General features: G+C 73.8%; 52 protein-coding genes, 2 tRNA genes and 1 riboswitch. Of the genes, 14 read left to right on the top strand and 40 right to left on the bottom strand.

The window, feature by feature from the left end; genetic code table 11:
• Nucleotides 1-252: 252 nt before the first annotated feature.
• The 11 genes from ACWEPX_RS31095 to ACWEPX_RS31045 all read right to left on the bottom strand — a co-directional run bounded on the left by ACWEPX_RS31095 (nucleotide 253) and on the right by ACWEPX_RS31045 (nucleotide 9,728).
• A complete protein-coding gene (locus ACWEPX_RS31095; RefSeq protein WP_451900836.1) occupies nucleotides 253-999 on the bottom strand; it encodes an alpha/beta fold hydrolase in 747 nt (248 codons plus the stop codon).
• 67 nt (nucleotides 1,000-1,066) lie between these two features.
• On the bottom strand, nucleotides 1,067-2,833 hold the full coding sequence (locus tag ACWEPX_RS31090; RefSeq protein WP_451900835.1) for an SDR family oxidoreductase: 1,767 nt from the start codon (nucleotides 2,831-2,833) through the stop codon (nucleotides 1,067-1,069).
• A 77-nt stretch (nucleotides 2,834-2,910) separates the two neighbouring features.
• Nucleotides 2,911-3,669 (bottom strand): MerR family transcriptional regulator, encoded by a 759-nt coding sequence (locus tag ACWEPX_RS31085; protein ID WP_451900834.1) that lies wholly within the window; start codon nucleotides 3,667-3,669, stop codon nucleotides 2,911-2,913.
• 251 nt (nucleotides 3,670-3,920) lie between these two features.
• Nucleotides 3,921-3,997: transfer RNA gene (locus ACWEPX_RS31080), tRNA-Leu, on the bottom strand.
• Nucleotides 3,998-4,085: 88 nt separating this feature from the next.
• A complete protein-coding gene (locus tag ACWEPX_RS31075; RefSeq protein WP_451900833.1) occupies nucleotides 4,086-5,411 on the bottom strand; it encodes an NAD(P)/FAD-dependent oxidoreductase in 1,326 nt (441 codons plus the stop codon).
• Nucleotides 5,412-5,513: 102 nt separating this feature from the next.
• Nucleotides 5,514-6,026, bottom strand: coding sequence for a hypothetical protein (locus ACWEPX_RS31070; RefSeq protein WP_451900832.1), 513 nt, complete (start codon nucleotides 6,024-6,026; stop codon nucleotides 5,514-5,516).
• Entirely contained in the window at nucleotides 6,023-7,336 is a 1,314-nt protein-coding gene (locus ACWEPX_RS31065; RefSeq protein ID WP_451900831.1) for a DUF58 domain-containing protein, read from the bottom strand. The genes ACWEPX_RS31070 and ACWEPX_RS31065 overlap by 4 nt, the downstream gene beginning before the upstream one ends.
• Before the next feature lie 54 nt (nucleotides 7,337-7,390).
• Complete coding sequence (locus tag ACWEPX_RS31060) at nucleotides 7,391-8,359, bottom strand: AAA family ATPase (protein ID WP_451900830.1); 969 nt, start codon at nucleotides 8,357-8,359, stop codon at nucleotides 7,391-7,393.
• Complete coding sequence (locus ACWEPX_RS31055; RefSeq protein ID WP_451900829.1) at nucleotides 8,356-8,814, bottom strand: hypothetical protein; 459 nt, start codon at nucleotides 8,812-8,814, stop codon at nucleotides 8,356-8,358. The genes ACWEPX_RS31060 and ACWEPX_RS31055 overlap by 4 nt, the downstream gene beginning before the upstream one ends.
• Complete coding sequence (locus ACWEPX_RS31050) at nucleotides 8,811-9,500, bottom strand: DUF4129 domain-containing protein (protein ID WP_451900828.1); 690 nt, start codon at nucleotides 9,498-9,500, stop codon at nucleotides 8,811-8,813. The genes ACWEPX_RS31055 and ACWEPX_RS31050 overlap by 4 nt, the downstream gene beginning before the upstream one ends.
• Before the next feature lie 42 nt (nucleotides 9,501-9,542).
• Complete coding sequence (locus ACWEPX_RS31045; protein WP_451900827.1) at nucleotides 9,543-9,728, bottom strand: DUF397 domain-containing protein; 186 nt, start codon at nucleotides 9,726-9,728, stop codon at nucleotides 9,543-9,545.
• A gap of 329 nt (nucleotides 9,729-10,057) precedes the next feature.
• Between ACWEPX_RS31045 and ACWEPX_RS31040 the strand changes: the two genes are divergently transcribed.
• The gene (locus ACWEPX_RS31040; protein WP_451900826.1) at nucleotides 10,058-10,945 is read left to right on the top strand and encodes a helix-turn-helix domain-containing protein; all 888 of its coding nucleotides are present in this window, start codon (nucleotides 10,058-10,060) and stop codon (nucleotides 10,943-10,945) included.
• Here ACWEPX_RS31040 and ACWEPX_RS31035 read toward each other — a convergent pair whose 3' ends face one another.
• Together ACWEPX_RS31035 and ACWEPX_RS31030 are read right to left on the bottom strand one after the other, a co-directional pair.
• Nucleotides 10,946-11,221 (bottom strand): hypothetical protein, encoded by a 276-nt coding sequence (locus tag ACWEPX_RS31035; RefSeq protein ID WP_451900825.1) that lies wholly within the window; start codon nucleotides 11,219-11,221, stop codon nucleotides 10,946-10,948. It lies immediately after the preceding gene.
• Between the two features lie 101 nt (nucleotides 11,222-11,322).
• Entirely contained in the window at nucleotides 11,323-12,018 is a 696-nt protein-coding gene (locus ACWEPX_RS31030) for a uracil-DNA glycosylase (protein WP_451900824.1), read from the bottom strand.
• A gap of 42 nt (nucleotides 12,019-12,060) precedes the next feature.
• Here ACWEPX_RS31030 and ACWEPX_RS31025 point away from each other — a divergent pair, with 42 nt between their 5' ends.
• On the top strand, nucleotides 12,061-13,545 hold the full coding sequence (locus ACWEPX_RS31025) for a S10 family peptidase (RefSeq protein WP_451900823.1): 1,485 nt from the start codon (nucleotides 12,061-12,063) through the stop codon (nucleotides 13,543-13,545).
• Here ACWEPX_RS31025 and ACWEPX_RS31020 read toward each other — a convergent pair.
• The 5 genes from ACWEPX_RS31020 to eno all read right to left on the bottom strand — a co-directional run bounded on the left by ACWEPX_RS31020 (nucleotide 13,542) and on the right by eno (nucleotide 18,242).
• A complete protein-coding gene (locus ACWEPX_RS31020) occupies nucleotides 13,542-14,495 on the bottom strand; it encodes a Ppx/GppA phosphatase family protein (protein WP_451900822.1) in 954 nt (317 codons plus the stop codon). The genes ACWEPX_RS31025 and ACWEPX_RS31020 overlap by 4 nt on opposite strands.
• A 56-nt stretch (nucleotides 14,496-14,551) precedes the next feature.
• A complete protein-coding gene (locus tag ACWEPX_RS31015; RefSeq protein WP_451900821.1) occupies nucleotides 14,552-15,814 on the bottom strand; it encodes a lytic transglycosylase domain-containing protein in 1,263 nt (420 codons plus the stop codon).
• 204 nt (nucleotides 15,815-16,018) lie between these two features.
• A complete protein-coding gene (locus ACWEPX_RS31010) occupies nucleotides 16,019-16,513 on the bottom strand; it encodes a DUF501 domain-containing protein (RefSeq protein ID WP_451900820.1) in 495 nt (164 codons plus the stop codon).
• Nucleotides 16,510-16,956 (bottom strand): FtsB family cell division protein, encoded by a 447-nt coding sequence (locus ACWEPX_RS31005; protein ID WP_451900819.1) that lies wholly within the window; start codon nucleotides 16,954-16,956, stop codon nucleotides 16,510-16,512. The genes ACWEPX_RS31010 and ACWEPX_RS31005 overlap by 4 nt, the downstream gene beginning before the upstream one ends.
• Nucleotides 16,956-18,242 carry a phosphopyruvate hydratase gene (gene eno / locus ACWEPX_RS31000; RefSeq protein WP_451900818.1) on the bottom strand — a complete coding sequence of 429 codons (1,287 nt, stop codon included), beginning with the start codon at nucleotides 18,240-18,242 and terminating at the stop codon, nucleotides 16,956-16,958. Before eno ends, ACWEPX_RS31005 begins: the two co-directional genes overlap by 1 nt.
• A gap of 128 nt (nucleotides 18,243-18,370) precedes the next feature.
• Between eno and ACWEPX_RS30995 the strand changes: the two genes are divergently transcribed.
• Nucleotides 18,371-18,757 (top strand): tetratricopeptide repeat protein, encoded by a 387-nt coding sequence (locus tag ACWEPX_RS30995; protein ID WP_451900817.1) that lies wholly within the window; start codon nucleotides 18,371-18,373, stop codon nucleotides 18,755-18,757.
• Here the strand turns inward: ACWEPX_RS30995 and ACWEPX_RS30990 are convergent.
• The 9 genes from ACWEPX_RS30990 to ACWEPX_RS30950 all read right to left on the bottom strand — a co-directional run bounded on the left by ACWEPX_RS30990 (nucleotide 18,754) and on the right by ACWEPX_RS30950 (nucleotide 28,744).
• Nucleotides 18,754-19,542 (bottom strand): lytic transglycosylase domain-containing protein, encoded by a 789-nt coding sequence (locus ACWEPX_RS30990; RefSeq protein WP_451900838.1) that lies wholly within the window; start codon nucleotides 19,540-19,542, stop codon nucleotides 18,754-18,756. The genes ACWEPX_RS30995 and ACWEPX_RS30990 overlap by 4 nt on opposite strands.
• Before the next feature lie 58 nt (nucleotides 19,543-19,600).
• Nucleotides 19,601-20,437 (bottom strand): class I SAM-dependent methyltransferase, encoded by an 837-nt coding sequence (locus ACWEPX_RS30985; RefSeq protein ID WP_451900816.1) that lies wholly within the window; start codon nucleotides 20,435-20,437, stop codon nucleotides 19,601-19,603.
• 55 nt (nucleotides 20,438-20,492) lie between these two features.
• Nucleotides 20,493-23,711 (bottom strand): S41 family peptidase, encoded by a 3,219-nt coding sequence (locus ACWEPX_RS30980; protein WP_451900815.1) that lies wholly within the window; start codon nucleotides 23,709-23,711, stop codon nucleotides 20,493-20,495.
• A 55-nt stretch (nucleotides 23,712-23,766) separates the two neighbouring features.
• A complete protein-coding gene (locus ACWEPX_RS30975) occupies nucleotides 23,767-23,922 on the bottom strand; it encodes a hypothetical protein (protein WP_451900814.1) in 156 nt (51 codons plus the stop codon).
• A gap of 263 nt (nucleotides 23,923-24,185) precedes the next feature.
• On the bottom strand, nucleotides 24,186-25,091 hold the full coding sequence (locus tag ACWEPX_RS30970) for a MazG family protein (RefSeq protein ID WP_451900813.1): 906 nt from the start codon (nucleotides 25,089-25,091) through the stop codon (nucleotides 24,186-24,188).
• Nucleotides 25,088-26,080 carry a SurA N-terminal domain-containing protein gene (locus tag ACWEPX_RS30965; protein ID WP_451900812.1) on the bottom strand — a complete coding sequence of 331 codons (993 nt, stop codon included), beginning with the start codon at nucleotides 26,078-26,080 and terminating at the stop codon, nucleotides 25,088-25,090. The genes ACWEPX_RS30970 and ACWEPX_RS30965 overlap by 4 nt, the downstream gene beginning before the upstream one ends.
• 95 nt (nucleotides 26,081-26,175) lie before the next feature.
• The gene (locus ACWEPX_RS30960) at nucleotides 26,176-26,811 is read right to left on the bottom strand and encodes a hypothetical protein (protein WP_451900811.1); all 636 of its coding nucleotides are present in this window, start codon (nucleotides 26,809-26,811) and stop codon (nucleotides 26,176-26,178) included.
• Nucleotides 26,784-28,046 (bottom strand): hypothetical protein, encoded by a 1,263-nt coding sequence (locus ACWEPX_RS30955; protein WP_451900810.1) that lies wholly within the window; start codon nucleotides 28,044-28,046, stop codon nucleotides 26,784-26,786. Before ACWEPX_RS30955 ends, ACWEPX_RS30960 begins: the two co-directional genes overlap by 28 nt.
• Entirely contained in the window at nucleotides 28,046-28,744 is a 699-nt protein-coding gene (locus ACWEPX_RS30950) for an ATP-binding cassette domain-containing protein (RefSeq protein ID WP_451900809.1), read from the bottom strand. Before ACWEPX_RS30950 ends, ACWEPX_RS30955 begins: the two co-directional genes overlap by 1 nt.
• 114 nt (nucleotides 28,745-28,858) lie before the next feature.
• Between ACWEPX_RS30950 and ACWEPX_RS30945 the strand changes: the two genes are divergently transcribed.
• Nucleotides 28,859-30,238, top strand: coding sequence for a DUF2079 domain-containing protein (locus ACWEPX_RS30945; RefSeq protein ID WP_451900808.1), 1,380 nt, complete (start codon nucleotides 28,859-28,861; stop codon nucleotides 30,236-30,238).
• 1 nt (nucleotide 30,239) lies between these two features.
• Here the strand turns inward: ACWEPX_RS30945 and mfd are convergent, their stop codons facing one another.
• Nucleotides 30,240-33,821: a transcription-repair coupling factor gene (gene mfd, locus ACWEPX_RS30940; RefSeq protein WP_451900807.1), complete on the bottom strand. Its 3,582-nt coding sequence runs from the start codon at nucleotides 33,819-33,821 to the stop codon at nucleotides 30,240-30,242.
• A 215-nt stretch (nucleotides 33,822-34,036) separates the two neighbouring features.
• On the opposite strand from mfd, the gene ACWEPX_RS30935 reads away from it, so the two are divergent.
• Nucleotides 34,037-34,897, top strand: coding sequence for a class I SAM-dependent methyltransferase (locus tag ACWEPX_RS30935; RefSeq protein WP_451900806.1), 861 nt, complete (start codon nucleotides 34,037-34,039; stop codon nucleotides 34,895-34,897).
• On the opposite strand, the gene ACWEPX_RS30930 is transcribed toward ACWEPX_RS30935, so the two are convergent.
• Complete coding sequence (locus tag ACWEPX_RS30930) at nucleotides 34,875-36,047, bottom strand: PQQ-dependent sugar dehydrogenase (RefSeq protein ID WP_451900805.1); 1,173 nt, start codon at nucleotides 36,045-36,047, stop codon at nucleotides 34,875-34,877. The two genes, ACWEPX_RS30935 and ACWEPX_RS30930, sit on opposite strands and share 23 nt — an antisense overlap.
• 73 nt (nucleotides 36,048-36,120) lie before the next feature.
• On the opposite strand from ACWEPX_RS30930, the gene ACWEPX_RS30925 reads away from it, so the two are divergent.
• Complete coding sequence (locus tag ACWEPX_RS30925) at nucleotides 36,121-36,882, top strand: enoyl-CoA hydratase/isomerase family protein (protein WP_451900804.1); 762 nt, start codon at nucleotides 36,121-36,123, stop codon at nucleotides 36,880-36,882.
• On the opposite strand, the gene ACWEPX_RS30920 is transcribed toward ACWEPX_RS30925, so the two are convergent.
• From ACWEPX_RS30920 to ACWEPX_RS30895, 6 genes are all read right to left on the bottom strand, one after another.
• A complete protein-coding gene (locus tag ACWEPX_RS30920; RefSeq protein ID WP_451900803.1) occupies nucleotides 36,879-37,178 on the bottom strand; it encodes a hypothetical protein in 300 nt (99 codons plus the stop codon). The genes ACWEPX_RS30925 and ACWEPX_RS30920 overlap by 4 nt on opposite strands.
• Nucleotides 37,179-37,180: 2 nt before the next feature.
• The gene (locus tag ACWEPX_RS30915; protein ID WP_451900802.1) at nucleotides 37,181-37,732 is read right to left on the bottom strand and encodes a DUF6232 family protein; all 552 of its coding nucleotides are present in this window, start codon (nucleotides 37,730-37,732) and stop codon (nucleotides 37,181-37,183) included.
• Nucleotides 37,733-37,887: 155 nt separating this feature from the next.
• Nucleotides 37,888-38,868 carry a ribose-phosphate diphosphokinase gene (locus ACWEPX_RS30910; protein WP_451900801.1) on the bottom strand — a complete coding sequence of 327 codons (981 nt, stop codon included), beginning with the start codon at nucleotides 38,866-38,868 and terminating at the stop codon, nucleotides 37,888-37,890.
• A complete protein-coding gene (gene glmU, locus ACWEPX_RS30905) occupies nucleotides 38,865-40,319 on the bottom strand; it encodes a bifunctional UDP-N-acetylglucosamine diphosphorylase/glucosamine-1-phosphate N-acetyltransferase GlmU (RefSeq protein ID WP_451900800.1) in 1,455 nt (484 codons plus the stop codon). The genes ACWEPX_RS30910 and glmU overlap by 4 nt, the downstream gene beginning before the upstream one ends.
• Before the next feature lie 77 nt (nucleotides 40,320-40,396).
• Nucleotides 40,397-42,136, bottom strand: coding sequence for a diguanylate cyclase (locus ACWEPX_RS30900; RefSeq protein WP_451900799.1), 1,740 nt, complete (start codon nucleotides 42,134-42,136; stop codon nucleotides 40,397-40,399).
• A 43-nt stretch (nucleotides 42,137-42,179) separates the two neighbouring features.
• Nucleotides 42,180-42,250, bottom strand: a tRNA-Gln gene (locus tag ACWEPX_RS30895).
• Between the two features lie 310 nt (nucleotides 42,251-42,560).
• On the opposite strand from ACWEPX_RS30895, the gene ACWEPX_RS30890 reads away from it, so the two are divergent.
• The 6 genes from ACWEPX_RS30890 to ACWEPX_RS30865 all read left to right on the top strand — a co-directional run bounded on the left by ACWEPX_RS30890 (nucleotide 42,561) and on the right by ACWEPX_RS30865 (nucleotide 48,627).
• Nucleotides 42,561-43,487 (top strand): acyl-CoA desaturase, encoded by a 927-nt coding sequence (locus tag ACWEPX_RS30890; protein WP_451900798.1) that lies wholly within the window; start codon nucleotides 42,561-42,563, stop codon nucleotides 43,485-43,487.
• 87 nt (nucleotides 43,488-43,574) lie between these two features.
• Nucleotides 43,575-44,174: a TetR/AcrR family transcriptional regulator gene (locus tag ACWEPX_RS30885; protein ID WP_451900837.1), complete on the top strand. Its 600-nt coding sequence runs from the start codon at nucleotides 43,575-43,577 to the stop codon at nucleotides 44,172-44,174.
• Nucleotides 44,171-45,010 (top strand): 16S rRNA (adenine(1518)-N(6)/adenine(1519)-N(6))-dimethyltransferase RsmA, encoded by an 840-nt coding sequence (gene rsmA, locus ACWEPX_RS30880; protein ID WP_451900797.1) that lies wholly within the window; start codon nucleotides 44,171-44,173, stop codon nucleotides 45,008-45,010. The genes ACWEPX_RS30885 and rsmA overlap by 4 nt, the downstream gene beginning before the upstream one ends.
• Nucleotides 45,011-45,126: 116 nt before the next feature.
• Nucleotides 45,127-45,215, top strand: a riboswitch (SAM riboswitch).
• A 181-nt stretch (nucleotides 45,216-45,396) separates the two neighbouring features.
• The gene (locus tag ACWEPX_RS30875) at nucleotides 45,397-46,404 is read left to right on the top strand and encodes a methionine ABC transporter ATP-binding protein (RefSeq protein WP_451900796.1); all 1,008 of its coding nucleotides are present in this window, start codon (nucleotides 45,397-45,399) and stop codon (nucleotides 46,402-46,404) included.
• 16 nt (nucleotides 46,405-46,420) lie between these two features.
• Entirely contained in the window at nucleotides 46,421-47,386 is a 966-nt protein-coding gene (locus tag ACWEPX_RS30870; protein WP_451900795.1) for a 4-(cytidine 5'-diphospho)-2-C-methyl-D-erythritol kinase, read from the top strand.
• A gap of 200 nt (nucleotides 47,387-47,586) precedes the next feature.
• Entirely contained in the window at nucleotides 47,587-48,627 is a 1,041-nt protein-coding gene (locus tag ACWEPX_RS30865; RefSeq protein ID WP_451900794.1) for an ABC transporter substrate-binding protein, read from the top strand.
• Here ACWEPX_RS30865 and ACWEPX_RS30860 read toward each other — a convergent pair.
• Nucleotides 48,611-49,090 carry a hypothetical protein gene (locus ACWEPX_RS30860; RefSeq protein ID WP_451900793.1) on the bottom strand — a complete coding sequence of 160 codons (480 nt, stop codon included), beginning with the start codon at nucleotides 49,088-49,090 and terminating at the stop codon, nucleotides 48,611-48,613. The two genes, ACWEPX_RS30865 and ACWEPX_RS30860, sit on opposite strands and share 17 nt — an antisense overlap.
• A 104-nt stretch (nucleotides 49,091-49,194) precedes the next feature.
• Nucleotides 49,195-49,689: a hypothetical protein gene (locus tag ACWEPX_RS30855; RefSeq protein ID WP_451900792.1), complete on the bottom strand. Its 495-nt coding sequence runs from the start codon at nucleotides 49,687-49,689 to the stop codon at nucleotides 49,195-49,197.
• Between the two features lie 168 nt (nucleotides 49,690-49,857).
• Here ACWEPX_RS30855 and ACWEPX_RS30850 point away from each other — a divergent pair, with 168 nt between their 5' ends.
• Together ACWEPX_RS30850 and ACWEPX_RS30845 are read left to right on the top strand one after the other, a co-directional pair.
• Entirely contained in the window at nucleotides 49,858-51,696 is a 1,839-nt protein-coding gene (locus ACWEPX_RS30850; protein WP_451900791.1) for an ABC-F family ATP-binding cassette domain-containing protein, read from the top strand.
• Nucleotides 51,697-51,770: 74 nt separating this feature from the next.
• Entirely contained in the window at nucleotides 51,771-53,429 is a 1,659-nt protein-coding gene (locus ACWEPX_RS30845) for a fatty acyl-AMP ligase (RefSeq protein WP_451900790.1), read from the top strand.
• Between the two features lie 20 nt (nucleotides 53,430-53,449).
• Here ACWEPX_RS30845 and ACWEPX_RS30840 read toward each other — a convergent pair whose 3' ends face one another.
• The 3 genes from ACWEPX_RS30840 to ACWEPX_RS30830 all read right to left on the bottom strand — a co-directional run bounded on the left by ACWEPX_RS30840 (nucleotide 53,450) and on the right by ACWEPX_RS30830 (nucleotide 55,247).
• On the bottom strand, nucleotides 53,450-53,989 hold the full coding sequence (locus ACWEPX_RS30840; protein WP_451900789.1) for a DivIVA domain-containing protein: 540 nt from the start codon (nucleotides 53,987-53,989) through the stop codon (nucleotides 53,450-53,452).
• Nucleotides 53,986-54,558 (bottom strand): aminoacyl-tRNA hydrolase, encoded by a 573-nt coding sequence (gene pth, locus ACWEPX_RS30835; protein WP_451900788.1) that lies wholly within the window; start codon nucleotides 54,556-54,558, stop codon nucleotides 53,986-53,988. Before pth ends, ACWEPX_RS30840 begins: the two co-directional genes overlap by 4 nt.
• Before the next feature lie 68 nt (nucleotides 54,559-54,626).
• Complete coding sequence (locus ACWEPX_RS30830; RefSeq protein WP_451900787.1) at nucleotides 54,627-55,247, bottom strand: 50S ribosomal protein L25/general stress protein Ctc; 621 nt, start codon at nucleotides 55,245-55,247, stop codon at nucleotides 54,627-54,629.
• Nucleotides 55,248-55,675 lie beyond the last annotated feature (428 nt).

Raw genomic sequence — 55,675 nt, 5'->3', positions numbered from 1 at the left:
GCCGCTAAACTGGCCAGGGCGTGAACGGGCTTCGCCCGCATCGCCGCTCTTCACGCCCAGCGGCGTTTCGCTTAGGGGTCCCCGCGAATGCGAGTTCACCCCATCGGACCCACCCACCAAGCCGCGCAACCGGAAGGGGGATCGGGCGATGGGTGTGCTGGAGTTCGTCGGCCGCCTGGTGGACCACCCACCAAGCCGCGCAACCACAATACCACCCACGCAACCCGCCTTCTTTGCGAAGCGCAACAGCCCTCAGACCGCTACCGCAGCCGCACAGTTGCGAAGGATCACCGAAGCCACCGCCTCAGGATCATCCCCCATCGGCACATGCCCGCACCCCGGCAACGACACATGCCGAGCCGACGGCAACACCTCAGCACACCGCCGAGCCTGCCGCGGCCACAGAATCCGATCCCGACTCCCCCACGCCACCGTCACCGGCACCGCAGGCTCCGGCCCCAGGTAGAAGTAGTCCCGCCCCCCAGACGCGATCACCGCGTCGAACCCAGGCGCAGCAGCCATCGCCGCCATATCAGCCAGCATCACCTCAGCCGTCAACCACGACGGCCGCCCGAACAGCAGACTCCCACCCACCGCCCGCGCAAAGCGATTCCCGAAGACCACCTTCTGCACCGAGGGCTTCAGCCGCGCTGTCAACCGGATCCCGCTGAGCACCCGGATGGCCCACGCCCGGTCCCGCGCGGTCCAGAAGCCCGCGGGCGACAGCGCCGTCGCCGAGCGCACGAGGTCGCGGGCAGCCAGTTCGATGGCGAGCATCCCGCCCAGGGAGTTCCCCGCGACGTGCGGCCGGTCGATCCCCAGCCTGCCGAACACCTCGACCAGCGCATCGATCGCCCCCGGCACCGTGTACGGCCCGGTCAGCATCGGGGAGGCGCCGAACCCGAACAGGTCCAGCGCGATCACGTCGTGGTGGGCGGCGAGCCGGTCGATGACCGGTTCCCACGCCTGCCAGCGGTGGCCGATGCCGTGCAGCAGCACCAGCGGTTCCCCGGAACCCCGGCGCTCGTAGCTGACCTCGATCTCCACGATGGCTCCCTCTTTTCCGTCACGGGCCGAACACGCGGGCGCGGGCGAACCGGCGCAGCAGGCCGGGGGCGAAGCGGGCGGCCAGCCGGGCCGCGCGGGCCTCCGGGGTCACCGGCAGCACGGGGATGCGCTCGCGCACCGCGCGCACGATCTCCGCGGCGACCTTCTCCGGGCCGTAGCCGCGGCGCGCGTAGGCCGCGGTGGCCTTGCGGCGCATGCGGTCCTGGTCGGCCACGCCCACGAACGTCGTGGTGTTGGTGATGTCCGTGGCGACGATCCCCGGGCACACGGCCGTCACGGCGACGCCCCGGTCGGCCAGCTCCGCCCGCAGGCAGTCCGACAGCATCAGCACCGCGGCCTTGCTCGACGCATACGCCGACAGCGCGCGGCTCGGGGTGTACGCGGCGGCGGAGGCGATGTTGACGATGTGCCCGCCCTCGCCGGACTCGGCCATCAGCGCGCCGAAGGCCCGGCAGCCGTGCACGACGCCCATCAGGTTCACGTCGAGCACCCGCCGCCAGTCGTCCGGGGTGGTGTCGAGGAAGCTGCCCGCCATCCCGATGCCCGCGTTGTTGACCACCACGTCGGGCACGCCGTGCTCGGCGGTCACCTCCTCGGCGAGGCGGGCCATGGCCGCGGCGTCGGCGACGTCGACCGCGTGCGGGTAGGCCGCAGGCCCGATCTCGGCCGCGGTCCGCTGCGCCGCCGCGGCGTCGACATCGGCCACGACGACCTCGGCCCCCAGCGCGGCAAACGCTTGCGCGGTGGCCCTGCCGATCCCGCTGCCCGCCCCGGTGACCACGACGAGCTGCCCGGTGAACCCGGTGACGCCCGCCCTGGCCCGCTGCAACCCCCGCGTCGACGGCTGCCCGCCCACGTGGTCGGCGAACTCGGCGACCATCCTGGCCACCACGCCCGGATGCGACACCGGCGCCCAGTGCCCGGCCTCGATCCGCCGCCGCCACAGCCGCCCGACCCAGCGTTCGAGGTCCTCGGCCAGCGCCGGGGAGACGAACCGGTCCCGGGTGGGGATGAGCACCTGCACCGGGACCTCCGCGGGGCGCGGGCGGGGCCTGCGCATGCGGGTCAGCATGTTCGCCCGGTACAACCGCACCCCGCGGGCGCCGTCGGCGGCGATGGTCGGGGCCGGGTGGCCGGGGGTGGGCGGCACGCCCTCGGTCGCGGCCAGCAGCGCGCCCCACCGCCGCCCGATCACCGTGCGCCAGGCCAGCGCAGGCAGCACGGGCACGTGGAAGAGGTAGATGTACCAGGAGTTGGTGAGCTGGTTGAACACCGCGCGCAGGTTGGCGGGGGTCGGGCGGGCCAGCCTGCGGCGCATCCAGTGCGCGGCGTGGTCGAGGCACGGGCCGGAGATGGAGGTGTAGGAGGCGATCAGGCCGGGGGCGGCGGGGTCGGTCACGGCCTCCCACGCCTGGATGGAGCCCCAGTCGTGCGCCACGACGTGGGCGGGGCCGCCCGCCACGGCGTCGAGGACGGCGAAGAGGTCCTCGGCCAGCCGCTCGGTCCGGTACGCCGCGCGCCCGCGGGGGGCGTCGGACTCGCCCGCGCCGCGCACGTCGTAGCGCACCACGTGGAAGTCGTCGGCCAGCCGCTCGGCGACGCCGTCCCACATCCGGTGCGTGTCGGGGTAGCCGTGGACCAGCAGCACGGTCGGGGCGTCGGGGTCACCCTGCTCGAAGACCGCGAGGTCGACGTCGCCGGAGCGCACGACGCGCCTGCGGACCACGAGGTTGCGCTGGGGGAACGGCAGCGGATCGGTGGCCATCGGCGGCTCCTCGGCGTCGGGTCACCGCCCAGGGGTGATGTCGGCGTTCCCGGCGAACGTTACAACGGCCATTGTCATCATTCAACCCGGCCCGCGTCCCGCTTGGCCTTGGCCACCATCGCGATCAGCCGGTCGCCCATGATCTGCGGGATCACCCGCTGCGCGGAGCGGTCGACCGCGGCCGAGAGGGCGGACATGACCAGCGGGTGCAGCCGGGAGATGACGTCGGCGTAGTGCGGCAGCTCGTCGCCGCTGGGCAGCCAGTCCGGGCCCTTCGGGTCCAGCACGTACTGGCGGACCATGCCGACCAGCAGCGCGGTGATCCGGTCGGTCTCGCTCTGCAACTCGGCGGCCAGCCGCAGCGCCTCGGCCAGCGGGACGCCGAGGTTGACCAGCTCGCGGCCCGCCTCCAGCAGCTTGGGGCTGGGGGCGACGAAGTGCGCGCCGTGGCGCTCCAGCACGTGCAGCTCGACGGCGCGGCGGACGGTGGCCGGGGTGATCTGGCCGCCGAACATGCGCACCAGGTCGGCCATGCGCACGACGGCGGGCTGCTCGTGCGACCACGCCGCGCCGGTCGCCTCCTCCAGGCCGAGCACGTCGGCCAGCGAGTGGCCCGCCTGCCAGGCGTCGAGCATCTCCTTGATCTGGGCGAAGGCGTAGCCGCGCTCCAGCATGGCCAGGATCAGCCGCAGCCGGGACAGGTGCGCGTCGCCGTAGATCGCGGCGCGGCCGCGGCGCGCGGGCGGCGGCAGCAGCTCCCGGTCCTGGTACACGCGCACGTTGCGCACCGAGGTGCCCGCCGCGCGGGCCAGGTCGTCGATCCGGTATTCCGCCACCCCGGCAGCTTAGAGTGCCGGTCCGGTTGCCGGTTGCGCATCCACTGAGGACAGTGGTGGGTTGCCGCCGAGCCGATCCCCCGGTTCCGAAAAGGACCAACAGGTCGGTTTGCGCCGTTGCGCCGATCGGCCCCCGGCGAGCGGCCGTCAGGCCGTTGACCGCGGCAGATCAGCGGTGGTAGGCGCATCCACTCCGGACAGGCGATCCGGTGGCGGAAACCGTTGCGTAGCCACCGGATCACTGCCTGTCATGGTGCCCCCGACCGGATTCGAACCGGCACTCCACCCCTTTTAAGGGGGCTGCCTCTGCCTGTTGGGCTACGGGGGCAGCCGCAGCCTAAGGCGCGAAGGCGCAGCTCGGGATAGGTTTCCGCGGTTTCCCTCCGGCTGGCCCAGTCGCTTTGAGCCGTTTGCCGTCAGCCCTTGGACACCCGAGCGAACTCCGCCTTGGGGTCGTTGATCTGCCCCATCGAGATCACCTCGCGCCGGAAAAGGCCGCCAGCTAACCAGTCCAGCGTGATCCTGGCCTTGCGGTTGAACGTCGGCATGGCCTTCACATGGTACGCGCGGTGCATCGACCAGGCGATGAACCCCTTGGCCTTGATGTTCATGACGTCGCCGACGCCCTTGTGCAGCCCGAGGCTGGCGACCGAGCCGAGGTTCTTGTGGTAGTAGTCCCGCGGCTCGCCGCCGCGCATCGCCTTGACGATGTTCTTGGCCAGCAGGCGGGCCTGCCGCACGGCGTTCTGGGCGTTGGGCGCGCAGATGGCCGTCGGGTCGTCGGGGGTGCGCGAGAGGTCCGGCACCGCGGCGCAGTCGCCCGCGGTCCAGGCGTCGGTCAGGCCCTCGACCCGCATCGACGCGCTGGCGCGCAGCCTGCCCTGCTTGGTCAGCGGGAGGTCGGAGCTGGCCAGCACCGGGTTGGACTTGACGCCCGCCGTCCACACGATGGTGTCGCTGTCGAACTCGGTGCCGTCGGAGAGCACCACGTGCCCGTTCTCGAACGACTTGGCGAGTGTGGACAGGTACACCTCGATGCCGCGCTTCTCCAGCTGCATCACGGTGTAGACGCCCAGGCTCTCGCGCACCTCGGGCAGCACGCGCCCGGCCGCCTCGACGAGCACGAAGCGCAGGTCCTCGGGCGAGATGTTCTTGTAGTACTGGGTGGCGAAGCGGGCCATGTCCTCCAGCTCGCCCAGGGCCTCGATGCCCGCGAACCCGCCGCCGACGAAGGTGAAGGTCAGCAGCTTGCGGCGCAGGTCGGGGTCGAGCGTGCTGTCGGCCTGATCCAGTTTGGTCAGCACGTGGTTGCGCAGGTAGATCGCCTCGCCGATGGTCTTGAAGGCGACGCCGCACTCGGCCAGGCCGGGGATGGGCAGCAGCCGGGCCACCGAGCCCAGGGCGACGACGAGGATGTCGTAGCCCAGCTCCTCGAGGTGGCCGTCGGGGGCCTCGATGGTGACGACCTTGCGGGCGTGCTCGATCTTGTTGGCGCGGGCGGTGATCACGTGGCAGCGCTTGAGCGTGCGGCGCAGCGGGACCACGACGTGCCGCGGCTCGATGGCGCCTGCGGCGGCCTCGGGCAGGAACGGCTGGTAGGTCATGTGCGGCTGCGGGTCGACCACGGTCACCGACGCCTCGCCGGAGCGCAGCTTGCGCTGGAGCCCCAGCGCCGTGTAAAGCCCGACATAACCGCCACCGAGGATCAGGATTCGGGTCGGCTCCGACTTAGTTCGCGCCATACCTGCAATGGTGGCACTGGTTAAGGCGCCCCGCGAGGCGCCCCCACGTTGGTGTGACGGGGGTCGCGCGCGGTGTTTCCGCAGGTGTGACGGGGATCGCCGTCACCTGCGGGATCGTTCAAGAAGAATCACCGCCAGGGCCATCCCGGCAGTGGAGAGCAATGCGGCGAATTCCACAGCGGGCGGTGTCGGGCCGGTCGGGAGAAAAGTCGCGGCTATCACAATGAGACCCGCACCGCATTGGATCGCCGCCGCCCTGCGCAGCGGCGCGACCAGCGCCGCGCCGTGCACCCGGGCGCCCCGGGGCAGCACGGCGGCCAGGCCGGAGGCCAGGTGCAGGGCGTGGGTCAGCGGGATCAGCGCCAGCAGCGCGGGCGACAGCGGCGCGGGCGCGCTGAACGCCACCGCGCACGCGGCCAGCGCGATCAGCACCAGCGCCACCGGCGATGCGGGCAGCAGCACGCACAGCACCGCCAGCACCGCGCCCAGCCAGCGGGTGAAGCCGGGCGTGCCCGCGATGACCAGGTCGGCGACGATGCCGGCCGCGGCGACGCCGATCGCGGCGCGCAGCCACAGCGCGGAGAAGCGCCTGCCGACGTCGAGGGCGTCGCTCATCTGCGCCTCCTGATCCGGCGCAGCGCCTCGGCCGGGTTGTCGGTGACCGGGACGCCCTGGGCGGCCAGCGCGGTCCGGCGGGCCTGGTGCTCGACCTCGATGATCCGGCGCACGACCTCGCCCCACTCGGTGCCCGGGTCGGCGACCAGCGGCCGGGGGAGGACGTCGACGCAGATGACCGCGGTGCCGTGCCGGGCGGCCCGGACCACGCAGTCGACGATGGCGTCGTCCAGCAGCGGGGTCAGCACGACGACGACCGCCCCGGCGGGGACCCCGCGCAGGACCGGGCGCGGCGCCCAGCCCGCGGACCGGGCGCAGGCGACGAGCTGGTGGCGGATGCGCAGCAGCTGCCGGTGGCCGACGCCCGGGGGCAGGCCGAGCTGCGGGCGGCCGAGGTCGACCAGCCCCACGCGGTCGCCTTGGCGCAGGTAGCCGGTGGCCAGGCCGACGACGGTGCGCACGGCGGTGTCGAGGCTGCCGCCCGGGCGCACGCCCGCCGGGCCGGTCGACCAGTCGACGACCTCGGCCCCGACGTCGACCCGGGAGTCGATGGCGAAGAGCAGGTCGGCGTCGGCCTCGGCGTGCCGCTCGCGCACGTGCAGGGCGCCCATCGGCAGCCCGGTCGCCGCGCCCGCCCGCAGCGTGACCCGCCAGTCGATGCGGCGCACCCGGTCCCCGGGCTGGAAGGGGCGCACGGCGCGCAGCTCGGTCCCGTCGCCCGGGCGCGGGGCGCGGTGCACCCCGACCAGCCCGGCGACCCGCGGCGGCAGCGGCCCCGGCGGCTGCGGCTCGGCGGTCGGCAGCACGGTCCGCCGCCCCTCCGGCCCGGTCACCGGCCCGGAGATCAGCAGCGCGTCCCGCCCGGCGGCGAGGTGGTCCGGCCGCAGGTCGACGCCCTCGCCCCAGGCGTCCCAGCGCAGCCGGGAGGCGTAGTGCGGCGCGCGCGGCAGCAGGTGCACCGGACCCGGCCCGGTGTCCTGCGGACCGGGCAGCCGCACGGCGATGAACTCGACGCCGGGGTCGCAGTCCGCGGTGACGGCGAGATCCCCGGTTCCCCCGGAGTCGACCGTGCGCGGCACCCGCCCGGCCCGCACCTCCGGCACCCGCCCGACCGGCACCACGAGCGCCAGCACGGTCCCGATCAGCAGCGGAGCCCCCACCAGCACGAGGTCGACCCGGTGCGCGACGACGCCCGCCGCCACCAGCCCGACCCCGCCCACGGCCCCGCGGAACAGGGCGTCGGTCCCGCGCCACCCGCTGCCCCGGACCGCCTGCCGGGCCCGCACCCACTCCAGGACCCGGTTGCTCACAGCCCGCCCCCGGCCGGTGTCGCGGTTCGCCCGCCGCTGGTGGTCACCGGGGCCTCAGCGGGTGGTGGCCGGGCCGGGGACCGAGGCGAGCAGGTCGGTGACCACCTGGACGGCGGTCGTGCCGGTGCTCCACGTCTCGGCGCGCAGGGTCAGCCGGTGGGCGAGGGCGGGGACGGCGCACTCCTTGACGTCCTCGGGGAGCACGTAGCCGCGGCCGTCGAGGACGGCGAGGGCGCGGGCGACCAGCACGAGGGCCTGCGAGCCGCGCGGCGACGCGCCGACCTCCACCGCCGGATGCTGGCGGGTCGCGCGGGTCAGGTCGACGCAGTAGCGCAGGACGTCGTCGTCGACCGGGACCTGCTCGACGCCCTTCTGCAGGTCCAGCAGGGCCTCGGTGTCGATGACGCGGGCGACGGCGGCGTCCTCGGTCTGGCGGGCCAGCCTGCGGCGCAGCACCTCGACCTCCTCGTCGGCGGGCGGGTAGCCGATGTCCAGGCGCAGGAGGAAGCGGTCGAGCTGGGCCTCGGGCAGCGGGTAGGTGCCCTCGTACTCCACCGGGTTGGCCGTGGCCAGCACGTGGAACGGGCGCGGCAGCGGGAAGGTGCGGCCCTCGACGGTGACCTGCCGCTCCTGCATGGCCTCCAGCAGCGCCGACTGCGTCTTCGGCGGGGTGCGGTTGATCTCGTCGGCGAGCAGCAGGCCGGTGAACACCGGGCCGGCGCGGAAGGTGAACTCCCGCTCCACCGGGTCGAACAGGAACGAGCCGGTGAGGTCGGCGGGCTGCTGGTCGGGCGTGCACTGCACGCGCGCGAAGTCCAGGCCGAGCGCGGCGGCGATGCCGCGGGCCAGCAGCGTCTTGCCCAGGCCGGGCACGTCCTCCAGCAGCACGTGCCCGCCCGCGAGCACGGCGGCCAGCGCCAGGCGCACGGTGCGCTCCCGGCCGACCACGACCGCGCCCACCGCGGCGCGCACCCGCGCCCCGGTCTCGGCGATGCGCAGGATGTCCACGCTGGACGGGGTCACGCTTCCTCCAGTCGATCGAGCAGCGCCGCCAGCCGGTGCGGCGTGGGCGGCGTGTCGGCCACGAGCAGGTCGTGCTCGGGGCCCAGCAGGGACCTGACCCGCGGATCGTCCACATCGGACAGATCGGGCCACCGCGCGCGCAGGCTGGCCAGCACCAGCCCGCGCAGCCGCGGCTGCACGCGGGAGCGGAACCGGTCGGGGTCGGCGGCGGCCTCGGCGAGCCTGCCGGTCAGCGTGGCCGCCTGGAGTTCCGCCGCGGCGGTCGGCACGTCCGGCACCGGTGTCCACAGTGGCTCCAGCGGCCCGGACAGCCGCGCGCCCAGGGCGGCCAGCGCCGCGGCCGGGACGGCCAGCGCGACCGCCCAGAACACCGGCACCCGGCCGGGCCAGGCGGCGAACACCCCGACGGCGACCCCGGCCAGGACCGCGACGACCACCACGCGCACCGGGCTCATACCAGCGTTTCCTCGATGCGCGCCAAGGCCGTGCGCGCGGCGGCCACGTCGGCGCCGCTCACCTCGCCTGCGAAGCGGGCGCGGTGGTAGCGCGTGCGCAGGTCCGCCAGCGCGGCCGGGTCGACGGCGTGGTCGGCCAGCACGCGCGCGGTGAACTCCGAGGGCGTCTCGGCCGGGTCGCGGCGGGTGCCGCAGGACGCGGCCGCCCGCTCCAGGGCCACCCAGGCCGCGATCACCGCGTCCCCGGGCGGCCCCGCGGCGCGCTCGGCCACCTCGGCCATCCCCGCGCGCACCGCCGTCCGGATGGCCTGGGCGGCATCCTCGCCCGCCGCCTCGACCGCGCGCACGGGCGTGGACGCGCGGCGGCGACGGCGGCGCCCGCGCAGGCCGAAGGAGACCAGCACACCCGCCGCCCCGATCAGGGCGAGAACGCCGACCGCGGCGAGCAGCAGGCCGACGCCCACGCCGCCGATCAGGTCGAGCACCGACCCGTCCCCCGGCGCCGCGCCCGCCTCCCCCGCCTGCGGCGGGCGGTCGGGGCGCTCGGCGAACCAGGGCGCGTCCGGCTCGACCGGGATCGCCGACCCGCCGCGCGCGGCGGCCAGGGCGACCACCAGCAGCGCGGCGACGGCGAGCGCGACTCGGGCGCGGGGCGACCACGCCAGGGTGCGCTGGGATGCCGGCATGGCAGGCAGCATGCCACGCCGACGGCGGTGCGCGGGTCGCGCTCAGGACTCGGCTGCCGCCTTGACGAAGGCGACGAAGCAGGCGCCGACGTCCGGGGAAATGTCCAGAATTTGGCCGGGATTCTTCGAGTCGCGTATGCGGACCCGGCCCGCGGCGGCGCGCAGCTCGACGCAGTCGTTATTCACGCTGCGCCTGCTCCGTCGCCATTCGCTTCTGACAGCGGACACCGCTCCCCCTATCTTGGTGAGATAGCCATAACGCGACGATTATTCCGGGTGCGACTTAAAGGCAGAATCCGCTGCCCGGGTGCGGATGATCCGCCGGATGTCCCATGCGAACAGTGGCTACGCAGCGTCAACTTCGGCCACGAGGCGCACCGCCCGATCGGGAACGCCACCCGCCGACCCGACTACCAGGTGAAATCCCGGCACGCAGCGTGCTAGGTTGCGATCTGCCGTGTTGCGAACGGCCACATGGCCACCCGCCGTCAATCATTCAGCCGCACGGATGATCACCAGTTAGGCTGAGATCCGCTCCCCACTCAGCGGAGGTAGCTATGGCCCGTGGAAGGCAGCCCGACCCCAAGGTCCAGCGCAGGCGCCTCGGCGACACGCTCCGTGTCGAACGCGAGCGCGTCGGCCTCACCCAGGCGGAGGCCGCGCGCGCGGTCGACTGGTCGCTGTCGAAGCTGCTGCGCATCGAGAACGCCGCCGTCGGCATCTCCACCTCGGACACCAGGGCCCTGCTCGCCGTCTACGGCACCGCCGACGACGTGTCCGAGCAGCTGCTGGTCATGGCCAGGGAGTCGCGCAGGCCGTCCTGGTACGCCAAATACCGCAAGGTGCTCAGCCCGGAATACCAGACCCTGCTGTCCTATGAGGATTCCGCGACCGCCATCCGGCACGTGCACCCGTACCTGGTGCCCGGCCTGCTCCAGACCCCCGGCTACGCCCGCGCCCTGCTCGGCGCCGCGCACGAGGGCGAGAAGCTCGACGCGCTGATCGCCGCCCGCATCGACCGGCAGGCCATCCTGCACGAGGACCCCGGCCCCGAGCTGTCCTTCCTGATCGACGAGGGCGCGCTGCACCGCATGGTCGGCGGCCCGCAGGTCATGCGCGAGCAGCTGCGCCACCTGCGGCACCTGGCGGACAAGCGCAACATCGACATCCGGGTCATCCCCTACGACGCGGGCGTGCACCTGGGGCTGTGGGGGCCGTTCGTGGTCATGCTGCTCGACGGCGGCTCGGTGATCGTCTACGTGGAGAACGCGGGCGCGGACTACATCGTCCGCGACGGCTCGCCGCGCATCGACGAGTTCAGCGCGCGGCTGACGGCCACCGCCGAGGTCGCGCTCAGCGCGAGCCAGACCAAGGATTTCCTCGAAGACCGGATCGCGCACCTGGTCGCCAAGCCGACCGGCCCGCGCTGGACGCGGGCGCGCTGATCAGGGCCGGGAGCGCGGCATGGCCCGCGGCGCGCGGGCCGCGGGCCGGGTCCGCCGGGGCGCGGCCCGCCGCCGCACGCACGCGGCCCTGGGCACGCGGATGGCCACCAGCGGCTCGGCCGCGGCGCCGACGGCCATCGCCGCGCCCAGGCCGACCAGCACGGAGGGCAGCCAGCCGAAGCCGCCGAGCCGGTGCACGGCCAGTGCGGACAGAACTGCGGCAATTGCGCTCCAGACGCCGACCACGGCCAGGCCCAATGCCATTCCGGCCCGCACGCGCATCACATTGGCGATGGTGCCACAAGCGCGGCGGAGCGGTCCAGTGCTCACCATTCCCACAACCGGTCGAACTGTTTCGGCGCTGAATTGACTGATTCTCAGATACCGGCGGCGTCGCGGGCCAGCGCCAGCACCTCCTCGACCATCGCGGGGGTCAGCTTTCCGGTGAAGGTGTTCTGCTGGCTGACGTGGTAGCAGCCGAACAGCGCCAGCGGCGGGCCGTCGTCGCGCGCGGGCAGGGTGTAGCGCGCGGCGTGGCCGAACTTCGGCCGCGGCACGGGCACCGCCCAGGCGACGCCGAGCAGCGGCAGCAGCGCCTGCCAGCCGAACGCGCCGAGCACGACGACCGCGCGCAGCGTCGGGCGCAGCAGCGCCAGCTCCCTGGTCAGCCACGTCCCGCAGGTGTCGCGCTCCTGCGGGGTCGGCTTGTTGGCGGGCGGGGCGCACTTGACCGGCGCGGTGATGCGGGTGCCGATGAGGGTCAGGCCGTCGCCGATGTGCGTCGCGGTGGGCTGGGAGGCCAGGCCGACGGCGTGCATCGCGGCGTAGAGCACGTCGCCGGAGCGGTCCCCGGTGAACATGCGGCCGGTGCGGTTCGCGCCGTGCGCGGCCGGGGCCAGGCCGACGATGGCCAGCTTGGCGTCGGCCGGGCCGAAGCCGGGCACCGGGCGGCCCCAGTAGGTCTGGTCCCGGAAGGCGGCCCGCTTGACCCGCGCGACCTCCTCGCGCCAGGCGACCAGCCGCGGGCAGGCCCGGCACCCGGTGACCTGCCGGTCGAGTTCGGCCATCGACATATCCCGAAGCTACCCCCGGGGCGAGCACGTAATCTCGGCGGCATGCCATCAACCGACGCCCCCGACGACACCGCCGCGGCGACGCCCGCGGACGCCGCCCGCCCCGAGCCGACCGACGACCTGGTGACCACCCACCACGTGCTGTCGGCGGGCAGGCGGAAGCTGAGGTACACGGCCACGGCAGGCCGGATCGTGCTGCGCCAGGAGGTGACCACCGACGGCAAGTTCACCGGGCACGTGCCCAAGGCGTCGGTGTTCCTCACCGCCTACACCCTCGACGACGCCGACCCCGGCTCGCGCCCGGTGACCTTCGCGTTCAACGGCGGGCCCGGCTCGTCGAGCACCTGGCTGCACCTGGGCGTGCTCGGCCCGCGCCGGGTCGTCAGCGGCGACGCGGGCGCCCCGGTGGGCCCGCCCTACGGGCTGGTCGACAACGCCGAGTCCCTGCTGGCGCACAGCGACCTGGTGTTCATCGACCCGATGTCCACCGGCTACAGCAGGCCGGTCGACGGCGAGGGCGCGCAGGACCACCTGGGCTTCACCGGCGACCTGGAGAGCGTCGGCGAGGTCATCCGGCTGTGGACGACCCGCAACGGCCGCTGGCTGTCGCCGAAGTTCCTCGCCGGGGAGTCCTACGGCACCACCCGCGCGGGCGGGCTGGCGCTGCACCTGCAGCAGCGGCACGGGATGTACCTCAACGGGCTCATCCTGATCTCGTCGGTGCTGGACTTCAGCACGCTGAACTTCCAGGAGGGCAACGACCTGCCCTACGCGCTGTTCCTGCCGACCTACGCGGCCATCGCCCACTACCACGGCCTGCACGGCAAGCGCCCGCTGCAGGAGGTGCTGGCCGAGGCCGAGGAGTTCGCCGCCAAGGACTACCCGTGGGCGCTGGCGCAGGGCGCCAGGCTCAGCGCGCAGGAGCGGGCAGCCGCGGTGACCCGGGTGGCGAAGCTGACCGGGCTGACCGAGGACTACATCGACCGGGTCGACCTGCGCATCGAGCACATGCGGTTCTTCGCCGAGCTGCTGCGGCCCTCGCGCCGCACGGTCGGCAGGCTCGACGGGCGCTTCACCGGCTGGGAGTCCGACTACGGCCGGGAGCTGAGCGTGGACGACCCGTCGGCGACGGCGATCACCGGCGCCTACACCGCGGGCATCAACCACTACGTGCGCGCGGAACTGGGCTACACCAACGACCTGCCCTACGAGGTGCTCAGCGTCGACGCGCACAAGGCGTGGTCGTACAAGGACTTCGAGAACGCCTCGGTCACGGTGACCGACCGGCTGTCGAAGGCCATGCGCGGCAACCCGCACCTGAAGGTCCACGTCGCCTCCGGCTACACCGACGGCGCCACACCGTACTTCGCCACCGAGCACACCCTCGCGCATCTGTCCATCCCGGACGAGCTGCGGGGCAACATCGAGGTGAAGTACTACCCCGCGGGGCACATGATGTACGTGCACGAGCCGTCTCGGGTGCAGCAGTGCAAGGACCTGGCCGCCTTCGTGAAGTCGGCGTCCTAGAGCAGCGAGAGGGCGATCCCGTCGAGGATGTCGTGCTCGGAGACCACGATGTCCTCGACGGGGCTCTCGGCGAACACCCGCGCCGCCAGCGCCCGCAGCACGACCGCGCCGCCGCCGATCACGTCGACCCGGCCGGGGTGGATGACCGGGTTGGCGGCGCGTTCGTCGTGGGTGGAGGCCAGCAGGGTGTCGGCCAGCTCGGCGAGCTGGGCCGCGGAGAGCCGGGACAGGTGCACCGCGTCGGAGTCGTACTCCGACAGCTTCAGCGCCAGCGCGCCCAGCGTGGTGACAGTGCCCGCGACGCCGACCCAGGTGCGGGCGGCGGCGACCGGGACCGCGGCGAAGGCCGGGGCCAGGACCTCGGCGGCCAGCGCGTCGGCCGCGGCGACCTCGGCCGCGGTCGGCGGGTCCGAGCGCAGGGCGCGCTCGGTGATGCGCACGCAGCCGATGTCGACCGAGCGGGCGGCCTCGACCTGCGCGCGCGCCCCGTCCCACGTGCCCAGGACCAGCTCGGTCGAGCCGCCGCCGATGTCGACGACCAGGAACGGGCCGTCCTCGGGGTCGAGGTCGCCGACCGCGCCGGTGAAGGACAGCCGGGCCTCCTCGTCGCCGCTGATGACCTCGGCGGGCGCGCCCAGCAGCTCGGCGGTCATGGTGAAGAAGTCGTCGCGGTTGGCGGCGTCGCGCGTGGCCGACGTGGCGACCATCCGCACGGCTTCGGCGCCCTTGCGGCGCAGGATGGCGGTGTAGTCGGCCAGCGCGGCCCGGGTGCGCGCCAGCGCCTCCGGGGCCAGCACGCCGGTGGCGTCGACGCCCTGGCCGAGCCGGACGATGCGCATCTCCCGGTGCACGTCGCGCAGCCAGTGCGTCCCGTCGTCGCGGGTGGTGACGTCGGCTACCAGCAGCCGGATGGAGTTCGTTCCGCAGTCGATCGCCGCCACACGGGTCATGGCCGCAGCTTAGGGGAACCGGCTCCCCGCGCGCCGGGAGCCGGTTCCCGCCCCGATCAGGTCGGGGTGGCGCTGGTGAGCGAGGTCGGCGTCGGCGAGGTGGGCGTCGTGGTCGACGCCTCGGTCGCCTGCTCCCCGCACGGGTCCTCGACCGGCGTGGTCGTCGTGGTGGGCGCAGTAGTGGGCGCCGTCGGCTCGGTGGTGCTGGTCGGCGTCTCGCACGGCGGCGTCGTCGTGGGTTCCGTGGTGGTCGTCGTCGTGGTGGTCGTGGTCGTCGGGTGCGTGGACCGCGTGGGCCGGACCGGCGGCGGGACGGTGCCCGGTCGGGTGGGCGTGAGCGACGGGACGGGCCGCGTGGTCGTCGGCGACGTGGTCGGCGCGGGCGTCGGCGTGCCGCTCGACGGCGGGGGCACCTGGCCGCTGCCGGAGTTCGACGGCGGCGGGGGCTGGGCGATGTCGGTGACCGGCGTGGACGGCAGCGGCCGCACGCCCCTGGCGTAGGAGTCGGCCCACACGATGACCGTGCGCACGTAGCTGTCGGAGTTGTTGTAGCGGAAGATGGCCGTCGCGAGCTGGCGCGGGTCGGACAGGTCCATCCCGCCTGAGCACAGGTACTTGCCCGCGCCGACGGTGGCGTCGTAGATGTTGTTCGGGTTGGTCTCGCCGTCGCCGTTGCCGTCGGCGGCGTAGCCCGCCCAGGTCGACGGGATGAACTGCATCGGCCCGACCGCGTGGTCCCACACGGTGTTGCCGTCGTAGCGCCCGCCGTCGGTGTCGCGGATCGCGGCGACCGGGCCCGCGCCGTTGAGCTCGGGGCCGAGGATGCGGCCGATGGTGTCGCCCTTGGCGTCGGCGCGCCCGCCTCGGGCGTGGCCGGACTCGATGCGGCCGATGCTGGCCAGCAGGGGCCACTTGAGGTTGCAGTTCGGCGTGGTGGCCGAGAGCGTCTGCGCGGCGCGCATGTACGCGGTGAGCATGTTGCCCGGGATGCCCAGCGGGCCGGTCGGGTAGCCGGCCGTCGGCCCGCCGGTCAGCGCCAGCAGGTCGGGCTTGTCGGCCAGGTCGAGGATCCGCGGGCCGAGCTTGTCGTTGGCGGGCTTGGAGCCGTCGGCCCCCAGCGTGCTCGGGTCGTCGAGCTGGCCGAGCCCGCCGCCCGCGTTGCCCGCGAGCGCCACGCCGTCGGCGGCAGGCGCCAGCCACGGCGCGGGCTCGCCCGCGACCGCGACGGGGACCAGCAGCATCGCGCCAGCCGCGGCGACGGCGCTGCGCCGCCTGGCCCGGTCGCGCCCTCTGCGGTGCCGTGCCTGCTTCGCACTCACGATGGTTGACCCGCCCCTCGTGTCGAACGCCACCCGTGACCCGATCGGCGAACGGGCGACCCAACGTGTCCGGCCACCTACCATGCCTCATCCGTGGCCCTGAGTCACCGGATCTTGGGAAAATCTCAGGGAGGACGCCCGAAGGTCTGCTCCCCGTTGCCCTTCCGGACGTTCGGTTGTCACCTGATGCGCGAAAGTGCCCGTTTAGTCGGTACCCGCGGTAGCCGCCGCGCAGTCGCCAGCGGGCCACTCCCCGGCCAGGCGCGCCAGCGCCTCGTCCCCGAACGGGTTCACCCCGGGCCCCTTGGCCAGGGCGTGGGCGACGTGCACGTGCAGGCACTTGACCCGGGTGGGCATGCCGCCCGCGGTCACCTCGGTGCCCAGCGGCTCGATCGCGTCGCGCTCGGCCAGGTAGGACTCGTGCGCGGCCCGGTAGGCGGCGGCCAGCGCGTCGTCGGCGGCCAGCCGCTCGGTCATCTCCCGCATGAGCCCGGTCGTCTCCAGCGTGCTGACCAAGGAGTTCAGCCGGGGGCAGGTGAGGTAGTAGAGCGTGGGGAACGGCGTGCCGTCGGGCAGCCGCGGGCTGGTCTGGATGACGTTGGGGTGCCCGCTCGGGCAGCGCGCGGCGACCGCCCGCACCCCGCGCGGGGCGCGGCCGAGCTGCGCGGCCACGACGGCGACATCGGCTTCGGCGATCATCCCGCCATCGACTCCCACAACTCCTGGTACCACGCCTGCTCGGCCAGCGGGCCGGTCTGCTGCTGCGGCTGCGCGCCGCCGGGCAGCTCCACCATGAACGGGGTCTCCCCCGGCAGCACGAACCGCAGCCGGGCGCGAGCCTCGGCGCGGATCTGCTCGGGGTCGGCCAGCTCGGCGCGGCGGCGCTCCAGCTGGTCGACCTGCGCGCGCAGCTCGGCCTGGCGCTGCTCCTGGGTCGCCACCTCCGAGCGCTGCGACAGGTAGGTGCGCAGCGGCACGGCGACGCTGAGCGCCAGCGCGCAGACCACGGTCGCCAGGATCGCCGCCCGCCGGGTCGTGGTGACCCCGAACGGCAGGCTCAGCCGGGCGATGCGCGCGGACAGGCCGCGGACCGGCCCGCGGGCGGCGGGCCGCCGCCCGCGCGACCGGTCCGGGCCCGCCATCAGGACTCCGCGGCGAACCGGGGGAAGGCGAGGTCGCCCGCGTACCGGGCGGCGTCGCCGAGGGTCTCCTCGATGCGCAGCAGCTGGTTGTACTTGGCCACCCGCTCGCTGCGCGCCGGGGCGCCGGTCTTGATCTGGCCGACGCCGGTCGCCACCGCCAGGTCGGCGATGGTGGTGTCCTCGGTCTCCCCGGAGCGGTGGCTCATCATGCTGCGGTAGCCGTAGGAAGTGGCCAGGGTGACCGCGTCCAGCGTCTCCGACAGCGTGCCGATCTGGTTGACCTTGACCAGCAGGGCGTTGGCCGCACGGCGGGCGATGCCCTCCTCCAGCCGGTCGGGGTTGGTGACGAACAGGTCGTCGCCGACGAGCTGCACGCGCTCGCCGAGGTCGGCGGTCAGCCGCACCCAGCCGTCCCAGTCGTCCTCGGCCAGCGGGTCCTCGATGGAGACCAGCGGGTAGGAGTCGACCAGGCCCGCGTAGTAGGCCGACATCTCCTCGGCGGACTTGCGTGCGCCCTCGAAGGTGTAGGCGCCGTCGGAGAAGAACTCGGTGGCGGCCACGTCCAGGGCCAGCGCGATGTCGCGGCCCACGGTGTAGCCCGCCTTCTCGATGGCGGTGACGATCAGGTCCAGCGCCTCGCGGTTGGTGCCCAGGTTGGGGGCGAAGCCGCCCTCGTCGCCGAGGCCGGTGGCCAGGCCCTTGCTCTTCAGCACGGCCTTGAGCGAGTGGTAGACCTCCGCGCCCCAGCGCAGCGCCTCGCGGAAGGAGTCCGCGCCGATCGGCGCGATCATGAACTCCTGGATGTCGACGTTGGTGTCGGCGTGGGAGCCGCCGTTGAGGATGTTCAGCATCGGCACCGGCAGCACGTGCGCGTTGGGCCCGCCGAGGTAGCGGAACAGCTCCAGGCCGCTGGACTCCGCGGCGGCCTTGGCCACGGCCAGCGAGACGCCGAGGATGGCGTTGGCGCCCAGGCGCGACTTGTCCGGCGTGCCGTCGAGGTCGACCAGCTTCTGGTCGACGATGCGCTGGTCGACCGCGTCGATGCCGGTCAGCTCCGGCCCGATCTGGTCGAGCACGGCGTTGACCGCCTTCTCCACGCCCTTGCCCAGGTAGCGACCGGGGTCGCCGTCGCGCAGCTCGACCGCCTCGTGCTCGCCGGTCGACGCCCCGGAGGGCACCGCAGCGCGGGCCAGCGTGCCGTCGTCCAGCGCCACCTCCACCTCGACGGTGGGGTTGCCGCGGGAATCCAGGATCTCGCGTGCGCCGACCTGCTCGATGACCGCCACGTCTGCTCCTCACAAAGCGTCCTTCGTGTCGGCTCCGAGCCTAGCGGGACGCCTGTCCGGTCAACGCCCTGGCACGCGGTGTCGCCGCTATCGAAAACGCGCTGCGTGCGCGTACTGTGGAGTGGACCATGACCCAGGACCACGAGCACACGTTCGCGGCGTTCCGCCAGGCGGAGCAGCTGGTCGCCCAGCGCCGCCCGCTCGACGCGCTGGCCGCGCTCGGCCCGGTCCTGGAGGCCGAGCCCAACGCCCCGTCGGTGCACCTGCTCGCGGGCCGGGCCTACCTGGGGTCGGCCCAGCTGCGCCGGGCCGAGGCGGCCTTCCTGCGCGTGCTGGAGCTGGACCCCACCGACCACTACGCCCGCTTCGCCCTCGGTCGGACCCTGCAGCGGCAGAGCCGCCTGGAGGAGGCGCAGACCCAGCTGCGCATGGCCGTGGCGATGAACCCCGCGCCGGAGTACCAGGAGGCCTACGGCGAGGTCTCGGCCCGGCTGGCGGTCGAGCGGGACCGCTAGCGGCCCTCGCCGATCTCGGCGGCCTTGCGCGCGTAGGCGTCCGCGCCGGAGTAGACGTCGCGGGCGTAGCGCTCGGAGGCGTTGTAGGTCAGCACGGCCTTCCACCAGCCCGCGCCGGTGGCCAGGTCGCCGCCGCTGGCGCACAGGTAGCGCGCGGCGGTGAGCGAGGCGTCGTCGACGTTCTGCGGGTCGGCGGGCGCGCCGTCGTCGGTCGCGCGCAGCGCCCAGCGGGCCCAGGTCTCCGGCAGGAACTGCATCGGCCCGACCGCGCGGTCCCAGCGCAGGTCGCCGTCGAGGACGCCGCGGTCGGTGTCGACCACGGCCAGCACGCCGGGCGAGCCGTCCAGCGGGATGCCGATGATCGGCTTGGACAGCCGCCCGTCGGGGTTGACCCGGGTCCCGTTGTACTGCCCGTGGTGGGACTCCACCCGGCCGATGCCCGCCAGCGTCGTCCAGGTCAGGTTGCAGCCGGGCATCGTGCCGCGGATGCGCGACTCGGCGTTGACGTAGGCCACGATCGTCCGCGCGGGCATGTCGGTCTCCGCCGCCAGCCGCGCCGCCCACCCCGACAGGTCCGGCTCGACCGGCGCGGGCCTGCCCTGCGGCGCGGCCGCCCCGGGGTCCACGTCCAGCGGGGTCACCACGAACCCGCTGGCCCGCGGCCGGTCGGCCCACTCCACCACGAAGATCCCCGCCCCGGCGACCACCAGCAGCACGACGGCCAGCGCGAGCCTGCGCAGCGGTCGGCGGACCCGGGGCGGGCGGGGCGGATCAGCGGTCAACATGTCGGCCACGTGACCCAGGCTACGTGCCCGCGATCGCCGTTCGGCGCACCCCGGCGCTTCAGCCCTTCACCGCGCGCAGGGCGTACAGCAGCGGGATGCGGGGCGCGTCGTCGGGCAGGCGGTGCCACGGGCCCCGGGTGTTGATCATCCGCGACCAGCGCTTCCAGGGGATTTCCGGGGTTTCGCGCAGCAGGTCGATGCGCAGGCCCGCGGCCAGCAGGGCGGTGGCGACCTCGGCGATGCTGTGCCGCCACTCGTAGAAGTCGGTGGCCTCGGTGAGCTGGGGGCCGTCGGTGTAGGTGTAGGTGCCGTCGACCTTGATGGGGCCGCGGCCGGGCAGGTAGTCGTCGATGACCACCAGGTCGTCGGACTCGGACGGGATCAGGCCGAGGGTGTAGAGGAACGGGTGGAACTCCACCAGGTAGAGGAAGCCGCCCGGGCGGAGCAGCGCCGCGACCTCGCGGGCCCAGCGGTCCAGGTCGGGGACGAAGACGAGCGCGCCCTTGCCGGTGTAGACGACGTCGAAGCGCGAGCGGCCCAGCGCCTCCGCGGCGTCGAGCACGTCGGCGTGGACGTACTCGATCTCTGGCGACGCGGCGCGGGCGACCTCCAGCGACGCGCTGGAGATGTCCAGGCCGGTGACGCGGGCGCCGCGGGCGGCCAGGGCGCGGGTCTCGCTGCCGATGTGGCACTGGAGGTGGACGACGTCGCGTCCGGCCAGCTCGCCCAGGTCGGTCCACTCGTGCGGGGCGAACCAGGCGTCCGGCTCCTCGGCGTAGAAGCGGCTGGCGGCGTGGATGGGGGTGCGGGCGTCCCAGTTGGCCTCGTTGGCCCGGATCATCGCGGCGTGGTCCATGCCGCCGATCTTGCCGTGGGAGGCCAGGCGGCCTCCCACGGCAATCGGGTGATCAGCGTTGGGTGATCAGCGTTGGGTGATCAGCGTTGGGTGATCAGCGCAGCGGCGGGATGTCCGGCGGGGTCAGCGCCGGGCGCTCGGCCAGGGTCTCCAGCGCGATGCGCACCGCGGTGTCCAGCTGCGGGTCGCGGCCCGCGGCGTGGTCCTGCGGGGTGACCGGCACCTCGACGTCGGGGTCGACGCCGTGGTTCTCGACCCCCCACTCGTAGCCCTGCATCCAGGTGGCGTACCGGGGCTGGGTGACGAGCGTGCCGTCCACCAGCCGGTACCGCATGTCGATGCCGATCACGCCGCCCCAGGTGCGGGTGCCCACGATCGGGCCGATGCCCAGCGCCTTGATCGCGGCGTTGACGATGTCGCCGTCGGAGCCGGAGAACTCGTCGGCCACCGCGACCACCGGCCCGCGCGGGGCGTCGGACGGGTAGGTCTCCAGGTAGTAGTCGTCGCGGGCGCGGCCCCAGCCGACGATGCGCCGGGACAGCTTCTCGATGATCAGCTGCGACAGGTGCCCGCCGCGGTTCTCCCGCAGGTCGACCACGATGCCCTCGCGGCGCATCTCCATCCGCAGGTCGCGGTGGAACTGCGCCCACCCGCTGGCGATCATGTCCGGCACGTGCAGGTAGCCGATCCGCCCGTCGGAGGCGGCGTGCACGTGCGCCCGCCGGTCGGCCACCCACGCCTGGTAGCGCAGCGGCTCGTCGTCCAGCAGCGGCTCGACCACCACGCGCCGGGCCGCGCCGCCGTCCTTGGGGACCACGGTCAGCTCGACGGGCTTGCCCGCCGTGCCCACCAGCAGCGGGAAGGGGCCGCGGTCCGGGTCGACCGGGCGCCCGTCCACCGCGGTGATCGCGTCGCCCGCGCGCACGGCGACGCCGGGGGCGCGCAGCGGCGAGCGGGCCCGCGGGTCGGAGCTCTCGCCGGGCACGATGCGGGTGATCCGCCAGGTGCCGTCGTCGTCGCGGGCGAGGTCGGCGCCGAGCAGGCCGAGCCTGCGCTTGTCGTCGGCGCCCGCCCCGGGCGGGGTGACGTAGGCGTGCGAGGTGTCCAGCTCGCCCTGGACCTCCCACAGCAGGTCGACGAGGTCGTCGTGGGAGCCGACGGTGTCCACCAGCGGGCGGTACCGGTCGAGCACGCCCGCCCAGTCGACGCCGCCGAGGTCGGCGCGCCAGAAGTGGTCGCGCATGAGGCGGCCGTTCTCGTCGAACATCTGCCGCCACTCCGCGGCCGGGTCCACCCGCACCCGGATGCGGCTGAGGTCGACGCCGATGTTGTCCTCGGAGCGGTCGTCGGAGTCGGCCTTGCGGTCGGCGGGCACGACCCGCAGCGCGGCGCCGTCCTTGACGACCAGCCGCTGCCCGTCGCCGCTGGGCCACACCCGGTCGAAGCCGTCGACCAGCGTGTCGATCTTCAGCTTGGCCAGGTCGAAGCGCTCCAGCACCGAGCGCGGCTCGGCCTCGCCGAGCACGTCGAGGTCGTCGCCGAGGGAGCCGGTGAGCGGGTCGCGGCGCCACAGCACGCCGCCCTTGACCGCCCACAGCTCGGAGAAGCGGGCCGCGGGCACCGGGAAGGCGACCACCCGGTCCTCGATGCCCTCGACGTCGACGCTGGTGCGCGGGGTCTTGTCGTCGTCCCGGTCGCCCCGGTCGCCCTTGTCCCCGCCCTTGTCGTCCTTGTCGTCGCCGAAGGGCCTGCCGTCGCGCAGCGGGGCGAACGGCGACGGCGTGGTCGCCGCCAGCGGGACCAGGTAGGGCCGGGTGCCGTTGGCGAAGGAGAGGTCGAAGACGTGGACGTCGTAGATCGGGTCGAAGCTGCGCGTGGACAGGAACGCGATGTGCTTGCCGTCGGTGGTGAACGCGGGCTCCCAGTCGACGAACCGCAGCGGGGTCACGTCCACGATGGACAGATCGCCGGTGTTGACCATGCGGATGTGGCGCAGCGGGTCCGGGCCCGGGTGCGACCAGGCCAGCCAGGTCGAGTCCGGGGAGAACACCAGCCCGGTCGGGTCGGATTCGGTCGCCCGCACGACCTCGCGGATGTCGCCGTCGTCGGTGTCGACCAGCAGCAGCCGCCCGTCGTGGGTGGTCAGGCCGACCCGCTTGCCGTCGGGGGCGGCCACCAGCTCCAGCACCCGGCCCAGCTGCCCGGCGCCGACCCGGCGCGGGCGCTCGCCCGGCTCGCGGCCCGCGACCGGGGCGAACTCCAGCGCGTCCTCGCCCTCGGCGTCGGTCACCCAGACGACCTGGCCGGTGTCGCCGAGCACCCGGGGCAGCCGCCCGCGCACGCCGTCGGCCACGCCGAGGGCGCGGACCGGGCCGTCGCGGTGGGTCAGCCAGTGCACGGTGCCGCGCACCTCGACCACGCTGGCGCGCCCGGTCTTGTCCGGGCCGAGGTCGCCCAGGTGCGGCGCGGGCGAGATCGGCCGGGGCTGGCGGGAGACCCGCGGGCCGCCCAGCCGGATGTCCACCGGGCGGGGCTCGGCGTCGAGGTCCTCGTGCAGCCAGATCCGCCCGGCGCGGTGGTAGACGACGCGCTGGCCGTCGGTGGTGGCGTTGCGGGCGTAGAACTGCTCGTGGTGGGAGTGCTTGCGCAGGTCGGAGCCGTCGGGCAGGCAGGAGTAGAGGTTGGCCGTGCCCTCGTGGTCGGACAGGAAGGCCACCCGGCCGACGACCCACATCGGGGACTGCAGGTTCCCATCCACTTCGGACAGGATGCGGGTGAACCCGCCGCTGCCGTCGGCGTCGACCCAGATCTTGCCCGCGGTGCCGCCGCGGTAGCGCTTCCAGTGCGCGGGCTCGCGGAAGTAGACGCTGCTGATCACCACGCCGCCGCCGTCGGCGACGTCGACGTCGGCGACGTGGCCGTAGGGCAGCCGGGTGGCGGGCGAGCCGTCGGTCGGCACGGCGTAGGCCCACGACCGCGACCGCGACGCCTGGCCCACCGACGAGGTGGCCAGCACGCGCCCGTCGGGCGTCCAGCCGCGCACCGAGGTCCGCAGGTCGCCCCAGTAGGTCAGGCGGGTGCTCGGGCCCCCGTCGACGGGGGCCAGGTGCACCTCGGGCTCCACGTCGCGCTGGCTGCGCCAGGCGATGGCCGTGCCGTCGCGGGACAGCCGGGGGTTGGCCACCGGCACCTGGTCGGCGGACACCCGCCAGGCACGGCCGCCCGCGACGGGCGCCAGCCACACGTCGTCCTCCGCGACGAACGTGATCAGGTCGTGGCGCACATGGGGGAATCTCAGGTAGGCGTCGGTCACCCTGCCACGTTAGTCACCCGCGGCGGGATGCGACGACGGTTTGCCGGGGGCGGGGTCAGAGGATGCTCTTGAGCCCGGCCCAGACGTCGATGACGGTGACGGCGGAGTCGGCCGACGTGGTGTGCGGCGGGGGCAGCACCTGGGCGGAGGCGTGCGCGCCGCCGATGGCGGTGAGCGCAGCGCAGCAGGCAATGACGAACAAACGACGCACGGGTATCTCCTATGGACGAGCGGTACGTCCTATGGTGCGCTGGCGATTCCGGAAAAGAATCTGCCAAACGGCCCAGTTCAGCGCCCGAACTTGTATCGCTGAGCGAACACCGGCCCGCGTACCCCGTCAGCGCGATTTCAAACAGCGCTATCGTGCGACGTTGATCACAGGTGTCGTCGAGATATCCCGCCCGCCGGGTCCACCCTGGCCCAGATGGGGATTGCTGGACAATCGGCAATCGGGTGGAAACAGCGCGTGAGCAATTACCGCGGCCAGTGCTCGCGCCAATCATCGGCGCTCAGGGTCTGGATACCGGCCGCCCGCGCGGAAACCTCCGCGGCGCGCACGTCCTCGGCAAAGGCGCGGGCGACGGCCCGCAGTTCGCCTTCGGGGTCCTGGCCCGCCAGCTTCGCCAGGGCGGCGATGTCGAACAGCCGCGCGCCCGGGGTGCCGCCGGAGGGCAGCAGGTCGGCGGGTAGGCCCGCGCGGGCGGTGCGGCTGACGAGCTTGGCGGCCAGGGCCAGCGCGGGCTGGCCGGTCGCCACTCCGTCCACACTGGACTGGCGCTGCTTCTCCCGCTGCTTGAGCTCCTCCCAGCGGTGCTCCTGGGTGCGGGCGTCGCGCACGGCCGGGTCGCCGTCGCCAAAGACGTGCGGGTGGCGGCCGACGAGCTTGGCGACGAGGTCGGCGGCCACGTCGTCGGCGCTGAACGGGTCGGTCGGGTGCTCCTCGGCCACGCGGGCGTGGAAGAGGACCTGGAGCAGGACGTCGCCGAGCTCCTCGCGCAGCGCGGCGCGGTCGCCGTCGTCGATGGCCTCCAGGAGCTCGTAGCACTCCTCGACCAGGTACTGGCGCAGCGACTCGTGGGTCTGCTCGGCGTCCCACGGGCAGCCGCCCGGGGACCGCAGCCGGTCCATGACCTGGACGGCGGCGACCAGGCCAGCGCCGGGGGCGGCGTGCAGCGGGACGCCCTCGGCCAGCAGGGCGGCCGCGGCCGGGTGGGCCAAGTCGTCGGTGAGCAGCACGACTGAACCGTCGGCCGGGCCGGGGGCGGCCAGGGCGGGGTCGACCCCGCCTGCGACCTCGACCCGGGCGGCGGCGCGCAGCAGCGGCACCGCCGACTCCGGGACGGTCCGGCCGCGCACCAGCACGACCGCGGAGTCGGTCACGGCTTCGCCGCGCCGACCGGCAGCACGAACCCGGCGCTCTCGGCCTCGCTGGGGGCCACGCCCATCGCCGCGGTGTCCCACACCCCGTACCGGGGGCTGATCTTGACGCCCACCTCGTCGACCATCGGCTGCAGCAGGCGCGGGCCGAGCGCGCTGGCCAGGCGCGGGTCCTGCGGGGTCGACTCGTCGGGCGCGGCGTCGGTCTTGCGCTCGCGGATGACCGCGACGACCCACGCCGGGTTCTCCGGGCTGGGCTGGAAGCCCACGACGTTGCCCGGCTCGGTGCCGAAGAGGACCGAGCCCGCCAGCTCGCCGACCCCGCCCGGGGTGAACACCTCGCCCAGGTTGGCCTGGCCGCCCGCGGCGGCCTCGGCGCGGATGATCCGCTCGGCGGCGTCGGGCCCGGCGGCCAGCGAGCGCGCCAGCGTCTCGGCCTTGCCGCGCAGCGACCCGGTGGGCTCGTCCGGGCCGCCCGGGCTGACCAGGACGTAGTCGAAGGTGACCGCCAGCGTCGGCGCGGCCTGCTGGCCGATCTTGAGCCGGATCAGGTAGTCGCGGGCCAGCTCGGCCGGGTCGAACACCCGGTTGACGGCCTGGTCGACGATGACCTCGGGGCTCGCGGTGCCGTCGGTCGGCAGCGGCTCCAGCGACTGGCTCAGCTGCGTGGCCAGCTGGTTGACCTGGCCGGGGTCGACGGCGACCGAGTGCTTGCGCGCGTAGGCGTCGGTCAGCTCGTGCAGGACCATCTGGCGCAGGATCGCCCGCGACAGCAGGTCCAGCTTGCGCTGGTCGGCCAGCACCTGCGCGGCGGGCTCGGCCTTGACGGCCGCGTCCACCAGCTCCTGCACCCGGTCGACGGTGATCGTCTTCCCACCCACGATGGCCGCGGCGTTGACCTGGCTCGGCCCGGACGAGCACGCGCTCACCACCAGCCCAACCACGACGGAGAGCAGCACGAGCCCGCGACGACGGCGAATGACAGTGGTCACAGTGCTGAAGCCTCTCACAACGCCTCCTCGCCGCGACGAGCACCCGTTCGGGCGAGTTCCCCAGGTTGGCGGCCCAGGACGGCGCCCGCCCGGGGTCAGTCCCGGGTCCGCGCCTGCGCCCGCGCCGTCAGCCCCCGGGTCCACGCGGCGGCGACGACCGCGCAGGCCAGGGCGGCGGCCGGGACGAGCACCGGCAGCGGGGCCTCGTGGGGGCGCGAGAGCGGCAGCCACCGCGCGATCGCGGGCAGGGTGTTCTGCACGACGCAGCAGGCGAGGAACAGCAGCGCGGTCAGGACCGGGGCCGCGACCGCGCCCGCGAGCAGCCGGGCGAGGGCCGCCACCGCGGCGAACACCGCGGCGTTGGCCGGGAGGTACTCCCAGGGGGCCTCCGCGGGCAGGGCGAGGACGCCCGCGAACACCACCAGCAGGGTCAGCGCGGCCACGGCGAGCACGACCAGCGCCGAGCGCACCGCCACCCGCGGGCCGCCCAGCTTCTCCCACTCGACCATCCGCGGCGCGGTCAGCCCCGCGGCGACCCCGGCGAAGACCACCGCCAGCAGCTCGATCAGCGGCACCTCGCGCGGGGGCAGGAACACCGCGAGGTCCACCGGGAAGGCGATGCGTGCTGCGACCGCGGCCAGGGCAGCGGCGACCGCGCAGGAGGCGGCGACGGCCCGCGCGTTGTGCGCCGAGGCGTAGAGCATCAGGGCGCCGCCGCCCCGAGCGCGCACCCGGCCACCCGGTCGTCGTTGGCCGCCAGCCAGGCGCGGACCCGATCCGGCGGCTGGGCGAAGAAGCCCTCGGACGGGGACGACCCCTCGCCGGGCAGGGCGATGCCCGCCTGGCCGCGCAGCCAGCGGGCCAGCTCGCTCACCCGGCCCATGCCCGCCGCGTAGCCGGCGTGGTCGCCGGTCTGCTGCAGGCGCCGACACCCGAGGCGGCCCGCCATCGCAGCGGCGACCTCCTCGGCCGCGGTGTCGCGGGTCGTCTGGTCGAGGATCAGGCCGAGCACCACGTAGTCCTCCGGCACCCCGCCCGCGGGGACCGCGGCCGCGTCGTAGACGCCCGCGACGGCGGCGGGCGCGGTCCCGTACGCCTGGACGAGCAGCGCCACGGTGTCGACCAGCTCGGGCAGGTCGGCCGCGTGCGCGGCGTGCACGCACACCTCGATGCCGCTGGTCGTCCGGCACTCGCGCGGCGGGTCGGCCGCGGCAGCCACCCGCTCGGGCGGGCTGACCACCGCCGCGGCCAGGAACGCGGCGAACACCACCACCGCGCCCACCACGGGCGCCGCGGCCCGGATGGGCTGGTCGAGGTTCCGCCGCGGCCGCGTGGCCGCGACCATCGCGGCTCCCGCGGCCACCAGGGCCAGCCCGCGGAACAGCAGGCCGGTTTCGCGCTCGTTGGCCGCCGGGGTGCTCCACTGCACGGGCAGCGCGGCGGCGAGGTCGTCGTTGACCACCTGCGGCAGTTGGAGCAGCAGGAACACCAGCACGGCGACGAAGACCGCGAGCACGGGCACCGGCGCGACGGCGGCGAGGAAGCGCCCGAGGGCCACCGCGAACCCGAGGCCGAGGTAGCCGAGCAGGATCGGCCCGAGGTCGGGGCCGCCGTGCGTCGCCGACGCGGCCGTGCGGACGAAGACCGGCAGCAGGCCCGCGGTGTAGGCGACGGCGAGCACCAGCCAGCTCCGGCCGAAGTCGAGCAGGTGCTCGGGCCGGTCGCCGCCGACGCGGGCGGCGGCGAGCAGGCCGCCGGTGCGGGTGAGCGCGGCCCAGCGGTGGAAGGCCGCGGCGGCCGCCACGGGACCGGTGATGCTGAGGTGCTCGTGGACCAGCGCCGAGGTCGCGGGCCACTCCGGCCGCCAGCCGAAGTTGGTCAGGGACAGCCCGAACGCGACCGCCGCGACCAGCCCGGCCGGGACGAGGAGGGTGCCGGGCGCCAGCGGCCAGGCGATGCGGCGCATCACCCGTCCTCCGCGCCCAGCAGGCGCTCGTAGGCCGCCTCCAGGCCCGCCGTGGTCACCTCGGCCCCGCCGACGAGGTCGCCGATGCCGCCGTGGAAGCGCATGGTCCCCTCGTCCAGCACCGAGACCGTCGAGCACAGGGTGGCCACGTCCTCGACCAGGTGCGTGGCCAGCACGACCGTCCGCTCCTCCCCGACGCGCGCGATGAGCTTGCGCAGCCGCACGCGCTGCCCCGGGTCCAAGCCGACCGTGGGCTCGTCGAGCACGACGATCTCCGGGTCGTGGACGACCGCGGCGGCGATGCCGACCCGCTGCCGCAGCCCACCGGACAGCGTCCGCACGGCCGCGCCCGCCCGCTCCTGCAGGTCGACCACCGCCAGCGCCCGGTCCGCCGCCGCGAACGCGGCCCGCTTCGGCAGCCCGTTGAGCCACCCGGCATAGGCGACGGTGTCCCGCACCTTCATGGACGGCACCAGCGAGAACCGCTGCGGCAGGTACCCGACCCGGCGCCCCGACCCGGCGACGGCCACCGTCCCCGACTGCGGCTTCCTGAGCCCGACCAGCAGCGCCAGCAGCGTCGACTTGCCCGCGCCGTTGGGCCCCACCAGCCCCGTGATCCCCTGCGGCACGACCCAGTTCAGGTGGCTGAGCACCCGCTTGCGCCGGTAGGAGTAGGACACGTCGTCGAAGACGATCACGCAGGCAGCCTCCCGATGGAGATCATCACCACGATGGTGCCAGGTTCGCGCCGCCCCGGTCGCCGGTCCGCCGCCCCGGCGTCGCTACCGTCCTGGCCGAGGCGAGGGGGCGACGTGGGCACGGTGGTCCGCATCCGGATGGCGCTGCCGGTGCACGCGCTGGCGGCGGGGCTGTTCGCCTGCTATGCGCTCATGGCCGTCAACCGCCACCTGATGTTCCAGACCACCGGCTACGACCTGGGCATCTTCGAGCAGGCCGTGCGGGCCTACGCCGAGGGCCGGGCGCCGGTGTCGGAGTTGCGGGGGCCGGGGTTCAACCTGCTCGGCGACCACTTCCACCCCGTGCTGGCCCTGCTCGCCCCGGTCTACAAGGTCTTCCCCGGGGCCGTGACGCTGCTGCTGGCCCAGGCGGCGCTGTTCGCGGTGTCGGCGGTCCCGGTGACCCGGCTGGCCGTCGCCCGGCTCGGCCGGTTCGGCTACGCCGTCGGGCTCGGCTACGGGCTGTCGTGGGGGCTGCTCGCCGCGATCGACTTCGACTTTCACGAGGTGTGCTTCGCCGTGCCGCTGGTGGCCTTCGCCGCGGTGGCGCTGGTCGAGCAGCGGTGGCGGGCCGCTGTCGGCTGGGCGGCGCCGCTGGTGCTGGTCAAGGAGGACCTGTGCCTCACGCTGGCGGCCGTGGGCGGCTACCTCGTCCTCAAGGGGCAGCGCCGGTTGGGGCTCGCCGCGGTGGTGGCCGGGTTGGGCGCGTTCGCGCTCATCGTCGGGGTGGTGATCCCCGGGTTCGCGCCGGACGGCTCCTACGGGCAGGGCGGCAACCTGCGCCTGGGCGACGCCGGGCCGGTCGAGGCCGGGCTCATCGTGCTGGACCGGCTGGCGTCGTGGCCGATCCTGGTGACCCTGCTGGCGCTGCTGGCCCCGACGGCGCTGCTGGCCGCCACCTCCCCGATCGCGCTGCTGGCCCTGCCCACCCTGCTGTGGCGGTTCACCTCGGCCAACCCGTTCCACGCGGCGACCGGGTTCCACTACGACGCCGTGCTGATGCCGATCGCGTTCGTGGCGCTGGTCCACGCCCTCGGCGGCCACAGCCCCGTCGACCGGTCCGCGCCGCTGTCCTGGCAGGCCGGGCTGCGGTGGCTGGTCGCGGCCGCCCTGACCGTCACCACGGTCCTGGGGCTCGCCGGCATCCTCGGCGACCGCCGCTGGCACGCCGACGACCGCGTGCGGGCCGCCCGCGAGCTGGTCGCGGCCGTCCCCGAGGGCGCCTCGGTGGCCGCGTCCAACAACCTCGCCCCGCACCTGACCGCCAGCCGGACCGTCCAGCTGTTCCCGACGCACCAGGGCAACCCGGTCGACGCCGAATGGCTGCTGGTCGACACCGACTTCCCCGACTGGCCGCGCCCGGCGGCGGAGCAGGCCCTGGAGCTGGCCGCCCTGGAGGCCCGCGGCTACACGCGGGTCCGCCAGGAGGGCGACTTCGTCCTGCTCCGCCGCTAGCTCACCCGACCGGGGCCGGGGTCGCGGCCAGGGACTCCAGGAACTTCGCGCACCAGTCCAGCAGGTCGCGGTCGCGCAGCACCGGCGCGCCGATGCGCCCGCCCGCCGCGCCCTCGGTCGGCCGGGGCACCGAGACGGTGTCGGTCACGGCCTTGTGGACCGCCTTCGGGTACAGCCGCTTGAGCCGCACCAGCTGGGAGTCCCGCAGCGGCATCGGCGCGAAGCGGATGGTGGTCCCCTGGGTCACGACCTCGGTCACCCCGTGCTTGCGGCACAGCTGGCGGAAGCGGGCCACGGCCAGCAGGTTGTCCACCGGGACCGGCGGCTCGCCGTAGCGGTCCACCAGCTCCTCCCGCACCGCGGCCAGCCCGGCGTCGTCGGCGGCCGCCGCGATCTTGCGGTAGGCCTCCAGCCGCAGCCGCTCGCCGGGGATGTAGTCGTGCGGCAGGTGGGCGTCGATCGGCAGGTCGACGCGGACCTCGGCCAGCTCCTCCTCGTCCTCGGCCCCGGGCGCGCCCGCGTGCTTGCGGAACGCCTCGACGGCCTCGCCGACCAGCCGGACGTAGAGGTCGAAGCCGACGCCCGCGATGTGCCCGGACTGCTCGGCGCCCAGGATGTTGCCCGCCCCGCGGATCTCCAGGTCCTTCATGGCCACCGCCATGCCCGCGCCCAGCTCGGTGTTCTGGGCGATGGTGGCCAGGCGGTCGTGGGCGGTCTCGGTCAGCGGGGCCTCCGGCGGGTACAGGAAGTAGGCGTAGCCGCGCTCGCGCCCGCGCCCCACCCGGCCGCGCAGCTGGTGCAGCTGGGCCAGGCCGAGCATGTCCCCGCGCTCGACGATCAGGGTGTTGGCGTTGGAGATGTCCAGGCCGGTCTCCACGATCGTCGTGCACACCAGCACGTCGTGCTCGCGCTCCCAGAACCCCTGGATGATCTTCTCCAGCCGGTCCTCGTTCATCTGCCCGTGCGCGGTGACGATGCGCGCCTCGGGGACCAGCTCGCGCAGCCTGCGCGCGGCCTTCTCGATGGAGGAGACCCGGTTGTGCACGTAGAACACCTGGCCGTCGCGCAGCAGCTCCCGGCGGATGGCCGCGGCGACCTGCTTGTCGTCGTAGGCGCCGACGTAGGTCAGGATCGGGTGCCGGTCCTCCGGCGGGGTCAGGATGGTCGACATCTCGCGGATGCCCGCCAGCGACATCTCCAGCGTGCGCGGGATCGGCGTCGCCGACATGGTGAGCACGTCGACGTGCGTGCGCAGCGCCTTGATGTGCTCCTTGTGCTCGACGCCGAAGCGCTGCTCCTCGTCCACGATGACCAGGCCGAGGTCCTTGTAGCGCAGCCCGGTCTGGAGCAGGCGGTGCGTGCCGATCACGATGTCGACCGACCCGTCGGCCAGCCCGGCGACCGTGGCCTCGGACTCCATCGGGTCGGTGAAGCGGGACAGGCCCTTGACCGTCACCGGGAACGAGTGCATCCGCCCGGCGAAGGTGTTCAGGTGCTGCTGGGCCAGCAGCGTCGTGGGCACCAGCACGGTGACCTGCTTGCCGTCCTGCACCGCCTTGAACGCCGCGCGCACCGCGATCTCGGTCTTGCCGTAGCCGACGTCGCCGCAGATCACCCGGTCCATCGGCACCGGGCGCATCATGTCGGCCTTCACCTCGTCGATGGCGGCCATCTGGTCGGCGGTCTCGGTGAACGGGAAGGCGTCCTCCAGCTCCCGTTGCCACGGGGTGTCCGGGCCGAAGGCGTGCCCGGGCGCGGCCTGGCGGGCGGCGTAGAGCTGGACCAGCTCGGCGGCGATCTGCTTGACCGCCTTGCGCGCCTTGGCCTTGGTGTTCTTCCAGTCCGACCCGCCGAGCTTGTTCAGCGTGGGCAGCTCGCCGCCGACGTAGCGGGAGACCTCGTCGAGCTGGTCGGTGGGCACGAACAGCCGGTCGCCGGGCTGCCCGCGCTTGGAGCTGGCGTACTCCAGCACCAGGTACTCGCGGGTGACCGAGCCGCCCGCGGCGTCCTTGACCGCGCGCTGGACCATCTCCACGTACCGGCCGATGCCGTGCTGCTCGTGCACGACGTAGTCGCCGGGCTTGAGCGCCAGCGGGTCGACGGCGTTGCGCCGCCGCGACGGCATCTTGACCGACATGTCCCGGGTCGAGGTGCCGTGCCTGCCGCCGGTGACGTCGGCCTCGGTGAGCACGGCCAGCCCGCGGCCCGCGGCGATGAAGCCGTCGTCCAGGCAGCCCTGCACCACCGTGACCAGGCCCTTCGCGGGCTCCTCCAGCAGGCCGCCCTCGGCGAAGGCGGCGGGCACGTCGGCCTCGGCGAGCTGCTCGACGGCGCGCTGGGCGGTGCCGTGCCCGGGCACGACCAGCACCGCCGCCCCGCCCGCCGCGGTGTGCGCCCGCAGGTCGGTGAAGGCGCGGGTGACGTCGCCGCGGTAGGACTCGACGGGCTTGAAGTCGATGTGGTGGGCGTCGCCGCCGGTGAGCTGGCTCAGCGTCCACCAGGGCCGCCCGGTCTCGCGGGCGTGCGCGGCCACGTCGTCGAGGTCCCGGTAGGCCGACGCGCCGAGGTCGATGGGGGCCTTGCCGCCGCCCGCCGCGGCCATCCAGGAGGCTTCGAGGAACTCCTGGCCGGTGCGGACCAGGTCGTGGGCCCGGGTGCGGATCTTCTCCGGGTCGTTGAGCAGGACGTGCGCGCCCGCGGGCAGCACGTCGGTGAGCAGCTGCATCTCCCCCGGGCACAGCGCCGGGATCAGCGCCTCCATGCCCTCGGTCGGGATGCCCTCGGCCAGCTTGGTCAGCATCTCGTGCAGGTGCGCGTCGGCCTGGTGGTGCTCGGCCAGCGCGGCGGCGCGGGCCTTCACCTCGTCGGTGAGCAGCAGCTCGCGGCACGGGGGCGCGGTGACCGTGGTCAGCTCGCCGGGCAGCGACCGCTGGTCGGCCACGGAGAACGGCCGGATCTCGGTGACCTCGTCGCCCCAGAACTCCACGCGCACGGGGTGCTCGGCGGTCGGCGGGAAGAGGTCGACGATGCCGCCGCGCACGGCGAACTCCCCGCGCTTCTCCACCATGTCGACGCGGGCGTAGGCCAGGTCGGCGAGGCGGGCCAGGGTGGTCTCGAAGTCGGACTCGGCGCCGACGGTGAGGATGACCGGCTCCAACTCGCCCAGCCCGGGCGCCATCGGCTGGATGAGGCTGCGCACGGTGGCCACGACCACCGCCAGCGGCCCGTGCTCGTGCTCCTCGGGGTGGGCGAGCCTGCGCAGGATGGCCAGCCGCCCGCCCACGGTGTCCGCCCGCGGCGACAGCCGCTCGTGCGGCAGCGTCTCCCAGGACGGCAGGTTGGCGACCCGCTCCGGCCCGATGAGGTCCCCGAGCACCGCCGTCAGGTCATCGGCCTCCCGCCCGGTCGCGGTGACCGCCAGCACCGCCTTCCCCGCGCTGACCAGCGCCCCCACCAGAATCGGCCGAGCCGCCACCGGCCCGTCCACCGCCAGCCCCCCGGCCCCCGCCGCATCCACGACGGCGGTGATGGAGGGGTCTTGGAGAACGGTGTCGAGCAGCCCGTGCAACGGAGCCTTACCCACGCTAGGTCCCTTTTCGACGCATCGGCGTAAACGCGGACAGACCCCTGCCCGGGACCTCGAAGCCCACCGGGAGGGGTTCTCCCCACCAGCCTAGCGCGCCGCCACCGCCCCGAACGAGTGCAGGCGGCCGCGACGGCGGGTAGCGATTCCCGTCCACTGAGGACTGGAGGTATCTCGATGGCCGCCGCGCGCCGATCATGGATAACGTCGTCGGAATGAGCTATGAGCACCCCTTGGCCTATCTGCTCGGCCTCGAAGGGGCCGCCTTGATGCGGGCGTTCACCGGGGAGCACGACCGGGAGTTCGTGGCGGAGCGGATTGCCGAGGTGCGGCGGCTGGTGGCGGATCCGGCGCTCGATGCGGGGTTCGAGGTCGAGCGGGTGGGCAGCGTCGAGGGGTACCGGGTGTGGGCGCAGACCTACGAGCGGCCGGGGAATGCGGCGTTCGACCTGGACGAGCCGGTGGTGCGGGAGATCGTCGGGCAGCTGCCGGTCGGGGACGCGCTCGACGCGGGGTGCGGGACCGGGCGGTACGCGCGGATGCTGGCCGAGCGGGGGCACCGGGTCATCGGGGTGGACAGCTCGCCGGACATGCTCGCCAGGGCGCGGGGCGCGGACGAGTTCCGGCTCGGCGACCTGCACGACCTCCCGGTGGACGACGGCGCGGTCGATCTCGTCGTGTGCGGGCTCGCCCTGGTGCACGTGCCCGACCTGCGGCCGGTGCTGGCCGAGTTCGCGCGGGTGCTGCGGCCGGGCGGCGACGTGGTGATCGCCGACATGCATCCCGACGCCATCGCCCGCGGGTCCGGCCCCGCCCTGCGCGGCCCGGACGGGCGGCCCGCGCGGCTGGTCGCCCACCGGCACTCCGTGGGCGACTACCTGCGCGCCGCCCTAGCCGCCGGGCTCCGGCCGCTGCGCTGCGACGAGCCGCCCGCCGCCGTGTCCCAGCGGCCGCGGGCCACCGGTCTGGGGCCGTGGGAGCTGTGGCCGTGGTGCCTGGCCGACCTGGTCCCCGAGGCCGCGCGGGCCGCGGCCGCGGGCAGCGGCGGGCTGCTCATCTGGCACTTCCGGGGGTGATCCGCAGGAGCTTGTCGTTGTCGCCGTTGGAGGTGGTGACGTACAGCGCGCCGTCCGGGCCGGTGCGGGCGGCGCGCAGGCGGCCGAAGGTGTCGTCGAACTCCTCGGGGATGGCCACGGAGGTGACCGCGCCGTCGGCGGCCAGGGTGAAGATCATCAGCTTGGCGCCGCGCAGGGCCGTGGCGACCAGGGCCCCGTCGAGCTCGCCCCACTGCTCGCCCTGCAGGAAGGTCACCGCGCAGATGGCCTCGGTGGTCTCCCCGGACTCCCACTTGGCCGGGATCGCGTCCGGGAAGCGCTCCAGGTCGGTCATCGGGACGCTCTCGTCGTAGCCGGGGGTGGTGCCGCCCCGCGACGGGTCCCAGCCGTAGTTGGCCCCCGCGACCAGCAGGTTGATCTCGTCGTTCTTGTCCGGCCCGTGCTCTGCGGTGAACACCTGGCCCGTGCCGGGCCGCACGGCCACGCCCTGGACGTTGCGGTGGCCGTAGGTGTACACCCGGGAGCCGGGGACGGGGTTGTCCGGCAGCGGCTGGCCGGTCTTGAGGTCCACGCGCAGGACCTTGCCGCCGAGGCTGCCGCGGTCCTGCGAGACGGTGCCGCGGGCGGTGTCGCCGGTGCCGACGAGCAGCGCGCCGTCGGCGGCGATCGTCGGGCGGCAGCCGGAGTGGCGGCCGGACGCGGCGACCGGCAGGCCGGTGACCAGCTCGCGCACCCGGGTGGCCACGGTCGCGTCCTCGGTCAGCCGCCAGGTGACCAGCCGGATGTCGTGCGGCTGGCCGTTCTCGGTGTGGGTCTGGCAGGTGGTGAACTCGCGCGAGGCGGCGAAGTCTGGGTGCACGACCATGCCCATGAGCCCGCCCTCGCCGCGGACCAGGATCGAGCCGGTCGCGGCCTTCACCGGGGTCACGGTGGCCCCGGGCAGGCCGGAGGAGACCAGGGCGATGACCCCGGTCCGCTGGGTCACCAGGATCCTCCCGTCGGGCAGGAAGCCGATGTCCCAGCCGTGGGTGAGGCCGCTCGCGACCTCCTCGACGATGAGCCGGGGCGCTGCCGCCTCCTGCGGGGCGGCCCCCAGCGGAACGTTGCCGGTCTGGGCCGTCGTGGTGCAGGCAGTCGCGACCAGGGCGGACACCGCGATCAAGGCGCGCATGCGATCAGTATGGCCCCGCGGTGTGGCCGCCGTCTCCCATCGGCGGCCGCCGATCGCGGTTACCTTGACCGGCGTGCATCTCGCCCTCACCACCGACGGCCCGGTCGCCGAGCTGACGATCGACCGCCCGGCCAAGCGCAACGCGCTGAGCTACCAGATGTGGTCGGCCATCCCGGCGATCGCCGCGGAGGTGGCCGCCGACCCGGCGGTGCGCGTGCTGGTCATCCGCGGCGGGGAGCACTTCTCCGCGGGCGCGGACATCGCCGAGTTCCAGGACCTGCGCCGCGACGCCGCGGGCGCGCGGCGCTACCAGGCCGCCATCCACGCGGCCACGACCGCCCTGACTGAGCTGCCCAAACCCACCGTCGCGGCGATCACCGGCTTCTGCATCGGCGGCGGCTGCGAGCTGGCCCTGGCCTGCGACCTGCGCCTGGCCGCCGACGACGCCCGCTTCGGCATCACGCCGTCGAAGCTGGGGATCGTGTTCAGCCTGCCGTCGACCAAGCAGCTGGTGGACGCGGTGGGGCCCGCGTGGGCCAAGCAGATCCTCTACACCGGCGAGATCTTCGACGCGGCGACGGCCCTGCGCATCGGCCTGGTCAACGAGCTGCACCCGGCAGGCGCCCTGCCCGGCCGCGTCCGCGACCTCGCCGAGCTGATGGCCGCCCGCTCGCAGGTCACCATCCGCGGCGCGAAGGCGATCGTCGGCCGGATCACCGCCGGGCGCACCGACGAGGACGAGGCCGTGCACGCCCTGTACGAGGACTCGGTGACCAGCGCGGACTACGCCGAGGGCGTGGCCGCGTTCCTGGCCAAGCGCCCGCCGCGGTTCTAGGCGCCGCGGAGCCTGCCCGCGGCCGCCGACGCCGCGCGGACGGCCTCGACCACCGCGGTGTCCCCGATCATGGCGGCGACCCCGGCGATGCTGCGCAGCGCCTGCCGCGCGGGCTCGTCGGCGAGGTCGTGCTCGCGCAGCACGGCGAGCGAGCCGTCGACGGCCGCGCGGTCCTCGGCGGGCACCCGCGAGCGCAGGTCCTCGATGGCGGCGAACAGGTCCGCGGCGCCCTGGCCCTTGGTGACCGAGTTGTGGTCGCCGATCTGGATGATGTTGTCGCCGTGGTGGACGTTCATCCTCACCTCTTGTTGACGGAGCTGCGGTCGCCGATCTGGGTGATGGTGTCCCCGAACTGCACGTGCTCGATCCGGTAGTGGAACTCGGCCTCGGGGTTGTTGATCGCGTGGGTGATCTGGTCGACCAGGCCGTGGATCTGCGCCGGGTCGTAGGTGACGATGAAGGCGTACGCAGGGCCGGCCGTCTCGACCGAGAGCGCGAAGCGGCGCGGCTGGGACAGCGCCGCGAACACCGTCACCACCCCGGTGATCAGCAGGCACAGGCCCACGATGCCGGCCAGGACGGTGAAGACGGGCGGTCCGCCGAAGTCCTGGAGCCGGGCCAGCATCAGCAGCGCGTCGGTCGCCAGCGCGCCGAAGACGACCGCGGCCGCGATCCCGGCGAGCTTGAGGCAGCGCCTCACCGCGCGCCACACGTTCTTGTGGACGACGAAGAAGGACACCCGGGCGATGTTGGCCAGCGGGTACGCCTCGCGGTCGATCCAGAGGAACCGCTCCCGCACCGCGACGTCCACAGTGCGCTGAGGGGCCTGCGGGGCCTGCGTCAGGACCATCGCGCGCCACCATCCTTGATCATTCCGGATGTCTAGCGCATCGGGAGGACCCGCTTAAGCCCGTCGGCGAACGGGAAACCCCACTGGGCAGCGGAATCGCCGGGTTTGCCTGGTGTGTCCGCGTGCCCACCCGGGGGCGGGCACGCGGAGCGGGATCAGGCGTCGCCGTCGAACAGGGAGGTGACCGAGCCGTCCTCGAAGACCTGCTGGATCGCGCGGGCGAGCAGCGGGGCGATGGAGAGGACGGTCATGCCCGGGAAGCGCTTCTCCTCCGGGATCGGCAGCGTGTTGGTGAAGATGACCTCGCGCGCGCCGCACTGCGACAGGCGCTCGCGGGCCGGGCCGGACAGGATGCCGTGGGTCGCGGCCAGGACCACGTCCGCCGCGCCCTCCTCCAGCAGCTGGTCCACCGCCTTGGCGATGGTGCCGCCGGTGTCGACCATGTCGTCGATCACCACGCACAGCCTGCCGCGCACCTCGCCGACCACGCGGTTGGCCACGACCTCGTTGGGGCGCAGCGGGTCGCGGGTCTTGTGGATGAAGGCGATCGGGGTGCCGCCCAGCTCGTTGGCCCACTTCTCGGCGAGCTTGGTGCGGCCCGCGTCCGGCGAGACCACGGTGATGTTGTCGGCCGGGTAGTTGTCCCGCATGTACCGCGCCAGCAGCGTCTGGGCGAACAGGTGGTCCACCGGGCCGTCGAAGAAGCCCTGGATCTGCGCGGTGTGCAGGTCGACGGTCATTATCCGGTCCGCGCCCGCGGTCTTGAACAGGTCGGCGATGAGCCGGGCCGAGATCGGCTCGCGGCCCTTGTGCTTCTTGTCCTGCCGCGCGTACGGGTAGAACGGCATGATCACCGTGATGCGCTTGGCCGAGGCGCGCTTGAGCGCGTCGACCATCAGCAGCTGCTCCATGACCCACTGGTTGATCGGGGTCGTGTGGCTCTGCATGACGAAGGCGTCGCAGCCGCGCACGGACTCCTCGAACCGGACGAACACCTCGCCGTTGGCGAAGTCGTAGGCCGACTGCGGGGTGATCGTCACGTTGAGGTGCTTGGCCACCTCCTCGGCCAGCTCCGGGTGCGCCCGCCCGGAGAACAGCATCAGGCTCTTCTTGGGGGTGCCCGACTTGGCGTTCATGACTGTCCCTCGCTCTCGTCCCGCTGCCCGGCCTGCGCCCGCTCGGCCGCCTCGGCGGCAGCCGTGCCGGGCCGCATGCGCAAGACCCAGTTGTCGATGTTGCGCTGCGGCCCGCCGCTGACGGCCAGCGCGCCCGGCGGCACGTTGCGCCGCAGGACGGTGCCCGCGCCGCTGTACGCGCCGTCGCCGATGGTGACCGGAGCCACATACATGTTGTCCGACCCCATCCGCACGTGCGAGCCGACGACCGTGCGGTGCTTCTGCACGCCGTCGTAGTTGACGAACACGCTCGCCGCGCCGATGTTGGACTGCTCGCCGATCGTCGCATCGCCCACATAGGACAGATGCGGGACCTTCGAGCCGGTGCCGATCTCGGAGTTCTTCACCTCGACGAAGGTGCCGATCTTGCCGTCGGCGCCGAGCTTGGTGCCCGGCCGCAGGTAGGCGAACGGACCGACGCTGGCGTGCGGGCCGATCTCCGAGCGCGAGCCCTGGCAGCGGCACACCGTGGCGCCCGCGCCCACGACCACGTCGGTCAGCGTGGTGTCCGGGCCGAGGACCGCGCCCTCGCCGACGACCGTCGCGCCGCGCAGCTGCACGTTGGGCTCGATCACCACATCCCGGGCCAGCTCGACGTCCTGGTCGATCCACGTCGTGTTGGGATCGATCACCGTCACGCCCGCGCGCATCCACCGCTCGACGGTGCGCCGGTTCAGCTCCGCCCCGAGCCGCGCGAGCTGCACGCGGTCGTTGACGCCCTCGACCAGCCACGGGTCGTCGCACACGACCGCGCCGACCCGCCTGCCGTCGCCGCGGGCGATGCCCAGCACGTCGGTCAGGTACAGCTCGCCCTGGGCGTTGTCGGTCGACAGCCGCGACAGGCCGTCGACCAGGACCTTGGCGTCGAAGGCGTAGACGCCGGAGTTGACCTCGCTGATCGCGCGCTGCTCCGGGGTGGCGTCCTTGTGCTCGACGATGGCCTCCACCGATCCGTCCGGTGAGCGGACGATCCGACCGTAGCCGGTCGGGTCCACCACGGACGCGGTGAGCACCGTCACCGCGTTGCCCTGGTCGGCGTGGGCGGCGAGCAGGCCAGCGAGGGTGGCGGTGTCCAGCAGCGGCACGTCGCCGTAGGTGACCAGCACCGTGCCGCCGAGGTCGGCGGGGAGCGCGGCCAGGCCGCAGGCCACCGCGTGGCCGGTGCCGTCCTGGGTCTCCTGGACCGCGGTGGCCACGCCGTCGAAGGCCGCCAGGTGCGCGGCGACCGCCTCGCGCCCGTGGCCGAGCACCACGACCAGGTGCGCGGGGTCCAGCCCCGCCGCGGCCCGGACCGCGTGCTCGACGAGCGGGCGCCCGCCCACCGGATGGAGCACCTTCGGGGTGGCCGAGCGCATCCTCGTGCCCTCCCCCGCGGCGAGCACCACAGCGGTCAGCGGGGCGGTTGCGGACATCGCACTCCCTAGCGTCGTGAGCGGGGCTACGGCGCGGGGTCAGCGGTTTCCGGCGCGACTCCGGCCGGGACCCGATCCTACGTGGTCTCCGGCAGCGCCCACGCCGGGTCGTCCGCGGGTTCACCCGCGGTGTCGCCCACCACGTCCTGCGGCTCGCCTGCGACGATCGCGACGATGTCGTTGCCGCCGCGGCGCTTCGCCTGGTACATCGCGGCATCGGCGCGGGCCAGCGCGCGCACCGCCGTCTCCTGGGGGCGCAGCGCCACCACCCCGATGGACAGGGTGACCCCGTGGGACAGCTCCTGCGGCAGCTCGGCGACCGCGGTCAGCGCCCGGCGCAGCGCGGCCTCCGCGGCCGTCAGCGGCGCGCCCGGCAGCAGCACGATGAACTCGTCGCCGCCGTAGCGGGCCACCATGTCGCTGCCGCGCAGGGCGTCGCGCATGGTCGAGGCGACCACGCGCAGCACGTCGTCGCCCTCGGCATGGGAGAGTCGGTCGTTGACGCCCTTGAACCCGTCGAGGTCGACCAGCGCGATGGCCAGCGGGTGGTTGTTCGGGCTGCCGGCCAGCGCCTCCAGCCGCTCGTCCAGGGCCCGGCGGTTGGGCAGGCCGGTGAGCGGGTCCTGCAGGGCCTGGCGGGCGATCGCGCCGTGCATGCGCGAGAGGCGCTCGTGCTCGCGGCGGGTGTTGAGGGTGGCGATGCGGGACTCGCGCATCTCCCAGAGCTGGGCCTCCAGCTCCGAGGCGTAGTGCTCCAGGGCGCTGGTGGTGCGCTCGCCGCCGTCCGGGCCGGAGAGCCGGGCGTACTCGCGGATCAGGCACAGCCGCAGGGTGGGCTCGGAGGCGTCGTGGTACATCGCCGAGCGGGCGTCGTCGAGGATGCTCAGCGCCTGCTCCTCGCGGCCCTCGTACTCCAGGCAGCGGGCCAGGGCGATGGCCACGATGACCAGCTCGCGGGGGTAGCGCACGGAGTCCATCAGCTCGGTGAGCCGCTCCACGTGCACCCCGGAGGGGTGGGCCAGGGCCAGCGCCGAGCCGATGATCGGGTTCTGGTCGGCGGCGGGCCGGTGCGGGTCGCGCGGGAACAGCGACTCGCGGAAGGGCGCCTCGACGGCCACGGCGATGGCCGCCGCGGTGGCGAAGCGCTCGGCGGCGCGCTCGTCCTCGCCGATGCGCTCCAGCCGCAGCCCCCAGCCGATCAGCAGGCGGCAGCGGTTGATCAGGTGGACCGAGATCAGGTGCGGGCCCGCCGAGGCGCGGATGCACTTGTGGGCGCGGGTCATCACCTGGTCGGCGACCTCGTAGACGCCCAGCTGGGTGAGCACGCTGCCGATGTCGAGCAGGGTGCTGGCCATGATCATGTCCCAGGTGCGGCCGCCGAGCATCACGTCCGGGGTGATGTCCTCGTCCAGCATGGCCAGGGCGACGGCGGCCTCGGTGAGGGCGGCGTCCTCCGCGCCCGCGATGAGCAGCCTGCGCCCGCGCAGGGCGTGCGCGTCGGCCTGCAGCACCACCAGGCCGTGGCGGCGGGTGTGGGCCAGCATCTCGTCCAGCAGCGGCTCGGCCGAGTCGGCCATGTCGGCGTTGACCACCCGGACGGCGACCGCCGAGCGCAGCAGCTGGGCGACCATGCGCGGCTCGCCGCGGTGCTGGGCCTCGGCGAGCAGGCGGTCGACCTCGGCGGTGTGCCTGCGCCGTTCGGCCGCGGGCGTGGACTGGATGATCGCCAGCAGCTCCCGGGCACGCCCCACCAGCCAGGCGTCGGAGCGCTCCTCCAACGCGGGCAGGTCTGCCTCGTCCCGCTGCTCGGCGTCCACGTGCGTCGCTGCACCCCTCGGCGAGTCGGTGGGGTTGAACGTGCTCCGCCGCCAGGATTCGAACCTGAACCATTGGAACCAAAATCCAAGGTGCTGCCATTACACCACGGCGGATCGAACGAACCGGGGCTCGTACGCGGGCCCCATCGTGGCATGGTTGGGCATCGGGGAGCACCAGTACCCGGGCGATTGGCCTACGCTCGCGTCCGATCGGGTGTTATCCGGGTCACAGGGCGCGGGCTCGCGGGCACCCAGGGGGTACGGACGGTCGCGCAGCGTTTCGCGCGGCGGGGCGATCTCCGCATCCGGGTGGTGGGTACCACCGAATGCCATATGTCGGGCAAACCCCCTCTGCGCTTACGCTAGCGAAGGTTACGGAGGCGTAGGTGAGCCTGCCCTTAGCAGGCGTGCAGGAAGGGAACACATGACAGCCACGGTCAGCGCGGGTCCGAAACCGCTCATCGAAGGTCAGCGGAACCTGGCCACCCGCATCGGGGTGTACGTCTTCGTGCTGCTGCCGTTCGCGGCGCTGGTCGCGGCGGTTCCACTGGCCTGGGGATGGGGGTTGACCTGGCTGGACGTGGTCCTGGCGGTCTTCTTCTTCTACTTCTCCGGCCTGGGCGTGACCGTCGGCTACCACCGGCTGTTCACCCACGGCTCGTTCAAGGCCAACCGGCCGCTGAAGATCACCCTGGCGGTCATGGGCAGCATGGCGGTGCAGAGCCCGCCGATCACCTGGGTGGCCGACCACCGCCGCCACCACGCCTTCTCCGACCGCGACGGCGACCCGCACTCGCCGTGGCTGTTCGGCACCTCGCCGCTGGCCCTGGCGCGCGGCTTCTGGCACGCGCACATGGGCTGGCTGTTCGAGCACAGCGTCACCAACAAGCAGCGCTTCGCCCCCGACCTGCTCGCCGACCGCGACATCGTGCGGATCAACAAGCTGTTCCCGCTGTTCACCGGGCTGACGCTGCTGCTGCCCGCACTGCTGGGCGGGCTGCTCAGCTGGTCCTGGTGGGGCGCGCTGACGGCGTTCTTCTGGGCGGGCCTGGTGCGCGTGGCCGTGCTGCACCACGTCACCTGGTCGACCAACTCGATCTGCCACATGATCGGCGAGCGGCCCTTCGCCAGCCGGGACAAGGCCGCCAACTTCTGGCCGCTGGCGATCCTGAGCTTCGGGGAGTCCTGGCACAACCTGCACCACGCCGACCCGACCTGCGCCCGCCACGGCGTGCTGCGCGGCCAGATCGACACCTCGGCGCGGCTGATCTGGCTGTTCGAGAAGTTCGGCTGGGCGACCAACGTGCGCTGGCCCACCCCGCAGCGGCTGGAGAAGATCTCCGCCAAGTAGCGGACTACGCTCCCCGGGATGGCGGGGAGGCGGCGACGCAGCGCCGCGGGCGCCGGAACGGAGGTGCCCGCGGTGGCTCGCGTGCGCATGAGCGGCAGGGAACGGCGGGAGCAGCTGCTGGACGTGGCCCGCGCCCTGTTCGCCGAGAAGGGCTTCGACGCGGCCTCGGTCGAGGAGATCGCGCACCGGGCCAACGTCAGCAAACCCGTGGTCTACGAGCACTTCGGCGGCAAGGAGGGGATCTACGCCGTGGTCGTCGACCGGGAGATGCAGTCGCTGCTGGCGGGCATGACCCGCGCCCTGTCGGAGGACGCCCACCCGCGGCTGCTGCTGGAGCGCGCGGCCAAGGCGCTGCTGGACTACATCGAGGGCGCCACCGACGGCTTCCGCATCCTGGTGCGCGACTCCCCCGTGGCGACCTCCACCGGAACGTTCTCCAGCCTGCTCAACGACATCGCCAGCCAGGTCGAGCACATCCTCGGGGTCCAGTTCAGCAAGCGCGGCTACGACCCCAAGCTGGCCGCGCTGTACTCCCAGGCGTTGGTGGGCATGGTCGCGCTGACCGGGCAGTGGTGGCTGGAGGCGCGCAAGCCCAAGAAGGACGAGGTCGCCGCGCACCTGGTCAACCTGAGCTGGAACGGGCTGTCCAACCTGGAGGGCAAGCCCGCGCTGCGGGAGCGGCCATGAGCCTGCTGGGCCCGGCGGAGATCCGGGGCCTGGCCGAGTCGCTGGGCGTGCGGCCGACCAAGAAGCTCGGGCAGAACTTCGTCCACGACCCCAACACCGTGCGCCGGATCGTGGCCACCGCCGAGCTGTCCGCCGACGACGTGGTGCTGGAGGTCGGCCCCGGCCTGGGGTCGCTGACGCTGGCGCTGCTGCCCGCGTGCGCCGCGGTCGTCGCCGTGGAGATCGATCCCGTGCTGGCCGGGAGGCTGCCCGCGACCGTCGCCGACCGCGCCCCCGAGCTGGCCGATCGGCTGACCGTGGTGTGCGCGGACGCGATGAAGGTGACCGAGCTGCCCCTGGCGCCCACCGCGCTGGTGGCGAACCTGCCCTACAACGTGGCCGTGCCGGTCGTGCTGCACCTGCTGGCCGCCGTGCCGTCGCTGCGCAAGGTGCTGGTGATGGTCCAGGCCGAGGTGGCCGACCGGATGGCGGCCGGGCCGGGCGGCCGGGTCTACGGCGTGCCCAGCGTCAAGATCGCCTGGTACGCCTCGGCCCGGCGGGTGGCGACCGTGCCGCGCGCGGTGTTCTGGCCGGTGCCCAACGTCGACTCCGCGCTGGTGCTGCTCCAGCGGCGGGAGCAGCCCGCAGGCGACCGCGACGCGGTGTTCGCCGTCGTGGACGCGGCCTTCGCCCAGCGGCGCAAGACGCTGCGCGCGGCGCTGGCCGGGTGGGCGGGCTCGGCCGCCGCGGCCGAGGCGGCGCTGCTGGCCGCGGGCGTCGACCCGGGGGCCCGGGGCGAGCAGTTGGCCGTCGAGGACTTCGCGCGGATTGCTCAACACGCGCATACCCGCCGGTAGTAGGCCGTTCGGGGTCCTGGTCCGCACTCCGAGAGTGTGACGTTGCGAACGGTACGGCCGAACCTGCGTTGAGCGGCTTGCGCGGCGACCAGGCGATCGGGTGTACTCAGCTCAGCTATCCATCAGGAGCGGCCGAGAGACCTGGCTCTGCGACGCCGCAGCAACCACCCACGCGGGCAGGTGCTACCGCCAGGACCGATGGAGGACCGAGAGATGGGGATTCTCACCCGCAGGCGGGTCATCGACGAGTGCAGGCGCACCGTGACCGGCTGTCGGCGAATGCGCGTATCCAGCTGATACAGCCCGCTCGCCCACATCCACTTCGGACACACCCACTTCCCGCACGCGCCGTCGGCGTGCGCGGGCGCGCCTGGAGCCGATTCGCCATGATCACCGTTGAGAACGCCACGAAGTCTTTCTGGACCAGCACCGGCCAGGTCGTCGCCATCGACGACGTCACGCTCGACCTCGCGCCCGGCGCGATCACCGGCGTGGTCGGCGGGGCCGGGTCGGGCAAGTCGACCCTCGCCCGGCTGGTCTCCCTGCAGGACCGCCCCGACAGCGGCGTCGTCCGCGTCGAGGGCTACAACACCGCCGCGCTCGACCAGCGCAGGCTGCGCGCCGCCCGCCGCCGCATCGGCGTCGTCGGGCAGGGCGAGCTGCTGGCGCAGCGCACCGCGGCGGGCAACATCGCGATGCCGCTGGAGCAGGCGGGCGTCGACGGGCCGCAGCGGCGCGAGCGGGTCGGCAGGCTGCTGGACCTGATCGGCCTGACCGCGCGGGCGGGCGCGCTGCCCGCCGAGCTGACCCCCGGCCAGCGGGCCCGGGTGGAGATCGCCCGCGCCCTCGTCGGCGACCCCGGCCTGCTGCTGGCCGACGACCCGACCGCCGACCTCGACGCCGACGGCGCGGCGGGCGTGCTGGCCGTGCTCGACCGCGCCCGCAGCGAGCTGGGCACCACGGTGCTGGTCACCACCGCCGACGGCGGGGTCGCCCGGCGCATCGCCGACGACGTCGCGCTGCTGGAGGGCGGGCGGGTCGCAGCCAACGGGTCGCTGCTGTCGCTGATCCAGAACCCGGGCAGCCCGATCGCCGACGCCCTGCTGCCCGCCATCGACACCCCCGACTCCGTGCGCGCCAAGCACGACCGCACGGCCGAGGTCGTGCTGATCGGCTTCGCCGCGGTCGGCGCGCTGCTGCCGGAGGCCAGCGGCCGCTTCGGCACCGACGTCTCGGTCATCGGCGGCGGCCTGACCCGGGTGGGGGAAACCCCGGTGGCCCGGTTCCTGCTCGGGGTGTCGGGGGCGCAGGCGGAGTCGACCCTGTCCTGGATCAGCGAGCGCGGCGGCGTGGTCAAGCGTCCGGTGCGGGGGCCGGAGGGCATCGCCGCCTGACCCGTAGGCTGGTCGGGTGCTCGCCGTCGTACCGCACCCCGTCACCGTTCGCGTGCCGTCCAAGGTGAACCTGCACCTCGCGGTGGGCGACGCGCGGCCGGACGGGTACCACGACCTCACCACCGTCTTCCAGGCGCTGTCGCTCACCGACGAGGTCACCGTCGCCGTGGCCGACGAGCCCGGGGTGGAGGTCGCGGGCGAGAACGCCGACGCGGTCCCGACCGGCCCCTCCAACCTCGCGTGGCGCGCGGTGCAGGAGCTCGCCCGCCACTGCGGCCGCGACCCGGAGGAGCCGCGCGTGCGCGTGGTGATCCGCAAGGGCATCCCGGTGGCGGGCGGGATGGCGGGCGGCAGCGCGGACGCCGCCGCGACGCTGGTGGGCCTCTCGGCCCTGTGGCGGCTGGACGTCACCCGCGACGACCTGGCCCGGCTGGCGGCGCGCATCGGCAGCGACGTGCCGTTCACCCTCTACGGCGGCACGGCGCTGGGCACGGGCCGGGGAGAGCAGCTGGTGCCCGTGCTGTCCCGGCACACCTACCACTGGGTGCTGGCCTTCGACCGCCGCGGGCTGTCGACGCCGAAGGTGTTCGGCGAGCTGGACCGCCTGCGCGCGGAGGGCTCGCCCCCGCGGGCGGGCGCCGTCGAACCGGTCCTGGAGGCCCTGGCGACCGGCGACCCCCGCCAGCTGGCCCTGCTCCTGGGCAACGACCTGCAGGCCGCCGCCGTCTCCCTCCGCCCGGGCCTGCGCCGCACCCTGCGCGCGGGGGTCAACGCGGGCGCCCTCGCTGGCACCGTCTCCGGCTCCGGCCCCACCTGCGCCTTCCTCTGCGCCGACGAGCAGTCCGCCCTCCACGTGGCCGCCGAGCTGGCAGGCGCAGGCGTCTGCCGCACCGTCCGCGTCGCCCACGGCCCCGTCCCCGGCGCCCGCGTCATCGGCGGCGAGGACAGCCCCCGCCCGGTCCCCCCGGAAGTCCACGCCTGACCGGCGCGTCCCAATCGCACCATTTTCGCTACCAATTCGGTCACCCGGCAATACCGGAATTGAAACGAGCGCCTGTTTCCGAATGACCTGGGTCTCACCCGGGGCGGTCGACGCGCAATTCGGGCCGCGATGAATGGGGATCACCACCGGGTCGGGTGACTGCGGTTGAGCGGGGGCTGGTGCGCTGGTAGCCCTGTGCCATGTCCCTGCGGATCGGTGTGGTGGTGCCGAGGTCGGGCAGGCTGGTGCGGTTGGGGGAGCCGCTGGAGTTCGTCGCGCGGCGGTGCGGGCGGTGGCGCGGGGTGCGGGTCTTCACGGCGGACAGCCGGTCCACGGTGGCGGGGGCGCGGCGGGCGGTGCGGCGGTTGGCGCGGGAGCGGGTGGGGGTCGTGGTGGCGCTGGGGGGCAGCGCGGTGCTCCCGGCGGTGGTGGAGGAGTGCGCGCGGCGCGGGGTGCCCTCGTTGACCACGACGCTGCCCTGGCAGCTCCACCCCGGCAGCGGCTTCCACTTCGCCTGGGGGCTCGACGACATCGCCCGGGCCTTCGCCGAGATGTGGGGCCAAGTCGCGCGGCGACCGGTCGTCGCGGGGCTGTGGAACGACGGGGTGCAGGGCGACGCCCTGCGCCGGGTCTTCCTGCCCGCGTGCGGCCACCCCGTGCTCCACGAGCCCGCCTACCCCGAGGGCGCCCGGGACTTCAGCGCGCAGGTCGAAGCCTTCCGCGGCGCCGACGTCGTCACCAGCGCCGCCACCGGCGCCGACCTCGCCGCCTACCTCGCCCAGGCGGACCCGCCCCGCCTGGTCACCTGCTCGCGCTGGCTGACCTACCCCTTCGGCCGCCAGGACGGCATCGCCACCATCGCCTACTGGACCCCGCACCACCCCTACGTGTCCAGTGTGGACGGGACGACCGCCGCCGAGCTGGCCCGGGACTACCAGGCGGCCACCGGCAGGCCGTGGCTGCAACCGCTGGGCCTGGCCCACGCGCTGTTCGAGGTCGCCGTGCACGCCGCCCGGACCGCGGCCGACCCCGCCGACCCGGGCGCCATCGCGCAGGCGATCGGGCGCACGCGGCTGGACACCGTGGCCGGTCCGCTGGACTGGCCGGGCGGTCCGGCGCCCGGGGTGGCTCGGGTCGCGCTGGCCGGGGGCCAGTGGCGCGGGGACGACCTGGTGGTCGTGGCCAACTCCGGGGCGCCGGACGCGCCCGTGGGCGGTGACCTGGTCAGTCGTCCAAGGTGATGGCGAACCGGTAGGTGACCGGGTCGGTGCTGATGACCGTCACCTCAGCCGCGCCGCTGGCCCCGCTGAACTCGCCGGTCCCGCCGACCACGGCGAAGGCGGTGTCGGCGAACGGCCCGGCGCCGTACTCCCGCAGGCTGGCCATGTGGATGTCGCCCTGGGCGAACCGGAAGACCGTCGCGCAGTGGGCGACCGCGCCCGGCGGGACCGCGGTGGTGACCTCGACGACGGTGCACGTGGACCTCGCCTCGCCGACCGGTTCGCCTGCGGCGTCGGTCAGCCCGCCGCCCGCGAGGAAGCCGAGCCCGACCCGGGGCAGGCTCGGCAGGGTGAACACCGCGCGCTGGCCCTGCACGTCGATGAGCCGCTGGGCCTGGGCCTGCCCGGGGGCCGAGGCGGCGCCGAGCGCGGGGAGGGCCAGCGCCAGCGCGCCGACGACGAGGATTCTTCTGCCGTGGAACACGTCTCCTCCAAGTCCTGTTGGCGTCACCAGGCGGGGAGGGGACGGATTCCTGTCTACCGGGGGTCAGGCGGTGCCCGCAGCGGCAGCCACCCGAACGTGCGCCCCTAGTACTCCCAGCTCCAGCCGTCGACCGTGCTGGGCAGGTTGTGCGGGGTGTAGACCAGCGTGCCGTGCTCGGCGGAGGAATCGATGAGCACGACGCCGTAGTAGCCCGCGTCGGACAGGTAGAAGTCGTCGACGAGGTACCGGCTGGGCGACAGGCAGGAGGTGATCGTGCCGCGGCCGGTCTCCTTGCCGTTGGCGTCCACCGTCTTGAAGTCGTTCGCGCTCATCCACCAGCCCCAGTCGGGCTCGTACTGCTGCGAGGTCTGCAGGACGATCGTCGCGGCGAGGAAGTGGCCGCGGGTGGGCGGGAGGCTGCCGGGCTCGGTGCAGGTCACCGGTTCGACGCTGTCCAGCCACAGGGTGGCCAGCGTGGGGCTGCCCGTGGCCCGGATCTGGATCTCGCGGCCGAGTTGGGCGCGGACCATGCCCTCGGCCTCGGGGGCGCCGCACCCGGCGATGACCAAGAGCGCAGCCGCACCGATGACGCGGAGCATTCAAACCTCCCAAGACATAACGCTATGTCGTAGGTAGTCGGAATTCGTTCCAATGTCAAAATGGTCGACACAGGGTATTGACCCCATCGCCGACTGGTCCATTAACTGGGAAAGCCGGGTGATGACCGCCACTGGGTAGGCTGGGTGGGTCTCGCGGAAGGTGGGTGAATGGCCAACCTGGTCAACCTGGAAAAGGTCAGCAAGAGCTTCGGCGTGCGGCCGCTGCTCGACGAGGTGTCCCTCGGCGTGGCCCGCGGCGACCGCATCGGGGTCGTCGGGCTCAACGGCGGGGGGAAGACGACCCTGCTGGAGGTGCTGGCGGGGCTGGAGCCGCCCGACGGCGGGCGGGTCAGCCGGGCGCGGGACCTGCGGATGGCGGTGGTCACCCAGCGCACGCAGCTGCCCCCCGGGGCCACGGTGCGCGAGGCCGTGCTCAGCGGGTTCGGCGCCGAGCACGAGTGGGCCGCCGACGCGCGCATCCGCTCGGTGCTCGACGGCCTCGGCCTGACGGCGCTGGGCATGGACAGCCCGGTCGACACCATGTCCGGCGGCGAGCGGCGGCGGGTGGCGCTGGCCGCGGCGCTGGTGGCCGAGCTGGATCTGGTCGTGCTGGACGAGCCGACCAACCACCTGGACATCGAGGGCGTGCAGTGGCTCGCCGACCACCTGCTGGCCCGGGGCACGGCGCTGGTCGTCGTCACGCACGACCGGTGGTTCCTCGACACGGTGTGCACGCGGACCTGGGAGGTCGTCGGCGGGCGGGTCGAGCAGTACGAGGGCGGCTACGCGGACTGGGTGTACGCCCGGGCCGAGCGCGCCCGGCTGGCGGACACGCTGGAGGAGAAGCGGCGCAACCTGGCCCGCAAGGAGCTGGCGTGGCTGCGCCGGGGCGCGCCCGCGCGCACGTCCAAGCCCCGCTACCGCATCGAGGCCGCGGAGGCGCTGATCTCCGACGTCCCCGCGCCGCGCGACTCGGTCGAGCTGCTGGCCTTCGCCAAGCGCCGCCTCGGCCGCACGGTGCTGGAGCTGGAGGACGTCTCGGTCGACGCCGGGCCCAAGCCGATCCTGCGGGACGTGACCTGGCGCATCGGCCCGGGCGACCGGATCGGCCTGGTCGGGGTCAACGGCTCGGGCAAGTCGACGGTGCTGAAGGTGCTCGCGGGCGAGCGCGAGCCGAAGGCGGGCAGGCGCATCCAGGGCCAGACCGTGCGGCTGGCCCACCTGAGCCAGGGGCTGCACGACCTCCCCCCGACCCTGCGGGTGCTGGAGGCGGTCGAGGAGGTCGCCCGCCGCGTCGTCCTCGGCAAGCAGGAGCTGACCGCCTCCCAGCTCGCCGAGCGCTTCGGCTTCCCCGCCGCCCGCCAGTGGACCCCGGTCGGCGACCTCAGCGGCGGCGAGCGCCGCAGGCTCCAGCTGGCCCGCCTGCTCATGGCCGAGCCCAACGTCCTGCTGCTCGACGAGCCGACCAACGACCTGGACATCGACACCCTCCAGCAGCTGGAGGACCTGCTCGACTCCTGGCCCGGCACCCTCGTCGTCGTCTCCCACGACCGCTACCTGGTCGAGCGCGTCTGCGACTCCGTCCACGCCGTCCTCGGCGACGGCAAGGTCACCCACCTCGTCGGCGGCATCGAGGAGTACCTGTCCCGCCGCACCCCACCCGCAGGCCCATCCCCATCCACCGGACAGACCCCGCCCTCCCAGGGGGCTGACCCCCTCGGTTCCCAGCCTAGCGGAGACGACCGACAGAATCGGAAGCGACACTCCGGTAATGGCGGGATGCGCACCGGATCGGCTGAGCACCGGGCGGCGCAGAAGGAGCTGGCCCGGCTCGAACGCCGCCTGGAGACGCTGACCGAGCGGGAGACCAAGCTCAACCACGACGTCGCCGAGGCCGCGACCGACCTCGACCGCCTGGCGGAGCTGGACGCGGAGCTGCGCCGGGTGGTGGAGGAGAAGGCGGAGGTGGAGACCCGCTGGCTGGAGCTGGCGGACGCGCTGGAGTGACCGGCGCGTCCCGGCGATGGTCGCACCACCGACGGTGACGGACAGGCTGGTGGGGCCCGGTTAGGCTGATCGCCATGAGTCGGTTCGTTGACATGATGCTGGAGTCGGCCCGGGTTCGGGGGGACGAACGGGGCATCACCACCGGGGAGCCCAAGGCGCCGGTCCGGCACACGTGGCGGCAGGTGCACGAGCGGGCCGGCCGGATGGCGGGCGCCCTCGTCGCCGGTGGGCTGAGCCCCAACGGGGCCGTGGCGGTGCTCGCCGCCGAGCCGGTGGCGATCGCGCCCGCCGTGCAGGCCGTGTGGCTGGCAGGCGGCAGCGTCACGATGCTGCACCAGCCCACCCCGCGGACCGACCTCGCCGAGTGGGCCAAGGACACCGTCCGGGTGCTCGCGATGATCGACTCCAAGCTGGTGCTGCTCGGCTCCCCCTTCGAGGCCGTCGCGCCCGTGCTGGACGAGCACGGCGTGCCCTACCGCATGCTGGCCGACCTGGAGTCCGGCGAACCGCTCACCGCACCCGTCGACGTCGACGAGGACTCCCCCGCGCTGCTTCAACTGACCAGTGGGTCCACAGCGGACCCGAAGGCCGTGCGGATCACCCACGGCAACCTGTTCAGCAACCTCACCGCGATGGTCCAGAAGTCCGAACTGGACGTCGAGCGGGACATCATGGTCTCCTGGCTGCCGCTGTTCCACGACATGGGCATGGTCGGCTTCCTGACCGTCCCGATGACCGTCGGCCTCGAACTGGTCAAGATCACCCCCGTCGAGTTCCTGACCGGCCCGCTGCTGTGGGCCGAGCTGATCTCGCGCTACCGCGGGACGATCACCGCCGCGCCGAACTTCGCCTACGCGCTGCTCGGCCGCCGCTTGTCCAATGTGGACAACGACGACGCCTACGACCTGTCCTCGCTGCGGATCGCGCTCAACGGCGCCGAGCCGATCGACGAGGCCGCGGTGTCGGCGTTCGTCACCCAGGGCGCGCGCTTCGGCCTGGACCCCAACTGCGTGTTCCCCGCCTACGGCATGGCCGAGACGACGCTGGCGGTCTCGTTCGCCCCGCTGGGCACCGGCCTCACGCTCGACCGCATCGACGCCGAGCTGCTGGAGGCGGAGAACAAGGCGGTGCCGTCGCCCGATGGCACGCGCGCCTTCGCGGTCCTGGGCGAGCCGCTGCCGGGCCTGGAGGCGCGCATCGTCAGCGGGACCGGCGAGGTGCTCGGCGAGCGCGAGGTCGGCGAGATCCAGCTGCGCGGCGAGGCCGTCACCCCCGGGTACCTGACCGTCAACGGCCCGGTGCCGACGCAGGACGCGCACGGCTGGCTGGCCACCGGCGACATCGGGTACCTGGTGGACGGCCAGATCGTCATCTGCGGGCGGCAGAAGGACGTCATCATCCTGGCGGGCCGCAACATCTACCCGACCGACATCGAGCGCGCCGCGGGCTCGGTCGAGGGCGTGCGCGCGGGCAACGCGGTCGCCGTGCGGCTGGACGCGGGATCGCGGCGGGAGCGCTTCGCGGTGGTCGTGGAGTCGCGGTCGGCAGGCGACGCCGAGGCCGAGAAGCGGATCAAGCGCGAGGTGGGCGCCCGGGTGTTCGAGCTGGTCAACGCCCGCCCCAGCGCCGTGCTGGTGCTGCCGCCCGGCACGTTGCCCAAGACCCCGTCGGGCAAGCTGCGCCGGGCCGCGGCCGGGGAGCAGCTGGCAGGCGGGATCGCCGCGGCGGAGTAGGCGGGGCCGCCGGGGGGGTTCTAGGACTCCCGGCGGCGCAGCTCCAAGGTCCAGGCGTCGACCAGGGCGTCGACGGTGCGCGGGTCGTAGCCCTGGCCCACGAAGTAGGTCAGGGTGAGCCGCAGCTTGGACAGCTGCTCCTCCGTCGGGGCGTCGCCCATGTCCTGGACCGCGGCGTTGAGCAGCTCGGCCAGGCGGGCCACATCGCCGTGCCGGTAGCCGCGCACGCCCTGCGGGGCGGGCGGCAGCGGGAGGAAGGCCGTGCCCGCGGGCTCGGTGGTCGGGCGGCCGACCACGGGCCTGCCCTCGCGTTCGGACAGCGCGGCGACCACGGTGTCGAGGAAGGCGTCCACCTGGTCCTCGTCGTAGCCGCGGCGGACGCGGGAGGCCGGGTCGAACACGGCGGTGCGGACGTCATCCGCGGTCAGCGGGTCGGTGCCCGCGAGGGCGGCCTCCACGCGGTCGAGGAAGGCGTCCACCTGGTCCTCGCGGTAGCCGCGCCTGCCGAGGGGCGCCCGGTCGAACGCAACGGCGCGCACCCGTTCCGGGGTCAACGTCATCTTGCGATGTTAAAGGTGTTCTGGGCGGCGATGAGCCCTTGTCCCACCAGGGCTTCGACCGCGTCGGCGCAGGTGTCGATCTCCAGGGCCAGGTCCTTGCGCTCCTGGGCGGAGAAGTCCTTGAGGACGAAGTCGGCGGGGTCCATCCGGCCCGGTGGGCGGCCGATGCCGAAGCGCACCCGGATGTAGTCGCGCGTGCCCAGCGACTTGCTGATCGAGCGCAGGCCGTTGTGGCCGTTCTCGCCGCCGCCGAGCTTGAGGCGCACCGTCCCGAAGGGCAGGTCCAGCTCGTCGTGCACGACGGCGAGGTCGGCGGGGGCGGCCTTGTAGAACTTCGCCACCGACGACACCGGCCCGCCGGAGACGTTCATGAACGAGCGGGGCTTGGCCAGCACCACGTGCCTGCCCGCCAGCCTGCCCTCCAGGACCTCGGCCCCCGACCGGTGCGCCTTGAACTTGCCGCCGACCCGGGCGGCCAGCTCGTCGAGCACCAGGAAGCCGATGTTGTGGCGGTTGCCCTCGTACCGCGGCCCGGGGTTGCCCAAGCCGACGACGACAGCGGTGTCCATGTCCCCACTCCTCGAACACGGCGGTGCCCCGGGCTCAGGCGAACCCGGGGCACCACGTCAGAACCGGCTCACTCCTCGGTCTCGGACTTGGGCTCCTCGACCACGCCCGCGCCCTCGACGTCGATCTCGCCCTCCATCTGCTCGGCCGTCGGCGCGGCGTTGACCGCCACGACCAGGGCCTCGGCGTCGGTCACCAGCGTGGTGCCGCGCGGCAGGGTGAGCTGGCCCGCGTGGATCTGGGTGCCCACGGCCGCGTCCTGCACGCTGACCTCGATGCCGTCGGGGATGTGCAGGGCCTCGGCCTCCAGCTGCACGGTGGTCAGCTCCTGGTTGACCAGGGTGCCGCTGGCGGCGTCGCCGACCACGTGCACCGGCACGTCCACGGTGACCTTCTCGCCGCGCTTGACCAGCAGCAGGTCGACGTGCTCGATGTAGTTCTTGAGCGGGTGGGTGGTGACCGTCTTGGTCAGCGCCAGCTCCGACTCCGCGCCCAGGTCCAGCGTCAGCACGGCGTTGTGGCCGTGCTCGCGGACCACGCGGGCGAACTCCAGGGCCGGGAGGGACAGGTGCTTGGGCTCGGAACCGTGGCCGTACAGCACGGCGGGGATGCGCCCCGCACGACGAGTGCGGCGCGCGGCGCCCTTGCCAAACTCCGTGCGCTGCTCGGCGGCCAGACGTACCTCGGACACGGTGCTGCTCTCCTTGCTGTGTGCTCAAACGCGGCGGGGGCGCTGCTCGGGCTGGGAGCGCCTGCGGCGGAGGGGCCTTAGGAGGGCATGAGACGTGCGACTGTCCACCAGCCGCCACGTCGATCACGCCGGCGCAAGACCCGCCTCGCCGAGGCAACCCAGATAGCTTACGCGCCTGCACTGAGCGCTGCCTTGGGGGGTTCGTTTCGGCGGTTGGCCGCAGGTGGGCGGGGTTGGAGTCGGGGGTTGGAGTCGACGTGGGTCAGGGGCTGGTGTCGGTGTCGGCTGATGGTCGGGGTTCGGTGCTGGCCGGCCGAATTGGGCGGCGCCCCTGAGTTGTCCACAGGGGTGTGGGCAACGGGTATTGACAAGATCGGCGGCCGGGTATTCTGGAAAGAAGAGGGCGGTTTGTCCCCCGGTTGGGGAGG

The organism is Actinokineospora sp. NPDC004072 (assembly GCF_053604195.1).
This window is presented reverse-complemented; position numbering and strand designations above follow the sequence as displayed.

What these genes read in the sequence shown, in the direction of transcription:
- ACWEPX_RS31090 (WP_451900835.1), bottom strand. Translation starts at nt 2,833, where the DNA reads ATGGCCACCGATCCGCTGCCGTTCCCCCAGCGCAACCTCGTGGTCCGC.
- ACWEPX_RS31075 (WP_451900833.1), bottom strand. Translation starts at nt 5,411, where the DNA reads ATGGCGCGAACTAAGTCGGAGCCGACCCGAATCCTGATCCTCGGTGGC.
- ACWEPX_RS31070 (WP_451900832.1), bottom strand. Translation starts at nt 6,026, where the DNA reads ATGAGCGACGCCCTCGACGTCGGCAGGCGCTTCTCCGCGCTGTGGCTG.
- ACWEPX_RS31055 (WP_451900829.1), bottom strand. Translation starts at nt 8,814, where the DNA reads ATGAGCCCGGTGCGCGTGGTGGTCGTCGCGGTCCTGGCCGGGGTCGCC.
- ACWEPX_RS31050 (WP_451900828.1), bottom strand. Translation starts at nt 9,500, where the DNA reads ATGCCGGCATCCCAGCGCACCCTGGCGTGGTCGCCCCGCGCCCGAGTC.
- ACWEPX_RS31040 (WP_451900826.1), top strand. Translation starts at nt 10,058, where the DNA reads ATGGCCCGTGGAAGGCAGCCCGACCCCAAGGTCCAGCGCAGGCGCCTC.
- ACWEPX_RS31030 (WP_451900824.1), bottom strand. Translation starts at nt 12,018, where the DNA reads ATGTCGATGGCCGAACTCGACCGGCAGGTCACCGGGTGCCGGGCCTGC.
- ACWEPX_RS31025 (WP_451900823.1), top strand. Translation starts at nt 12,061, where the DNA reads ATGCCATCAACCGACGCCCCCGACGACACCGCCGCGGCGACGCCCGCG.
- ACWEPX_RS31020 (WP_451900822.1), bottom strand. Translation starts at nt 14,495, where the DNA reads ATGACCCGTGTGGCGGCGATCGACTGCGGAACGAACTCCATCCGGCTG.
- ACWEPX_RS31010 (WP_451900820.1), bottom strand. Translation starts at nt 16,513, where the DNA reads ATGATCGCCGAAGCCGATGTCGCCGTCGTGGCCGCGCAGCTCGGCCGC.
- ACWEPX_RS31005 (WP_451900819.1), bottom strand. Translation starts at nt 16,956, where the DNA reads ATGGCGGGCCCGGACCGGTCGCGCGGGCGGCGGCCCGCCGCCCGCGGG.
- ACWEPX_RS30995 (WP_451900817.1), top strand. Translation starts at nt 18,371, where the DNA reads ATGACCCAGGACCACGAGCACACGTTCGCGGCGTTCCGCCAGGCGGAG.
- ACWEPX_RS30990 (WP_451900838.1), bottom strand. Translation starts at nt 19,542, where the DNA reads ATGTTGACCGCTGATCCGCCCCGCCCGCCCCGGGTCCGCCGACCGCTG.
- ACWEPX_RS30955 (WP_451900810.1), bottom strand. Translation starts at nt 28,046, where the DNA reads ATGCGCCGCATCGCCTGGCCGCTGGCGCCCGGCACCCTCCTCGTCCCG.
- ACWEPX_RS30935 (WP_451900806.1), top strand. Translation starts at nt 34,037, where the DNA reads ATGAGCTATGAGCACCCCTTGGCCTATCTGCTCGGCCTCGAAGGGGCC.
- ACWEPX_RS30930 (WP_451900805.1), bottom strand. Translation starts at nt 36,047, where the DNA reads ATGCGCGCCTTGATCGCGGTGTCCGCCCTGGTCGCGACTGCCTGCACC.
- ACWEPX_RS30920 (WP_451900803.1), bottom strand. Translation starts at nt 37,178, where the DNA reads ATGAACGTCCACCACGGCGACAACATCATCCAGATCGGCGACCACAAC.
- ACWEPX_RS30915 (WP_451900802.1), bottom strand. Translation starts at nt 37,732, where the DNA reads ATGGTCCTGACGCAGGCCCCGCAGGCCCCTCAGCGCACTGTGGACGTC.
- ACWEPX_RS30910 (WP_451900801.1), bottom strand. Translation starts at nt 38,868, where the DNA reads ATGAACGCCAAGTCGGGCACCCCCAAGAAGAGCCTGATGCTGTTCTCC.
- glmU (WP_451900800.1), bottom strand. Translation starts at nt 40,319, where the DNA reads ATGTCCGCAACCGCCCCGCTGACCGCTGTGGTGCTCGCCGCGGGGGAG.
- ACWEPX_RS30890 (WP_451900798.1), top strand. Translation starts at nt 42,561, where the DNA reads ATGACAGCCACGGTCAGCGCGGGTCCGAAACCGCTCATCGAAGGTCAG.
- ACWEPX_RS30885 (WP_451900837.1), top strand. Translation starts at nt 43,575, where the DNA reads ATGAGCGGCAGGGAACGGCGGGAGCAGCTGCTGGACGTGGCCCGCGCC.
- rsmA (WP_451900797.1), top strand. Translation starts at nt 44,171, where the DNA reads ATGAGCCTGCTGGGCCCGGCGGAGATCCGGGGCCTGGCCGAGTCGCTG.
- ACWEPX_RS30875 (WP_451900796.1), top strand. Translation starts at nt 45,397, where the DNA reads ATGATCACCGTTGAGAACGCCACGAAGTCTTTCTGGACCAGCACCGGC.
- ACWEPX_RS30865 (WP_451900794.1), top strand. Translation starts at nt 47,587, where the DNA reads ATGTCCCTGCGGATCGGTGTGGTGGTGCCGAGGTCGGGCAGGCTGGTG.
- ACWEPX_RS30855 (WP_451900792.1), bottom strand. Translation starts at nt 49,689, where the DNA reads ATGCTCCGCGTCATCGGTGCGGCTGCGCTCTTGGTCATCGCCGGGTGC.
- ACWEPX_RS30850 (WP_451900791.1), top strand. Translation starts at nt 49,858, where the DNA reads ATGGCCAACCTGGTCAACCTGGAAAAGGTCAGCAAGAGCTTCGGCGTG.
- ACWEPX_RS30845 (WP_451900790.1), top strand. Translation starts at nt 51,771, where the DNA reads ATGAGTCGGTTCGTTGACATGATGCTGGAGTCGGCCCGGGTTCGGGGG.
- ACWEPX_RS30840 (WP_451900789.1), bottom strand. Translation starts at nt 53,989, where the DNA reads ATGACGTTGACCCCGGAACGGGTGCGCGCCGTTGCGTTCGACCGGGCG.
- pth (WP_451900788.1), bottom strand. Translation starts at nt 54,558, where the DNA reads ATGGACACCGCTGTCGTCGTCGGCTTGGGCAACCCCGGGCCGCGGTAC.